The sequence below is a fragment of the Luteolibacter sp. Y139 genome (assembly GCF_038066715.1).
Lineage (GTDB): Bacteria > Verrucomicrobiota > Verrucomicrobiia > Verrucomicrobiales > Akkermansiaceae > Haloferula > Haloferula soli.
The window spans coordinates 1-54949 of record NZ_JBBUKT010000018.1 but is presented as its reverse complement, the minus strand read 5'-3'; the positions used below and the strand labels follow the sequence as shown (position 1 = coordinate 54949).

59 protein-coding genes and 1 tRNA gene (1 of these 60 cut by a window edge) are annotated in these 54949 nt (G+C 59.6%); 31 read left to right on the top strand and 29 right to left on the bottom strand.

What is annotated here, in order from left to right:
- A protein-coding gene (locus WKV53_RS27730) for a PAS domain S-box protein (RefSeq protein WP_341408105.1) crosses the window boundary here: on the top strand, positions 1–939 show its 3' end. The gene continues 1821 nt to the left of window position 1, outside the view; only the last 939 of its 2760 coding nucleotides appear in the window; its start codon lies beyond the left edge, outside the window; the stop codon is at positions 937–939.
- A gap of 122 nt (positions 940–1061) precedes the next feature.
- On the opposite strand, the gene WKV53_RS27725 is transcribed toward WKV53_RS27730, so the two are convergent.
- The 6 genes from WKV53_RS27725 to WKV53_RS27700 all read right to left on the bottom strand — a co-directional run bounded on the left by WKV53_RS27725 (position 1062) and on the right by WKV53_RS27700 (position 6874).
- Positions 1062–1238 carry a DUF3606 domain-containing protein gene (locus tag WKV53_RS27725; RefSeq protein ID WP_341408104.1) on the bottom strand — a complete coding sequence of 59 codons (177 nt, stop codon included), beginning with the start codon at positions 1236–1238 and terminating at the stop codon, positions 1062–1064.
- Between the two features lie 475 nt (positions 1239–1713).
- Positions 1714–2967, bottom strand: coding sequence for a zinc-dependent alcohol dehydrogenase (locus tag WKV53_RS27720; RefSeq protein ID WP_341408103.1), 1254 nt, complete (start codon positions 2965–2967; stop codon positions 1714–1716).
- Positions 2968–2995: 28 nt separating this feature from the next.
- Positions 2996–3784: an alpha/beta hydrolase gene (locus WKV53_RS27715; protein ID WP_341408102.1), complete on the bottom strand. Its 789-nt coding sequence runs from the start codon at positions 3782–3784 to the stop codon at positions 2996–2998.
- Between the two features lie 138 nt (positions 3785–3922).
- The gene (locus WKV53_RS27710) at positions 3923–4453 is read right to left on the bottom strand and encodes a hypothetical protein (RefSeq protein WP_341408101.1); all 531 of its coding nucleotides are present in this window, start codon (positions 4451–4453) and stop codon (positions 3923–3925) included.
- Entirely contained in the window at positions 4450–4749 is a 300-nt protein-coding gene (locus tag WKV53_RS27705) for a hypothetical protein (protein ID WP_341408100.1), read from the bottom strand. The genes WKV53_RS27710 and WKV53_RS27705 overlap by 4 nt, the downstream gene beginning before the upstream one ends.
- A 22-nt stretch (positions 4750–4771) precedes the next feature.
- A complete protein-coding gene (locus WKV53_RS27700) occupies positions 4772–6874 on the bottom strand; it encodes a catalase (RefSeq protein WP_341408099.1) in 2103 nt (700 codons plus the stop codon).
- A 317-nt stretch (positions 6875–7191) separates the two neighbouring features.
- Between WKV53_RS27700 and WKV53_RS27695 the strand changes: the two genes are divergently transcribed.
- Entirely contained in the window at positions 7192–9060 is a 1869-nt protein-coding gene (locus WKV53_RS27695) for a glycosyl hydrolase family 28-related protein (RefSeq protein ID WP_341408098.1), read from the top strand.
- 815 nt (positions 9061–9875) lie between these two features.
- On the opposite strand, the gene WKV53_RS28765 is transcribed toward WKV53_RS27695, so the two are convergent.
- Positions 9876–10127: a helix-turn-helix domain-containing protein gene (locus tag WKV53_RS28765; protein WP_375341843.1), complete on the bottom strand. Its 252-nt coding sequence runs from the start codon at positions 10125–10127 to the stop codon at positions 9876–9878.
- A gap of 555 nt (positions 10128–10682) precedes the next feature.
- Here WKV53_RS28765 and WKV53_RS27690 point away from each other — a divergent pair.
- The 4 genes from WKV53_RS27690 (at position 10683) to WKV53_RS27675 (ending at position 13171) form a co-directional block, all read left to right on the top strand.
- Positions 10683–11036, top strand: coding sequence for a hypothetical protein (locus WKV53_RS27690; protein WP_341408097.1), 354 nt, complete (start codon positions 10683–10685; stop codon positions 11034–11036).
- Positions 11033–11680, top strand: a complete 648-nt coding sequence (locus WKV53_RS27685; RefSeq protein ID WP_341408096.1) for a hypothetical protein — start codon at positions 11033–11035, stop codon at positions 11678–11680. The genes WKV53_RS27690 and WKV53_RS27685 overlap by 4 nt, the downstream gene beginning before the upstream one ends.
- On the top strand, positions 11677–12072 hold the full coding sequence (locus WKV53_RS27680) for a hypothetical protein (RefSeq protein WP_341408095.1): 396 nt from the start codon (positions 11677–11679) through the stop codon (positions 12070–12072). The genes WKV53_RS27685 and WKV53_RS27680 overlap by 4 nt, the downstream gene beginning before the upstream one ends.
- A 241-nt stretch (positions 12073–12313) precedes the next feature.
- Positions 12314–13171 (top strand): HNH endonuclease, encoded by an 858-nt coding sequence (locus tag WKV53_RS27675; RefSeq protein ID WP_341408094.1) that lies wholly within the window; start codon positions 12314–12316, stop codon positions 13169–13171.
- Here the strand turns inward: WKV53_RS27675 and WKV53_RS27670 are convergent.
- The 4 genes from WKV53_RS27670 to WKV53_RS27655 form a co-directional block, all read right to left on the bottom strand.
- A complete protein-coding gene (locus WKV53_RS27670; protein ID WP_341408093.1) occupies positions 13161–13517 on the bottom strand; it encodes a DUF2958 domain-containing protein in 357 nt (118 codons plus the stop codon). The two genes, WKV53_RS27675 and WKV53_RS27670, sit on opposite strands and share 11 nt — an antisense overlap.
- Positions 13518–13946: 429 nt before the next feature.
- Positions 13947–14270, bottom strand: a complete 324-nt coding sequence (locus WKV53_RS27665; RefSeq protein WP_341408092.1) for a hypothetical protein — start codon at positions 14268–14270, stop codon at positions 13947–13949.
- Positions 14271–14378: 108 nt separating this feature from the next.
- Positions 14379–14885: a hypothetical protein gene (locus WKV53_RS27660; RefSeq protein WP_341408091.1), complete on the bottom strand. Its 507-nt coding sequence runs from the start codon at positions 14883–14885 to the stop codon at positions 14379–14381.
- A 45-nt stretch (positions 14886–14930) separates the two neighbouring features.
- A complete protein-coding gene (locus WKV53_RS27655) occupies positions 14931–15413 on the bottom strand; it encodes a hypothetical protein (protein ID WP_341408090.1) in 483 nt (160 codons plus the stop codon).
- A gap of 391 nt (positions 15414–15804) precedes the next feature.
- Between WKV53_RS27655 and WKV53_RS27650 the strand changes: the two genes are divergently transcribed.
- Positions 15805–16467 carry a recombinase family protein gene (locus WKV53_RS27650; RefSeq protein WP_341408089.1) on the top strand — a complete coding sequence of 221 codons (663 nt, stop codon included), beginning with the start codon at positions 15805–15807 and terminating at the stop codon, positions 16465–16467.
- A 258-nt stretch (positions 16468–16725) separates the two neighbouring features.
- On the opposite strand, the gene WKV53_RS27645 is transcribed toward WKV53_RS27650, so the two are convergent.
- Both WKV53_RS27645 and WKV53_RS27640 read right to left on the bottom strand, forming a co-directional pair.
- Positions 16726–18471 (bottom strand): recombinase family protein, encoded by a 1746-nt coding sequence (locus WKV53_RS27645; RefSeq protein ID WP_341408088.1) that lies wholly within the window; start codon positions 18469–18471, stop codon positions 16726–16728.
- A 138-nt stretch (positions 18472–18609) separates the two neighbouring features.
- Complete coding sequence (locus WKV53_RS27640; protein WP_341408087.1) at positions 18610–20223, bottom strand: hypothetical protein; 1614 nt, start codon at positions 20221–20223, stop codon at positions 18610–18612.
- Positions 20224–20520: 297 nt separating this feature from the next.
- On the opposite strand from WKV53_RS27640, the gene WKV53_RS27635 reads away from it, so the two are divergent.
- The 3 genes from WKV53_RS27635 to WKV53_RS27625 all read left to right on the top strand — a co-directional run bounded on the left by WKV53_RS27635 (position 20521) and on the right by WKV53_RS27625 (position 25149).
- Complete coding sequence (locus WKV53_RS27635) at positions 20521–23169, top strand: hypothetical protein (RefSeq protein WP_341408086.1); 2649 nt, start codon at positions 20521–20523, stop codon at positions 23167–23169.
- A 101-nt stretch (positions 23170–23270) separates the two neighbouring features.
- On the top strand, positions 23271–23918 hold the full coding sequence (locus WKV53_RS27630) for a DUF2637 domain-containing protein (protein WP_341408085.1): 648 nt from the start codon (positions 23271–23273) through the stop codon (positions 23916–23918).
- Between the two features lie 754 nt (positions 23919–24672).
- Positions 24673–25149 carry a putative molybdenum carrier protein gene (locus WKV53_RS27625; protein WP_341408084.1) on the top strand — a complete coding sequence of 159 codons (477 nt, stop codon included), beginning with the start codon at positions 24673–24675 and terminating at the stop codon, positions 25147–25149.
- A 1-nt stretch (position 25150) separates the two neighbouring features.
- Here the strand turns inward: WKV53_RS27625 and WKV53_RS27620 are convergent, their stop codons facing one another.
- Positions 25151–25645, bottom strand: coding sequence for a hypothetical protein (locus WKV53_RS27620; protein ID WP_341408083.1), 495 nt, complete (start codon positions 25643–25645; stop codon positions 25151–25153).
- A 76-nt stretch (positions 25646–25721) separates the two neighbouring features.
- On the opposite strand from WKV53_RS27620, the gene WKV53_RS27615 reads away from it, so the two are divergent.
- Positions 25722–26426 (top strand): hypothetical protein, encoded by a 705-nt coding sequence (locus WKV53_RS27615; protein ID WP_341408082.1) that lies wholly within the window; start codon positions 25722–25724, stop codon positions 26424–26426.
- Between the two features lie 55 nt (positions 26427–26481).
- Here WKV53_RS27615 and WKV53_RS27610 read toward each other — a convergent pair whose 3' ends face one another.
- Positions 26482–27009 (bottom strand): hypothetical protein, encoded by a 528-nt coding sequence (locus tag WKV53_RS27610; protein ID WP_341408081.1) that lies wholly within the window; start codon positions 27007–27009, stop codon positions 26482–26484.
- Positions 27010–27519: 510 nt separating this feature from the next.
- Between WKV53_RS27610 and WKV53_RS27605 the strand changes: the two genes are divergently transcribed.
- The 3 genes from WKV53_RS27605 (at position 27520) to WKV53_RS27595 (ending at position 31044) form a co-directional block, all read left to right on the top strand.
- Positions 27520–28782 carry a hypothetical protein gene (locus WKV53_RS27605; RefSeq protein WP_341408080.1) on the top strand — a complete coding sequence of 421 codons (1263 nt, stop codon included), beginning with the start codon at positions 27520–27522 and terminating at the stop codon, positions 28780–28782.
- A complete protein-coding gene (locus WKV53_RS27600; protein WP_375341842.1) occupies positions 28779–30182 on the top strand; it encodes an SNIPE associated domain-containing protein in 1404 nt (467 codons plus the stop codon). Before WKV53_RS27605 ends, WKV53_RS27600 begins: the two co-directional genes overlap by 4 nt.
- 109 nt (positions 30183–30291) lie before the next feature.
- On the top strand, positions 30292–31044 hold the full coding sequence (locus WKV53_RS27595; RefSeq protein ID WP_341408078.1) for a hypothetical protein: 753 nt from the start codon (positions 30292–30294) through the stop codon (positions 31042–31044).
- A 95-nt stretch (positions 31045–31139) separates the two neighbouring features.
- On the opposite strand, the gene WKV53_RS27590 is transcribed toward WKV53_RS27595, so the two are convergent.
- From WKV53_RS27590 to WKV53_RS27575, 4 genes are all read right to left on the bottom strand, one after another.
- The gene (locus WKV53_RS27590) at positions 31140–31475 is read right to left on the bottom strand and encodes a hypothetical protein (protein WP_341408077.1); all 336 of its coding nucleotides are present in this window, start codon (positions 31473–31475) and stop codon (positions 31140–31142) included.
- A gap of 253 nt (positions 31476–31728) precedes the next feature.
- Positions 31729–32772, bottom strand: coding sequence for a hypothetical protein (locus WKV53_RS27585; protein WP_341408076.1), 1044 nt, complete (start codon positions 32770–32772; stop codon positions 31729–31731).
- A 56-nt stretch (positions 32773–32828) separates the two neighbouring features.
- Positions 32829–33671 (bottom strand): endonuclease/exonuclease/phosphatase family protein, encoded by an 843-nt coding sequence (locus WKV53_RS27580; protein WP_341408075.1) that lies wholly within the window; start codon positions 33669–33671, stop codon positions 32829–32831.
- Entirely contained in the window at positions 33668–34213 is a 546-nt protein-coding gene (locus WKV53_RS27575; RefSeq protein ID WP_341408074.1) for a bZIP transcription factor, read from the bottom strand. The genes WKV53_RS27580 and WKV53_RS27575 overlap by 4 nt, the downstream gene beginning before the upstream one ends.
- Positions 34214–34411: 198 nt before the next feature.
- On the opposite strand from WKV53_RS27575, the gene WKV53_RS27570 reads away from it, so the two are divergent.
- Entirely contained in the window at positions 34412–34795 is a 384-nt protein-coding gene (locus WKV53_RS27570) for a DUF4160 domain-containing protein (protein ID WP_341408073.1), read from the top strand.
- A 178-nt stretch (positions 34796–34973) separates the two neighbouring features.
- Here the strand turns inward: WKV53_RS27570 and WKV53_RS27565 are convergent, their stop codons facing one another.
- Together WKV53_RS27565 and WKV53_RS27560 are read right to left on the bottom strand one after the other, a co-directional pair.
- The gene (locus WKV53_RS27565) at positions 34974–35924 is read right to left on the bottom strand and encodes a toll/interleukin-1 receptor domain-containing protein (protein WP_341408072.1); all 951 of its coding nucleotides are present in this window, start codon (positions 35922–35924) and stop codon (positions 34974–34976) included.
- Positions 35924–36223, bottom strand: a complete 300-nt coding sequence (locus WKV53_RS27560) for a hypothetical protein (protein WP_341408071.1) — start codon at positions 36221–36223, stop codon at positions 35924–35926. Before WKV53_RS27560 ends, WKV53_RS27565 begins: the two co-directional genes overlap by 1 nt.
- A gap of 159 nt (positions 36224–36382) precedes the next feature.
- Between WKV53_RS27560 and WKV53_RS27555 the strand changes: the two genes are divergently transcribed.
- Together WKV53_RS27555 and WKV53_RS27550 are read left to right on the top strand one after the other, a co-directional pair.
- Complete coding sequence (locus WKV53_RS27555; RefSeq protein ID WP_341408070.1) at positions 36383–36850, top strand: hypothetical protein; 468 nt, start codon at positions 36383–36385, stop codon at positions 36848–36850.
- Positions 36851–37072: 222 nt separating this feature from the next.
- Positions 37073–37804, top strand: coding sequence for a hypothetical protein (locus WKV53_RS27550; RefSeq protein ID WP_341408069.1), 732 nt, complete (start codon positions 37073–37075; stop codon positions 37802–37804).
- Between the two features lie 14 nt (positions 37805–37818).
- Here the strand turns inward: WKV53_RS27550 and WKV53_RS27545 are convergent, their stop codons facing one another.
- Positions 37819–38817: a hypothetical protein gene (locus tag WKV53_RS27545; RefSeq protein WP_341408068.1), complete on the bottom strand. Its 999-nt coding sequence runs from the start codon at positions 38815–38817 to the stop codon at positions 37819–37821.
- A 513-nt stretch (positions 38818–39330) separates the two neighbouring features.
- On the opposite strand from WKV53_RS27545, the gene WKV53_RS27540 reads away from it, so the two are divergent.
- From WKV53_RS27540 to WKV53_RS27495, 10 genes are all read left to right on the top strand, one after another.
- Positions 39331–39840, top strand: coding sequence for a hypothetical protein (locus WKV53_RS27540; RefSeq protein WP_341408067.1), 510 nt, complete (start codon positions 39331–39333; stop codon positions 39838–39840).
- Positions 39837–40661 (top strand): RecB family exonuclease, encoded by an 825-nt coding sequence (locus WKV53_RS27535; protein WP_341408066.1) that lies wholly within the window; start codon positions 39837–39839, stop codon positions 40659–40661. The genes WKV53_RS27540 and WKV53_RS27535 overlap by 4 nt, the downstream gene beginning before the upstream one ends.
- Positions 40658–40804, top strand: a complete 147-nt coding sequence (locus tag WKV53_RS27530) for a hypothetical protein (protein ID WP_341408065.1) — start codon at positions 40658–40660, stop codon at positions 40802–40804. The genes WKV53_RS27535 and WKV53_RS27530 overlap by 4 nt, the downstream gene beginning before the upstream one ends.
- A gap of 84 nt (positions 40805–40888) precedes the next feature.
- The gene (locus tag WKV53_RS27525; protein ID WP_341408064.1) at positions 40889–41074 is read left to right on the top strand and encodes a hypothetical protein; all 186 of its coding nucleotides are present in this window, start codon (positions 40889–40891) and stop codon (positions 41072–41074) included.
- Between the two features lie 33 nt (positions 41075–41107).
- Positions 41108–42127: a DUF3150 domain-containing protein gene (locus WKV53_RS27520; protein ID WP_341408063.1), complete on the top strand. Its 1020-nt coding sequence runs from the start codon at positions 41108–41110 to the stop codon at positions 42125–42127.
- A 237-nt stretch (positions 42128–42364) separates the two neighbouring features.
- Positions 42365–42754: a DUF1257 domain-containing protein gene (locus WKV53_RS27515; protein WP_341408062.1), complete on the top strand. Its 390-nt coding sequence runs from the start codon at positions 42365–42367 to the stop codon at positions 42752–42754.
- Positions 42751–42954, top strand: coding sequence for a DUF2997 domain-containing protein (locus WKV53_RS27510; RefSeq protein ID WP_341408061.1), 204 nt, complete (start codon positions 42751–42753; stop codon positions 42952–42954). The genes WKV53_RS27515 and WKV53_RS27510 overlap by 4 nt, the downstream gene beginning before the upstream one ends.
- The gene (locus WKV53_RS27505) at positions 42951–43205 is read left to right on the top strand and encodes a hypothetical protein (RefSeq protein WP_341408060.1); all 255 of its coding nucleotides are present in this window, start codon (positions 42951–42953) and stop codon (positions 43203–43205) included. The genes WKV53_RS27510 and WKV53_RS27505 overlap by 4 nt, the downstream gene beginning before the upstream one ends.
- Complete coding sequence (locus tag WKV53_RS27500) at positions 43202–44716, top strand: Ycf46 family AAA ATPase (protein WP_341408059.1); 1515 nt, start codon at positions 43202–43204, stop codon at positions 44714–44716. Before WKV53_RS27505 ends, WKV53_RS27500 begins: the two co-directional genes overlap by 4 nt.
- Positions 44717–44822: 106 nt before the next feature.
- Entirely contained in the window at positions 44823–45881 is a 1059-nt protein-coding gene (locus WKV53_RS27495) for a WGR domain-containing protein (protein WP_341408058.1), read from the top strand.
- A 111-nt stretch (positions 45882–45992) separates the two neighbouring features.
- Here WKV53_RS27495 and WKV53_RS27490 read toward each other — a convergent pair whose 3' ends face one another.
- Complete coding sequence (locus WKV53_RS27490) at positions 45993–46370, bottom strand: DUF4339 domain-containing protein (RefSeq protein ID WP_341408057.1); 378 nt, start codon at positions 46368–46370, stop codon at positions 45993–45995.
- Between the two features lie 78 nt (positions 46371–46448).
- Here WKV53_RS27490 and WKV53_RS27485 point away from each other — a divergent pair, with 78 nt between their 5' ends.
- Complete coding sequence (locus tag WKV53_RS27485; protein WP_341408056.1) at positions 46449–46721, top strand: helix-turn-helix domain-containing protein; 273 nt, start codon at positions 46449–46451, stop codon at positions 46719–46721.
- 191 nt (positions 46722–46912) lie between these two features.
- Here the strand turns inward: WKV53_RS27485 and WKV53_RS27480 are convergent.
- From WKV53_RS27480 to WKV53_RS27470, 3 genes are all read right to left on the bottom strand, one after another.
- Positions 46913–46988 (bottom strand) — tRNA-Phe (locus WKV53_RS27480).
- 88 nt (positions 46989–47076) lie between these two features.
- A complete protein-coding gene (locus tag WKV53_RS27475) occupies positions 47077–48609 on the bottom strand; it encodes a S1C family serine protease (protein ID WP_341408055.1) in 1533 nt (510 codons plus the stop codon).
- 8 nt (positions 48610–48617) lie between these two features.
- Positions 48618–50105, bottom strand: a complete 1488-nt coding sequence (locus tag WKV53_RS27470; protein WP_341408054.1) for a S1C family serine protease — start codon at positions 50103–50105, stop codon at positions 48618–48620.
- 112 nt (positions 50106–50217) lie between these two features.
- Here WKV53_RS27470 and WKV53_RS27465 point away from each other — a divergent pair, with 112 nt between their 5' ends.
- Both WKV53_RS27465 and WKV53_RS27460 read left to right on the top strand, forming a co-directional pair.
- A complete protein-coding gene (locus tag WKV53_RS27465; RefSeq protein WP_341408053.1) occupies positions 50218–50706 on the top strand; it encodes an Xre family toxin-antitoxin system antitoxin in 489 nt (162 codons plus the stop codon).
- Between the two features lies 1 nt (position 50707).
- Positions 50708–51157 carry an RES family NAD+ phosphorylase gene (locus tag WKV53_RS27460; RefSeq protein ID WP_341408052.1) on the top strand — a complete coding sequence of 150 codons (450 nt, stop codon included), beginning with the start codon at positions 50708–50710 and terminating at the stop codon, positions 51155–51157.
- A gap of 8 nt (positions 51158–51165) precedes the next feature.
- On the opposite strand, the gene WKV53_RS27455 is transcribed toward WKV53_RS27460, so the two are convergent.
- From WKV53_RS27455 to WKV53_RS27445, 3 genes are read right to left on the bottom strand one after another with little or no spacing between them, the layout of a single operon-like run.
- On the bottom strand, positions 51166–52083 hold the full coding sequence (locus WKV53_RS27455) for a hypothetical protein (protein WP_341408051.1): 918 nt from the start codon (positions 52081–52083) through the stop codon (positions 51166–51168).
- Entirely contained in the window at positions 52080–54398 is a 2319-nt protein-coding gene (locus tag WKV53_RS27450; RefSeq protein WP_341408050.1) for a hypothetical protein, read from the bottom strand. The genes WKV53_RS27455 and WKV53_RS27450 overlap by 4 nt, the downstream gene beginning before the upstream one ends.
- Positions 54395–54607, bottom strand: a complete 213-nt coding sequence (locus WKV53_RS27445; protein ID WP_341408049.1) for a hypothetical protein — start codon at positions 54605–54607, stop codon at positions 54395–54397. Before WKV53_RS27445 ends, WKV53_RS27450 begins: the two co-directional genes overlap by 4 nt.
- Between WKV53_RS27445 and WKV53_RS27440 the strand changes: the two genes are divergently transcribed.
- Positions 54584–54949: hypothetical protein (locus WKV53_RS27440; protein ID WP_341408048.1), on the top strand; the 366-nt coding region annotated here is incomplete at its 3' end. The genes WKV53_RS27445 and WKV53_RS27440 overlap by 24 nt on opposite strands.

Here is a 54949-nt window from a genome sequence, read left to right as displayed (position 1 = left end):
GATGATTTGCTCGATGTCTCGCGTATCACCCGCAACAAACTTTCGTTGGATCTGGGCCCGGTTGAATTGTCGAACACGATTGAGCTGGCCTCGGAAGCAGTACGCCCCGCGCTCCAGGCTTTGGAGCAACGGATAACCCTCGATCTCCCGGATCAACCGGTGTGGGTTTGGGGTGACGCCACCCGACTGAGCCAAGTGTTCGGAAATGTCATCGCGAATGCTTCGAAGTTCTCACCCCGTGGATCGGATATTGAGGTCGTGGCACAGCTGAAAGGCAGCGACGTTGCGGTTACGATCAAAGACCACGGCGTCGGCATCGATCCCGATGACCTGCCGAAGGTGTTCAACATTTTTGCTCAAGCCGAGCGTTCAAAGTCTGCCTCCAAGGAGGGCCTCGGGCTGGGACTTCACCTCGCCCGCTCACTCATGCAACTTCAGAACGGTGTATTGGAAGCTGCAAGCGCGGGCCTCGGCCAAGGAAGTGAGTTCACTGTAAGAATGCCGCTGCTGGGCGATCAGGAGGATCGCCAAGACCCCTCACCCAGGATGCGGGAACAAGCACCACTCAAGGGACGCAAGGTCCTCGTGGTTGATGATAATGCTGATGCATTGGAGTCGCTCGCCATGCTCCTTGAGATGATCGGGGCAGAAGTTATCCGGGCCACCGGGGGCGAAATGGCGATTGAGCTAGCGGAAAGGGGCCGGCCGGAGGTGATACTGATGGATGTCGGCATGCCCGGGGTGGATGGGCTGCAAGCGGCCAAGGCGATACGAAGTTCGTCCCCTCAGAATTCCCCGGTCATTATTGCCCTGACGGGCTGGGGGAGGCTGGCGGATCGTAAAGCCACCCGCGACGCGGGATTCGACGGACATGTCGTCAAGCCGGTGAAACTAGACGATTTGGAGGCGCTCATTCTACCTCTCCTCGGCCCTATATGACCCACATGGAGCCGCCGCCTCATCAAGCATGCACGCCAACGCTCAACAATCGCTAGGCATGAAACAACTGGTCGGGCAACCCAGCGAATGAAGTTGATCTTACTGGCGGCTGTACCGTGAGGCTACTTGCCAAGTTCGCGTCTGACGTCGTCAGCCATTGGACCCACCTTATCAACGGCGTCTTTGAGCTGATCGGTTGTCACACCGAACTTCTTCGACCAATCTTGCACCTCGTATTCTTCGCTGGTGTTGATCCGCTGCCGATCTGGCCCACCCGTTTTCGATTTATCGTCTGACATGGCAGACCAGTTTACGTCACCCCCCTTCGACGCAAATGGGATTAGATCGCGTTTCACGAAGGGAAGGCCTGATCCGCTTCTGAAATAAGCCGACTTGCTCCGGCGACCATCCGGTTCCTGCCATACATCTCCAGAGCTGAAAGGAGGGGTTGGTCGACGACCATTGGCGAGCAAGGTGCCTCTCGAAAGGATCCTCATTGGTCGGCCGGAAATTCCTCAGTATGGCGTCCTTGCCGACTTCCAGAGCAGCAAGCCACACTTCCCGTCCCACGTGAAGCTGAACACAGATCCCGTCGGAGGCGCGCGATTCTTCAAGACTCACATGCCATGTTAGAGTGAGGGGGATCTTTACATCGCCTATCCGCGCGGCGGCCCGTTCGAGGCGGGACCTTCGACGAATCTGTCCTCGTCCCCCGATGCCCTGCACTCGTAGGGTCGTCAACGCGCCAAGCGCGATGACGGCCCTGCCGCTCGCTTACGCTAGCGGCGCGATCGCAGGCGGAATCATTTCCGAACTGATGGTAATATCACCGGATGAGCGCTGCTCGGACGCCATGCCGGGCTTGATAACGACCTTGATGCAGCCGTCCTCTTTTTTGCGGAACTTCTCGTAAGCGTCCGGCGCTCCTTCGAGCGGGATGCGATGGGTCACGACAAACGACGGATCGATCTCACCGTTTTCCACCTTCTCCAATAGCGGTGCCAGGTAGCGTTGCACGTGGGTCTGGCCGGTTCGCACCGTCAGACCCTTGTTGACGAGCGCTCCAAAGGGAATCTTGTCGAGCAGCCCGATGTAGACTCCCGGGATGGAAAGGGTGCCGGCCTTCCGGCAGGCCATGATTGCCTGACGAAGAACATGGGGCCTGTCCATGGAAAGATGCATCGCTTGTTTGGCCCGATCCACCACGGCATCCAGTGAGCCGGTACCGTGGGCCTCCGCTCCCACGGCGTCGATACAACGGTCCGGACCACGACCGCCGGTCATCTCGATGAGCCGGTCGTGGATCTTTTCATCCTCGAAATTCAGAACCTCCGCCCGGCCATGCACCCGGGCCATTTCAAGACGCTCCGGCACGCGGTCGATCGCAATTACCCGCCCTGCGCCGAACATCCATGCGGATTGGATCGCAAACTGGCCTACCGGACCACAACCCCAGACGGCGACAGTATCGCCGGGCTCAATGCCGGCATTCTCCGCCGCCATGTAGCCTGTTGGATAAATGTCCGAGAGGAAGACCACCTTTTCATCCGGAAGGTCCGACTCAATTTTGATGGGACCAACGTCCGCATGAGGGACGCGCAGATACTCGGCCTGCCCGCCCGGGTACCGCCCGAGCATCCCCGAGTAACCGAACAGGCCGGCAGGAGCCTGCCCCATAGCCACCTTCGCCAAATCCGCGCCGGGATTCGTGGTGTCACACGCCGAGTAGAGTTGCTTTTGACAGAAGAAACAGCAGCCGCATGCGATCACGAACGGGACTACCACGCGGTCGCCCTTCCGGAACTTTTTCACCTCGCTGCCGACCTCCACCACGATGCCCATCGGCTCGTGGCCGATGATGTCGCCCGCCTCCATGGTGGGCATCAGCCCGTCGTAAAGGTGAAGATCGGAGCCACAAATGCCGCTCGCGGTTACTTGGATGATGATGTCCTTCGGGTCGAGGATTTCGGGATCGGGAACGGTGTCCACGCGCACGTCACCGGTGCCATGCCAACAGATTGCCTTCATGATTCGTCAGGTGGTTCAGATTAGATTTTTAAGAGCGAACTGCGGTGAGATGCCCTTGCAGCCAGTTGGAGATGGAGGTAGCGATTTCTTCCCAGCCGGGCTCGCCGCAGATGAAGTGCCCACGGCCGGTGAACTCCCGGTATTCGTGATGGGATCGCTCATCCTCGTAGGCATGTGCATTCCGCCGGACCAATGATGCGGGGATGATCTCGTCCTTCTCTGCTCCGATGAGCAGCAGCGGGGCATGGGGGCGGGTCATGTCGATCTCGCCATCCTCGCCGAGAATGTCCCTGAGGACCTGCCGGCTCTCGTGAACTGCAGTGTCACTCCAAGCTGCATCGCTCTCACCGCGGCTGAGGGTGTTGGCGAAGTTTTGGTGAAAGAGTTCCGGGGTCATCTCATAGGGATCGCTGCCGGCAAAAGGATTGGTGATCGAGGCGCTGTTGCGCAGGAAGCCCCAGTCAAGCGCGAGCATCTTATTCGGCGCCACGGACGCGATTCCCACGGCAGCGCGGAGGAGTCCCTCCGCCAGAAGCTTCTGCGCGATCAATCCACCCAGTGAATGTCCCACCACTACCGGTTTCTCCGGCGACTGGAGTATGATGCCGCGGATATGGTGGTAGACCTGGGAGAGGGTGAGCGAGCCAAGTCCCGCGGGAATGTTTGCCCGCAACTCGGAGGGATCTCCCTCGTGAAGCGGCCATGACGGTGCCTCTACATCAAAGCCAAGCTGCTCGAAATGGGCTGCCCAAGGGTATTGGTCCCAGCTTTTTGAATTCTGGAACATACCGTGAATAAAGATGATTCTTGGTTTCATGGATATTTCTTCGCGTCAGGGGAATGAGGGATTGGCGGGGCGTTCAATTCGCAGGAGCCATGCCGATGAAAGTGGCCGCTTCAGCCCAGGAGGACGTCGCGTATTCTTAAACGTTGATACTTCAAACGCCCCTCGTGCTTATGATGGGGATTGCTCAAAGCAATCGATCGACTGGCGAAGAACTTGCGAGGCGCGCTCAATGGCCGGTTCATGACCGGTCGCTAGCAAAACAGCCCTTCGTGCGGATCGGAGTCGGGCTTTCTGATAATCCAGTGGCCCATTGAGGTGGTCGAGGGCATGAGCAATCTTGATCACGCGCGCTTTCCACGGGGCTTGGGCGAGACGCTCCCAATACGTAGCCTTCTCGTCGGGGATGGTTATGCTCAACCGTTCTGCCAACGTTGCAACCATCGAGCCCATCGCCATTGCAACTGCCTCACGGGTGAGCGTTGTCTTCTCGTAAACCTCGTGACGGTAGGTTGCGGCAATGATCTCCACAGCGGGGCCGCTAAACGCGAAAACCACCAGCATGGCGACACGCGAACAATGGGCAAAATAGGGCATTGTTGGGCCCGGCGAATGCTGTCCTTCATGCGCCTGCGGAGCCATGGGCGCCGCATTTTGCCAAAGCGAAAATCCATTGGCGCCTGTAGCTGGAGAAGAACTCATTCCAATTCGGGCGAGAGTTGCCCCTTGAGCGAACAAAAATCGTGGCGCCAGTCGCGATGGTAGCGGGAGCGGTAATCGCCCGGATGCAAGGCGCCATACTCTTCAACGAACTTGCGGGCGAGATGTTCGGGCACGCGAATGACTTCGCCCGCTTCGTCGAGATAGAGGTCTTCGCCTTCCAGGGGTCGAGAGACCTTAGACGCGCGCAAATGCTCGGCAATTGTGAGGTCGTCATTCGCAGGTGGAGCGGCGGGGCGCTCAAGATTCTGCTGTTCGGAGAGTGCGGACGTGTTCATGGGAATCGTTTCGAGTTAGGGGTCAACCAACGCTCCGGAGCGTGGGCTCGCGGTCCCAGCGGCGACCCGCGCGGGCGGCTGCAATGTAGGTTTTGACCGATTTTGGTGCATCGAGAAGGATTGTGCCGCCGTCAGGATCGACACCAGCCGCCTTAATGAGCGGTGAGGCAGCGGGTGAGTAGGCAATGACTTTCAGGTGGCCGAATGCATCGCGTACCCAGTTCACGGCGGCGGCCTCGCGGACGAGGTCCGGGACCGCATCGGCGGCGGCGAGGATCACGACGGTGTCGAAGAAGTAAGAGGGTCCGCCGGTAAGCGAATGATCAGCTGGAACAAGCGCACCATCCGATGTGGTCGCCCCCCCAATTCGCGGCGCGATGACATCCACAGTTGCCTTCGCCTTTTTTAGGGCTGCCAGTATGGCGGCGAATTGATCGGGGTCGGCACCGTCGGTGATGAGGATGCCGGCCTTGCGTCCTTTCAGCGTGTGAGGATCCTTTGAAATGAGACTCAATGAGGGGGAGGGATCGAGATCGCGGGGGGGGACTGCGGGCTTGATCCTCACGGCATCTTCGAGGGGAATACCCAATGCGTCAGCCACGGTCTCCTGAAGGCCAGCGTCGATGTGGCCAAGGTGGCCGAGCATGCGGTTGCGGATCTCGATAATCTCGACCTTCGAGAGTTCGAATGCGAGCGCACTGGCGATATGATTCTGTTCCGGTGGCCTCATCGAGCGGTAGAAGAGACGTGCCTGCGAATAGTGGTCGGCGAAGGTTTCGGAGCGCTTGCGGATCTTCTCGCCGGTCTCGACTTCCGGATTGGTGCGGAAGCCGTGCACGGGACACTCGCGCGGTGCGCCCGGTGGCGAGATCTGGCTGGGCTCATAGGCCACGCGACCCTTGTGGACGTGCATCTGCCGCAGACCATCGCGCTGGTTGTTGGCAAACGGACAACGCGGCGCATTGATCGGGATCTGGTGGAAGTTCGGCCCGCCGAGACGCATCAACTGGGTGTCGAGATAGGAGAAGAGCCGGCCTTGGAGGAGAGGATCATCCGAGAAGCCGATGCCTGGCACAATGTGACTGGGACAGAAGGCGACCTGCTCGGTTTCGGCGAAGTGATTGTCCGGATTCCGATTGAGCACCATCTTGCCGAGCGGGCGAATCGGGATGATCTCCTCGGGGATCAACTTGGTGGGATCCAGCAGGTCGAAGTCGAGCTGCTCCACCTGGCTCTCCTCGATGACTTGCACCCCGAGTTCCCACTCCGGGAAGTCGCCCCGCTCGATTGCTTGCCAGAGGTCGCGGCGATGGAAGTCAGGATCGGCACCGCTGATCTTCATTGCCTCATCCCAGACGACGGCCGCGCTCCCGATGGTAGGCCGCCAGTGGAACTTCACGAAGCGGCTGACGCCCTCGGCATTGATGAATCGAAAGGTGTGGACGCCGAAGCCCTCAATCATGCGAAGCGAGCGCGGGATCGCGCGATCGGACATCGCCCACATGATCATGTGCATGCTCTCCGGAGTGAGCGAGATGAAGTCCCAGAACGTGGCATGAGCGGAAGCCGCCTGTGGGAAGCCCCGGTCAGGTTCCATCTTCACGGCGTGGACGACGTCCGGAAACTTCATCGCATCCTGGATGAAAAAGACCGGGATGTTGTTGCCGACCAGGTCGAAGTTTCCCTGTGAGGTGTAGAACTTCACCGCGAAGCCGCGGACATCACGGGGCAGGTCCACGGAGCCAGCACCCCCGGCCACCGTCGAGAAGCGCGCGAAAACCTCGGTTTTTTTCTTTGGGTCCTGAAGAAATGCTGCCTCGGTGATGTCGGCCGCAGATTCGTAAGGCTGGAAATATCCGTGCGCACCGGAGCCGCGGGCGTGGACAATCCGCTCAGGGATACGCTCGTGGTCAAAATGGGTGATCTTTTCGCGAAGAATGAAATCCTCCATCAAAACTGGACCACGGACGCCTGCCTTCAGGGAGTTCTGATTGTCCGAGATGGGTAGGCCATGATTTGTGGTCAGGTTGGGATCTCCTTCCGACGCGACCTGATGGGTCTCGGCGGGAAGCTTGGGCGTTGGGGCGGTGGCAGACAGTGAGCGCGGTGCTTTTTTGGAGGCCATGATCGAGGACCGCCGGAGGTTGATCCGGAGGAGTCAGCGGCATTCGCAGCGAACATGCCGTAGACGTCACCTCGTCCCGGCGTGGTAAAAGCTATTCACTGGATGGCGTAGCCTCTTCAAAATGCGCGGGGCAGGTGCAAGGTGCAGAGGTCCCAGCACCAATAGAAGAATTGGCTGAGGTGCATGGGCGTATATCACAGGAAGCAGGCTACGAGGGATAGACCGCGACATTTAGGGCCGCTGAAAGCGGAGTTGACGGTGGCATCGAATCAGAAAAAGAAATGTAAGCGGGGTTTTCAGCGTATCCGCTTTCGGCCATGAACTCATTTTCTCCGGTCATTGCGCTGGTTGCTTCAGTAGGATTCTCCGCCGCCGAGCCGCCGACAGGCATGCGCTTCCCGGACGATCCCGCCGTGCTCGACGCCAAGCGCCACTTCGGCGCGACGGGCGACGGGAAGGCGGACGACACCGACGCGCTTCAGCGCGCCATCGACGCAAGTTGCGGGATGGACCCCGCCCATAGGGGCAAGAGCAACGCGTTGTTCGTCCCCGACGGTGTCTACCGGGTAACGCGGTCGCTCGTGGTGAAGAGCGCGCTCGGGCCTTGGCTCTACGGGCAGTCGCGCGATGGCGTCGTGTTGAAGCTCGACGATGGCGTGAAGGACGTGACTGCCGTTCTCCGTACTCATCCGAGCGAGAAGGGCCCCACCTCGGCCGATTGGTTCATGCGCAACCTGCGCCATTTCACAATCGACGCCGGCAACAACCCGGACACCGACGGGATCCGATACTACGCGACCAACAGCGGCTGCCTGAAGGACGTCCGCATCAGGGGCCGGGGGAAGATCGGCATCAATGCCGGCTTTCTCGATCAAAGCGGCCCGAACCTCGTGCAGGACGTGGAGATCGATGGCTTCGAGACCGGCGTGCTGAGCCAGTGGATCTGGGGCCAGACCTTGTCGCGCGTCACCATCCGCAATGCTCGCAAGACCGGCGTGGTCGTGTCCGCGAACGTTGCCGCGATCGAGGACCTCAAGGTGGAGAACACGCCTCTGGGCATCGATATCCAGATGCCCAACAATTGGGCGCACTGGAGCGGGGTTGTCGCACTTCAAGGGGCAAGTTTCCAGGCAACCAGTGCCGGGGGCCCTGCCATCCTCAATCGTGGCGTCCTCTATGCGCGTGACGTGACCAGCCACGGCTATCGTCAGGTGCTGGCCAGTGATTCGGCGGGGGGGTCGGTCGAGGGCGGAGAGATCGGAGAGTATACTTCAGCTCCAGGACGCAGGCTGTTCGAAGGGACGCCGCTCCGGTCACTGGGGCTTCCCGTGAAACGCGAGCCGGTGGTGCCGTGGGAAAACGAGCCTGGGAAATGGCTTTGTGCCGACGACTGCGGCGCGGTGGCTGGCGACGGGATCGACGACAGCGACGCGGTCCAAAGCGCGATGGACCGCGCGGCGGCGGAAGGGAAGACCACGGTCTATTTCCGCGGCTGCGGTGGCGGTGACCCGAATTGGTTCACTCTTTCCAGGCCTATCCGGGTGCCCGCGCCGGTTCGCCTGGTGACGGGACTGGGATGGGCCCGGATCCTGAGCGAGAAAAACGGAGCCTTCGTTGTGGACGATGGCTCGGCTCCTAGGGTGAAGTTCCAGAACATCGATTCCTTCGGAGGCCCGGCGATCACCATCATTAATGCCTCCGCCTCCAATGCCCTCGTCGTGGAAAGCTGCGGGGTCAACGTTGTCGGCGACGGAGCGGGAGATATGTTCGTAACCGATTGCCCGGCGCCTCTCCATCTCAAGAAGTCAGGCCAGAAATGCTGGGCACGTCAGCTCGATCCCGAGGGTGCCAGCGATAAAGGCCTCGTTCGAAACGAGGGCGGCGACCTCTGGTGTCTCGGCGTCAAGCACGAGGGTCGCGGGATCCGCTTCTGGACGGAATCCGGGGGGAGGACCGAGATCGTTGGACTGTTCAATTACGGCGGCACCACCGAGGAGATGGACCCCCGCCCCAGCTTCGTGATCGAGGACGCCTCATTCAGTGTGGCTGGCCTACGGGAGATCGCCTTCGACCAGCACACTGCGCTTAACAAGGTGCGGGAGCGACGCGGCGATCAGACGCGGACCTTGGACAAGCACACCGAAGGAGGCTGGATCGCGTGGCCGCTTTTCAGCGGCTTCAAGTAAACGCATCGTTTCGGTAGTTGTGGAGGCGGTGGGCAAAGGCAATGAACACGGGGCGTCACCCCACTTCAGAAACTCCCCAACAGTGGGGTGCCTCCGGCTTTTTTCAGTTTCGCTCGAAAGTCTCCGGCCACTTCCGGGTGGCGATGACACCCGCTAGCCTTCCGGCGGTGACCGAGGCCAAGGCGTAAAGTCTAGTTCTCGTTCGGCTGGGCTGGACTTGAACCTCATGTCCGGTGTTCGTTAGACTTCCAGAGCCTGTGCCACAATCTCGTTGAGGGTCCGGTCTAAGAAGTCCAAGTCGGACTGCTGGATGCACCTCATCAGCCGGGGCAGTGCTTGATCACCGGGAATTCGGTCGTCGTGCCGGTAGATTCTGCAATCCGCCAGCCGACTTCGGATTTCCTGAGCGTCGAACTGGCCGAGAAGTCGGCGCAGGATCTCAGGTTCCGAGTCGAACTGACCGGGTGGGCCGAGACACGGAGGAATCCCCACCCGATGGAAAGGAGGGTCTGACATGCTTCCCGAGTAAAGCAGGAGGAAGCATGAGGCACAAGCCGGCCTCGGCTGCGGTCTGGTGGGACGGGCTCGCTTCCGCAGTAGCGTCGACCCTTTGATGTTCCCGAGGAGCACTTCTACGGGAACGGGCGGGAGCCCGTTGTTCCGCGCCTTCATGGCATGCTCTGGTGCCCGGCTGCCACACGAAAAGCCCCTTGCGCTTCGTAGGCACCTGAGCCGTCTAGAGTCCTCAGAAAGGCGAGCGCCAAAATTGCCCGGCTTGCTAGGCCAGCTTGTCGAAATTGAGGAGCCCGAATAGCTTAACGTCCATCATCCATCAGCTTCTCGGCTCGCTTCACCAGGCGACTGAGGGGGACCCCGAGCGCGTCGGCTAGTGACTTGCAGTTGTGGATTGTAGGCATTCTCTCCTCTCGCTCGAAATAGATGACCACCGTTCGAGCAACCCCAGCATCCTCAGCGAGCCGATTTTTCGAAATACCTTTCTTCTCCCGCTCCTCCTTAAAGAGAGAGCCCAAGATCTTCCCAAACGTTACTCCGTCAGCAGTGCTCACCGGCTATCCAGCTAGCACTCCTGGGTTAGGTGCCTTGATGTACTAAAAAGTACAAGCAAATTGACCGGAATTCCGCCCCGTGTTGTAATCGCGGCGGTGTTTGGCCCTGCTCCCATAAGATTTTCCTGTTCGTCCTGCGGCGAAAAGCTTCAGGCATCTGCCGACGCGGCGGGCGTGGGAGGCAACTGTCCAGCCTGTGGATCTCCGGTCGTGACTCCGTCGGCTACCAGTGCTCGGACGCAAAAGGCTCTGGCTGACGGACTGGCCCTGATCGGAATTATCGCCCTGGTTGCGATCACGGTCGAAGGCATCGAAGGCGCGCAGAAGGAACGTGAGACCCGGGCGCTCCAATCGCCAGGCGCTGGCTCCGCTGACGCTCCCGCAGCCGCCGCGGCGGGCGAGCCTAACCCACCGAAACAGCCGGACTCCCTTCGGTCTTCCCCAGGCATTCAGCTTCCGAGTCCTAAAGCTGAGCCAGATCGATTGAACGAGCGACCGAACGCGCGTTTAGAGCCAGGTCGGCAGCCCCGCATTTCCACGGCTGACGCTGAGGGGGTGGATAAGTCAGTTCCGGAAAAGTCAGTCCTCGCCTCAGGCTCAAACGACCCATTTTCGTCGGCCTCGGGCCGCCCCTCCCAGATTAGACCCCCAACAGACGTTGAGGCAGCCACGACCGAGTTGGAGAAGGTCACTTCGCTGATCGAGAGCGAGCGACAGAGGTGGAAGGACGCTCTGGACGTCATCAACGAGCTGACAGCAAACAAGACGCGCGCAGTCCGCGAAGGGTCTCCAGCTTACAATAGGTGCATGGAGGCATCAAAGATCATCCAGGAGGTTGAGTCCGGCGCATCGGACTTGAAGGCCAAGAAGGCTCAGCTCGAAGCACGGATCAAGGAGCTGGAAGAATGACCGAACTCTTCATCAGGGATTTTATGACCAAGCGATTATTACCCCTTGCAGCATTCTTGCTCAGCTCTGGGCATCTAGTATCGGCCGCGGACCTCCCGGCTTCGGCGAAAGCTGCGTTGGAGGTCTACGACCGCGAGGTCGCCGCTGCGAAGGTGAAGGCTGCTCGACAGCTTCAGGGGGTATTGGAAGCTGAGACCAAGAAGGGTGACCTGGATTCCGCGCTGGCTGTGAAGGCGGCCATTGAGGAACTGACCGGCGAGACGCAGGAGGCACCGGCCGGAAAACTCACCGGTAAGCAGGTGATTAAATCCACAGCGGCTGACGGACTGATCATTGGTAGCTTCAAGAAGGGCGACAAGATCTCGCTCCAATATGTCGAGGGTCGGTGGGCGATGAGTGGAGACACTTCCGGGGATCCCTTGAAGTGGACGAATCCAGACGAGATGAAGGAGGGGCCGCTAAGCCTCGGAATTTACGCCATCGACGAGGCAGGCAAGCGCACGCTCCTGACGGCTGTTCCGGCCAGCACGGCGAAGAAGGTGTTCCGCTACCGGTTCGAGAAGGACTGCGCGAAGGTTAGCCTTCGCATGATGGACAGCCAGGCATCCGACAACGCGGGGTACGTCGTCTACGATCTCCAATGAAGGACATTATCCAGATACTGATCATCGAACTCGTGATTCTCGCGGCCTTGGCCCGGATGGATCGTCCCATTCACTACATCGCTGTCCTCGTTGCAGCCTTCCTGTCGTTCTGCGCTTACCTGATGATAGGGAAGGGGGTGGAGCTGTTTGGGAAGGACGCCCTGATGCTTTTAGTCCCGGCAGTAATCATATCGGCTGCGGGGCAGGTCCTCTGGTGTTTGGTCCGGAACCCTGCGGCGACCCTCGATGCCGTTGACACGTATATGATGGAGGAGTCGGTCGCGAAGCAGCTGGCGCGCGGAGAACGCGGACACCCGGCAAAGCCATCCGTTGGTAACTGGCGGGTTGCCCAGGAGATCGTGCGGAATCTCAAGGGGCGGGACAAGGAGTAGTGCCCGCCGGGCTCTCGTTGGCCCTTCCTCGCTCCTGGCTGCCGGGGGGGCGCGCTGCTGGGCCGGCATGGCAACGAAGCGCAAGGGAAGGGGTTTCCGTCTCGCCGAACTTGAGTTCATTTAGATCTCACTGGACCAAGGTCCAGCGCGCGCCAACGTCGGGAACTTGGTAGAGCCTTGCTCTCGGGTTGGAATCTGGCACATCTAAGACATCCCTAAAAGAACCGTGGGTTCAGATCCGATGAAGACCGCCCTATTCATCAATGGAATTTACGAATCTGTCCTGGAGGAAATCAGGGCAGCGCAGAGCGACGGGGCCATAACCAACTTTCTTCAGCCCTACTCCACGCGAGTAATACGGATGCTCTCAGAGCGGGCTCCGGGGGTGGATTCTCCGGTTCCGGTCTTCATTGCGACAACCGACAACCTTGGCATGATCGGCTATTCCGCGGAGGTTGTAGGATGGGAGGATAAACGCCAGGTCTCAGCGGCCCGGAAGCGCGAGATGAATCGGCACCTCTCACGCTACCAGCCCGGAGAATCGGATTTGTTCAAGGAGCGAGGAGTAGTGGGCGTGGGGTCGGTGAATCTGTTGACGGTTCGGAATCTCACGGCCCTTGAGACATTGTTCGGTCGATCCGTCCTGATCAAATGCAGTGACGGTCAGCCGCTGAAGGAGCGAAGCAGGTCCGGAGGGTGGAGCGAAGTATTTGACGTCGGGGATCTACTCGAACTTAAGCCGGTCACCGATGAACAGCTCGAACGGGAAACCGACGATCGGGTAGCGGCGTCCATGCGAATGGACGATAAGACCTTGGCGAAAAGGCTACGCGAGGCACCAAAGCTGCCCGAGCGTGTGCAGCTCGTTTCCGTGGGATTCAGGAGAAACCCCGACGTTATCGTTGCCGTCCTCAGAAGAGCCAAGGGAAGCTGCGAGAAGTGCGGGAAGAAGGCACCGTTCGCTAGGAAGAGCGATGGAAGCCCCTATCTGGAGGTTCACCACTGGAAGCCTCTGGCGAACGGTGGAGAGGATACGGTCGAGAACTCGGGGCGCTGTGCCCGAATTGTCACCGTGAGTGTCATCACGGCTAGACGATGATTCGCTCGGCCTTCAGTGCTTCGAGCGCGTAGTCCGTGAGGCTCATTGTTGCTTCGAAGTGAAGATCCCGCTCAACCGGAAGTCCAAGCCCGCCACGCAGATGCCGGAGTTCTTGGAGTGACACGTATCCCATTTCGGGGTAGCCCAGACCGAGATCGCATATTCCGAACGCCAAATCGTTCTCGTGGTCCAGCTCGGTGAGTAACCAAGTGCAGGCCCCGTCTGGTGTGAATATCTTCACAACCGGCCAGTGGTCGATTTCGGTCTCTCCTCGCTCCTTACGCTCGCAGTTGATCGTGAAGTTCACAATCAGCTTCTGTCGGATTCGGTCGGTAATAATTTCCACACTTCGATTGAAAATTATCACACAAGCTACTGCGCCGAGACGATTAGCGAGAGTTGGCCCTGCGGTGATAAATCGCCGCCTTTCCTCTAGGACGACCTGGCCCCGGACGCTTGCGGGGAAGCCGGGCAGGCCTACGAAAAGCCAGGGCTCTTTCGTAGGAGCGGTAGCCCGCCAAGCCGCGTCGTAGAAGGGCTCCGTACTTCTTCCTCCTTGATACACCAGGGGGCCGCGGCTACGGCGACGGGAAGTGGCCGCGAAGGCTTCTTCTCCACCCTCTGCCACCCAGCGAGGCCTTGTCTGGTCTTCTGGCCACGGAGGGGCACTTCCCTGCCTCTCTCCCGTCGAGCGGGACGGCGAGCCGCAGGACGGCCGCAAGTCCAAGGAAAGGGTCTCCGAAGCGCCGGAAGAAGGCAGCGCGCCCGCAGGCTGCTAGGCTGCCTGCTCTCCATTAGAAGCGGAGGCCACGAACTGCCGAATCGCCTCGGTCGGGACGAACGACGTAGTAGCAGCTCCGGCCGCCTTGGTCGGGCGGAGCCAAAGAACGCGCTCGCCTTTGTCGCCACGGACGCACGGGAACCCGCAGTCGAGGACCGCTGCCAGCAACTCGTCAGGTCCGAGGTCGCGTGCCATGGTCGCTGCGACGTGCCGCGCGAACTCGTCGGCGACTACGAATGCCGGACGCTTCTCGGCCAGCCACCTCTGAGCGTGCTCTAGAATCTCGGGCTTCAACGTGGAGTCTGCTCGCTTGTTCATCAGTCGGACTGTTGCCGGATACCAACATGGAAAAAAAGGAGCGTGCCCCGTTACCGAAGCACGCTCCTCGATACCTCATGTCACGTCATAGTCAGTTCTGGTCTTGGATCAGGCGGCGGCGTTACCCGGGAGCGCGATGTCGTCCTCCTCGATCGGTTCGCCGGAGAAGTGCTTGTGGAGCTTCTCAAGCGCGATGGCCCACTCGCGGCGAGCTGTTCTCGCTTCCTCTCCGTCCGTGCCGTAGGGGAGATAGTAGCGAGAAACCGAGCCCAGCGTTCGGTGGATGATCGCGGCCTTGATGTCCACGCCACTCTCGCGAAGCTCATCCTGGGCGGCGAGTTCAATGAACTCTTTCAGCACTTCGTCGTCGGGACGCACCTTGAGCGTCTTGATGTTTTTGGCGATATCGCTGACAAAGATGACAGCACTGGCTTCGGCGACTTTCGTCAGGATCTGACGAACTTCACCAACGACTTCAGTGACCAAGGCCTTGCTCTCGACCGGCAGGCCCTTCACCAGTTCCTGGAGGGCGGAGATCGATGGCATCTGACGGATCACTCGATCTTCGTTCTTCTTCGGGGCGTCATCACCCGGATTGCTAGCAGTGGTATTCATAGTTCTTCTATTTTCGGTTTCTTGTTTTTGGTTCTCGTTACGAGATTATGCGGCTTCGTCGTCTTCGTTTGCGGAGGCGATCGGCTCGGCTTTCAGGGACTTGTTCTTCTCGGTCATGTATCGGGCTAGGGCCGGCTTATCGGCTTCCAGCGCTTGCCACTCGCCAGCAGGCATCACTAGAGGCAGCAGCAGGTAGAGCTTTCGCCCATAGCCCTCGATCTGTGGGAGGTTGAGGCCGACAACACCCATGGCGTCACCGAGTCCGTTCGCCTTGCGGATTGGGAAGGCTTTGAGGTTGAGGGCAGTCAGGGCACCGAGAACTTCGGATGCAGACACCGCGACGTTGCGGACGTACTTCATGATCGGTTCCGCGTTCTCGCGGATCGTGTCTTCCCAGACCTGGCGGCGGGACGGGCCCGACGACGAGTTGTTGCGGGAGGAAACCGTCGTCGCCGGGCGGAAGTCCGGGAGATCGCCAGCGTGGAGGCGGAGGGTTCTGGCTGCTGCTTCATCGAGGCTGTTATTCATACTCATTTCCGATTTCTGTTTTGGTTGGTTGGTAGCCTCAGGCGTCTTGTGCCCTCGGCTGACTCGCACATTCAGCCCGACATCTTCGATTTCGGAAATTGGGCCATGCTCGGGGCGGACTGGGCATTCCGCAGCTTTACAGTCAGTCCACGAGACGGCGGGAATTTCGGGCGAAGGTGAAGTGCTCATCGACATGTTCGAGTCGGTGAGATCCTAACCGCCATCAGCCTAGGTAGCTCCGTGCGTAATCCCCAGCGAAGCACGAGCACTCCCCAGTATCAGATCCGCGTGAGGGGTGGTATGATCCTCAAAGAGGGCTTCTGTTTCCGGGCGAATGGTCATTCGCCCGAATACTTGTGCGCCGACGAGCGCCGTGTTTTGATTTCCGCTGATGAACTCCGAACAACCGTCAAAGTGGGTTTGCTACTACAGGTGCTCTACCGACGAACAGGGGCGCTCGGGCCTAGGGGTCGCAGGGCAGCGAGCAACGGTAGCTGGGTTCTTGGCTAACAAACCGGGGGAGGTGATCCTGGAGTTGACCGAGATCGAAAGCGGGAGGAAGGCAAATCGGCCCAAGCTCATGGAAGCTCTGGAGGTGTGCCGGAAGCGCAAGGCTCACCTCGTGATCGCGAAGCTCGACCGTCTGGCGCGTAGCGTCAGGATCATCAGCACGCTGATGGATAGTGGCGTCTCCTTCTCAGCATGTGATATGCCTTTGGCAAATCGCTTCGTCTTGCATATCTATAGTGCTGTCGCCGAGGAGGAGGCCCGGCTAATTTCAGAAAGGACAAAAAGCGCACTTTTGGCTGCGAAAAATCTCGGAATTGATATTGGGGCCACTGGCCGGGTGCTTGCTGCTAAGCACAAACAGCAGGCCACGGAACGGGCCGAGGACTACCGGAAACTCGTGGCGGACCTCCGCTCCTCTGGCTTCGCTACCGTCCGCGGCCTTCGAGACGCCCTGAACGAGCGAGAGGTCGCCTCGCCTGGCGGAGGACGCTGGCACATCCGAAACACATTCTTGCTGCTGCGGAGGCTCGGGCTCGCGGCGTAAGATCCGCCGAGGTGGGCGATCTATCGCATTCGCACAGGAGTTCGCGTAAATGCGCGATCCTGAGCTTGAGCAGATCAAGCCTCCGATTACTACAACCCTAGTAATGGTGGGTCCGTTCGCCGTCGCGTCGAGGCTCGCGATTATTAACACGCGCCACGGCAGTCAAGTCGAAGAAGCCAGGTCGTCTATAGCCTGACACTCGAAAAAGAGCCGGGGATCCGCACACGCGAACTTTCCTGGATTTGGTCGGTTCGACCGCTATTTGCCAGCCTCCCGGCGTTTCCGTTCGTGCCGGGCTTTGCAGGCTGCTCTGGCGCATTTCCTACACCGAGGACGGTCACCATAGAACTGCGCCGGAAACTCCTTGATCTCCTTGCAGGTCGGGCAGCGACGCATACCTTCCGGAACCTCAGGGTCGGGATCGGTGATTCGGAAGGGCGTCTCCAGGATCACCGGCATATCGGAGGCAAACTTCCAGACCCCACCACCGACCAATCCGGGCGCGAGTCGGAATGCGGTGAGTTCCTGATCTCTGAAGTACAGCTCGCTAAAGAGCTTCGCGACGAATTCCTTCTTCTCCCGTGGAGTCACGAGCTTCAGCCACGCTGCCTTCCCGTTGGCGATCTTGCCGGCGATCCCCTGAAGCTCCACCTGTCCCGGATCAGGGGCTGTCGTCCGCTCAATTGTGGCAAGCAAGGCCTGACGTTGGGTCTGAAGTCTCAGCCTTGCCTGCTTCGCTTCATGGACGTCCATAGCCCCGGATTCAATCGCCGCCATGATGCGCGCGTCCCGTCGCGAAAGGTCGTCGAGCTTGGCTTTAGTCGCTTCCTCTATGGAGAAACCTACGATGTTCGACTGTTTCTCCCGTGCGAAGTTCAGGATGGAGGAGGTGAACTCCGGATCGTCCAGGCAGCATTCCAGGAACTTCGAGGCCAAGGCATCGAGATGTTCCTTGGCCACCCACGAATTGCTGCACCTCGGCACCGGGTTCTTCAAAACGCCGAGCTGACTACTGCAAACGTAGTGCCCCGAACTCTTCGACCCATCGGCCAAATACCGACTTCGGGTCTTCCCGGCCAGCCTGAGCGAACACAGACCGCAGAACCCAACGCCCGTCAACATCGACCCGCGATGCCGTTCGTGAACGACGACCGTGTGCGACTCACGAATCGACTCCAAGACCCGTTGAACGCGATCGAACCTCTCGTCGGAGACGGCTTGATCCTCGGACCTGAACACTCGAACAAAGAGACAACGATGTTCAGGCCGCTCGATTTTTTTCCTGTCTTTTTGACGGCCCGTGGGCCCGATGGCCTTCTCACTCGACCGCATCTTGGTGATCGAACGGATTCCTTTGTAGATCGTGTTGGCCAGAAGGTAGCGGACGTTCCGGGGATGCAGGCCGGTTCTCCGCCCAATTTCGGTTAGGTTCCTGACGCCCTCCTCATCCACGATTCGGAACGCCTCAATGACTGGCGCAACGTCAGACGTGTAAATCCACCTGTTCTCGTTCCCTCTCAGGAACTCCACGCCGAGGGGCAGGGTGATTTTAGGACTGGGACAAAGGCCGGCTGCTCTCTTGGCCTCGCGAGAGGCTTCGAGGCGCTTCCGCATGGTCATTCTCTCGCTCCCGGACATCAGCGCCAGGATCCCGCTCAGGACGAAGCCTTCTGGGCTATTGAGATCCTGCGCGGACCCACCGACATCGATGATGACGCCGTTCTGCTTGCATGTCTCCAGGAGCGAGAAGCTGGAGAGGTCGTCTGGGCGAAGCAGTCGCGACATCTCGGACGTAACGACAACGTCCAATTCCTTACGCTCGATCCGAACCAGGAGATCTTGAACCTCCGGAGCGAACAACGTGGCGGTGCCGCTCACGTCCACCAACTCGATCTGGTGGGCCAACGCATAACCCTTCGACTGGATCACACGGGCCACTTCCTCGCGCTGACGGAGCAGGCCGGCGCGCCCGTCTTCGGCCTGTTCCGACGTAGAGACCCGCACGAAGGTGCATGCGCGCAATCGTGCGGGTTGAAGTGTTGGTTGGTTCGGCGCTGGCTGCGTCAAACTTCCAGGAAAACATGGGGCACAAGTTCCTCCGAACGGCATGGGAAGAACTTTGCCCGCCATGTCGGTTTCGGACTATTGGGCCATGCTCGTTACCAGTTGGGGATTCCGCAGCTTTCCGTCGTTCATGAACTGCGAGTGCTCAAGTTCAAGCTGGCGGTCGGTCCAGCTGCGGCGAATCGCGTCCAGCATCAATAGGTTGTTACAGGGCGAATATTTGGGCAGCAACTTGCCCGCACGTAAGAGCGTGCCGTCGCGGACCTGTCGCATGGTGTCTCCGAGGCTCGTCAGAACTGGACCGAAGCGGCGATACCGCGGCTGCGAAAAGCGACTCTGAACCCCATAAGAGGCGGATCCGATCGAGGCAAAGGAGGAGTCGGCAAGCAGGAAGACCAAATCCATGATCAGCTCGCGGAACTTCGTGAAGTCGCGCCGGACGCCCACGCGGCTGGTCCGTTGGATCTCGTCGTCCAGGATTTTTACCCAGTCAATGAGGGCGGGATCATAGCCTTCGTTAGTGGATGCACGCTTTCCGCGGCTAACCCACTTTGGTTTCTTGTCGGTGGTAGTTTGCTTCGTATCGACAATTGCAGGCTCCGGTTCCCGTGGCTCGCGCAGTTCGTCTCGAAATTCCTTTTCGACCCTCGCGATGATCTTGCGGTAGTCTTCCTTCTGGAAGGTGAAGGTATGTTCCTGGTCCTTCGAGTAGGTGCCAGAATTGAGTGCGTTGGCTTTATCGCGACCTTTCCGGAGGATGCCCTCCTTTTGAAGTTCCATGAACCTTTCCTTGGCTTTGGCGGTGGATCGTTCAATCGCGGCTCGCGCCCATGAGCCCGAACCGCTGGCTTTTGCTTCCCGGCCTTCCTTGGCTTCGCGGAGCGCCTCAGCGCCGTCGGCATCGACGATTCGCTTCACACCTTCCTTTACGACATCGGCTTCGTAATCTAGATCGCAGATCTTTTCGATTTGGGGCGGAAGTAAACTTGCAACTGTTTCGCCCCAACCGCCGGTTTTCTCGGTTAGGTCCGCCAGGTCTCCAGAGCCCGCGACACTAGCGAGAAAGGCTGCTCCAAAGCTTTCGTGAATGTCCTGTAAATCGGCCTCCTTCCACTCGGAAGCCATCTTTTCAAAATCACGGGTGGGAAGGATCTTGCGGTCCAGATCAACCAGAGCGTCTAACAGGCGATTGACCTCGGGGGTCATTTTTTCCGGATCTTTGTCGCGAAGCACGCGAGCCGCATCGATGGCTCTGATCACTAGTGGCCGGAGGACAATCGCCGATGCTTTGACCGGTCCCTTGCCTACTCCACCGAGGCCGTAGCGGTTGAGGATAGAGGCGATGGAGCCGTCCTTGCTCCCGGCTGCCTTTTTCACGATCTGGACCATCGGACTGCGGGCATGGAATTCGCGGGCAAGCTCGGCGGCTTCGTCCCAACATTCGCCAAGCAGTTCGTCGAAGTCCAGGAACCCGGACATGCCAACTTGGTAGGGAACCAGAGATTGATCCAGTCTCGCGCGGACGTCAGGGTCCTGGAAATCCTCCATAGTAAGGCCGTTGCCAGTGAGTTCTCCAAGGAGTCCCACGAGCGCAGAGGTAAAGGCCGTGGACTTCAGACGCCAGCGAGCTTCCATTCGCGTGATCTCAGTGGCATCGAAGCTGAGCAACGGGTCCGCGCTTCCGTCGGTCACGTGATTCGAAAGCACCTTGCCTGCGACCAACTCGTAAGGTGAGTAGGTTAGGAGTGCGATTGGGAGCAGCGGAGCAGGGGTCTCGCTCTTCGAATTCGGAGCGGAATTTTGAGGCCTGGTGTTAGACGTGTTTCGCATTCTGCCGCCCATCATAACAAGCTGTCAAGCTTGAAGCAAATTGGCGGCCCGCGTGAGTACGTTGTAGTGGCCTCTAACAGGGCAACGTGTGGAATGCCCGCTTACCCCTGAGGATGGCCCAGCAGACCACTTATCGGTGCTCCGGCACGATGGCGGCCTATGGAACTTCAATTGACCCCGCTCTATGCCCAATCGAATACCGTGATCATCGGCTTGGACTCGGAATACGTCGCCGCCGCGCTTGAAGTTGGACTGTCCAAGCGAGAACGCGGGAAGCTCGGTTGGCAGGCCGAAAAGAAGGCTGCACTCAAGAACCTCCGCTTGTCCAAGGAGCCAGTCAAGAGCCGGAAGACGCCAGAGAAGAAGACGGTGGTTCCTCGCAAGAACGACGTGGTCTCCTACCAAGCGCACGTGATAGCGCCGGGTGGTAGCTACGATTGGTTCCGACTGATGCAGCCCGGCGAGCGCATGACCCTCGAAGACCTCATCAAGGACGTCCTCTCCAACGGAATGCAGAATCGGACTTTCCGCATCTGGCCGGAGAAGGTCCATCTCGCAATTCACTGGAGCCTTGCGGACCTCACTGCCCTGCGGAACTTCGACGCCCTGAAGACGGTTTTCGACGGCATCCGGAAGACCTACGCGACCGTTCAGGAACCCTTTTGCTTCTACTTCTGGGACCGGAACAACAACAAGCGGGAGATCGAACTCAGCCTATTTGACACGACGTTGCTCGCTCCGGATGAGCGCAAGCTTGAAGCGCTGGGGGCCATGCTTGGCGACAGGAAGGTCGAGATACCGGATGGAGCCATCGAGAACATGCGAAAGTTCTCCGAGGAAGATCCGGAACTGTTTCGCGAGTATGGTCTGGCCGACGCACGGATCGCGGCCAAGTGGCTGATCTTCGCGACCTCGATCGCCAACGACCTTCTGGGAACCGAAAGTCCACCGATCACACTGGGTAGTATCGCGACCAACCTCGTCCTGACTCTGTGGGAGAAGAACAGAATTGATCGCCTCGATGTATTGGGCCTTGAGACGTTCAAGGATGAGATGGGCAAGAAGCAGGAACGCCTGCGCCAGGAACGTCAATCGTTCGAGGACGACGCGTGCAGCGCATTTCACGGTGGCCGCAACGAGACCTACTTCTTCGGTGCGACCTCGGAAGACGACTGGTATGACTGGGACCTGGTCGGTGCATACGTCACGGCCCTCAGCACACTTGGGGTGCCAGATTGGGAGAACATTCGAAAACCCCGGTCGCTCCACGAGTTCGGTCCTGACACCTATGGCGCTGCTCTCGTGCGCTTCTCGTTCCCGGAGGACACGCGCTTTCCGTGCCTGCCTTGCCGCGCCGAGAACTCGCTGATCTTCCCGCTCCAGGGGGAGTCGTTCGCAACCGCTCCCGAAATCGAACTGGCACTCCGGCTCGGGGCGCGGATGCGGATCATCAACGACATCGCCTACATCATTCCGATGAAGGATGGCCGGCCGTTCGCACTTCTCTCGGAGTTGGTGACCGAACGCCGGACGGCTCTTGAAAAGGAGCTTGGTCCGGATTCGGCACCCGAGAAGATGATCAAGACCATCGGGAACTCCGCCTACGGGAAGCTATCGCAGGGGCTGCGTGGTCGCCGGGTGTTCAACACCCGGTCGGCGACGATGAACGAGATCCCACCGTCGAGAATCACCAATCCGTTCATGGCGAACCACGTCACCGGCCTGATTCGCGCGGCGTTGACCGAGATTCTGAGCGCGATTCCGGGCGAGTATCATGTGGTGTCGGCCACCACCGATGGGTTCATCACCAACGCGCCGCCCGAGGTAGTACTGGCTGCAACTGAAGGACCGCTCTGTACGTTCCTCCTGGAGTTCCGCCGTCGCTTTGAACCGGGCTGTAAGGCGATCCTGAAGCTCAAGCACCAGGTGCGACAGGTTCTGGCTTGGCGGACCCGCGGCCAAGCTACCCTTCAGGAGGGGGAGTCCGAAGAGATCGCGGGTGTCCTTCTCGCAAAGGCCGGAATCTCGGTGCCTCGCGATGCCAGCGACCCGAACCAGTTCATCGTGGAGAAGTTCATCGACCGGGATCCGGATGAACCAGGAGACAAGGTCGTCCGCGGGCGACCGCTGCGCGAGATCTACGAAGCGCAGGGCATGAAAGACTTCAACATGAAGCTCCAGTTCATCACTACCCGCATGGACTTCGACTGGAAGCGCTGGCCGTCGGGTGTTTCCGGCTCCCGGCCGATCATTGGAAGGGACCACCTGTTTTTCTCAACCGTCCCGTTGCCATCCTCGGAAGCCTACCAGCTCCTGCGCAAGGAATGGTCCAACTTCTGCAAGTCCCGCGGCACTTTCCTGAAGACCGAACAGGACCTCGCGGATTTCCAGAGCTACCTGGCGGTCAGCCGGGCAGTCGGCCTTTCCAAGCCGACGTCCGGGAAGTCTGGCGCGGAAGTTCTGAAGCGGATGTTCCTCCGCGGCTACGTGCGCAGCCGGCTGGGCATGGATCGTGTTCTTTCCAACGGCAAGCTTGCAGCAGTCCTAACCGAACTCGGCTTCAAGACCAGCGTTGCGGACGTCGAGAACGCCGTGCGCAAGCAGATCATCGAAGGGTGCCTTCGGCCAACGTCCGAGGTTAAGGCCGCCATCGCAAAGCTAAAGTCGAGGTTCCCGACCTTCGATCCCGATGAACTGATGGTGGCGGGCAAAGACCCGTTCGAGTTCGACAATGACCTTCACGCGCAACTTGCTGGTGCCGATCCGCGACAGCTTACGCTTTGGAAGGCGCTCGAACAGTCTGCTTGAACGTCCTATTACTGGGCCGGCAGGGGAGTTCCCTGTCGGCTTAGCTACTCTGCCCGGTGGTGCCCCAAGGGGCTTGTACCCCATGATTTACTCGTGGGTAGATGAGAGACTCACTGGAAACCACGCCCGCAGCTGTCCCGTCCAAACTTCGAACGGTCGATATTGTCGGTCGCCTCACCGCGATTCTGGTTGCGTTGCTTGGCATTGCGTCATTCGCGTTGTCGTTTGGGGCGCTTCGAGATCTCGCCGTCCGCACCGGTGCGTTGCCACCGCAGTCTGCGTGGCTCTTCCCGATCCTGGTTGACGGAGCTGCGATCATATTTTCGTTGAGTGCGTTCCGGGCGTCGGCGGTCGGTGCCGAGCGAGATCGCCGTTGGCATTTCTCGTTGGTGGTTGCGATCAGCCTCTGCTCGGTCTGTTTCAACGTCGCCCACGCCGAGAAGGGGCTGGTTCCGTCCGCCATAGCGGCGGCTCCTCCGATCCTGTTGTTTTTGGCGTTCGAGTCGCTCCTTCGCCAGCTCGGCCCGGAGCCACCGGCAGCTCCAGCCAAGCGCCAGCCACAGTCGAAGGTGCTTCCTTTGGCTCCGAAGGCCCTTCCCGTGGCCTCGAATACCGAGGCCGGGACAAAGCGGGCGAAGGCCCTGGAGCTGGCAAAGGAAGGCCTCTCGCAGGCTGCTGTAGCTCGACAGCTTGGCGTGTCGGCGGCCACGGTTTCCCGGTGGCTCGGGAAGGCCTCGAAAGCGGCCTGAACGTGCCTGTTTAGAAGCTCGCAACTCAACGCCGCGACCCATTGACACTTGTGCGTAAAATGAGGGCCAATGAACCAAGCGCCAGCCCCGACAAATAGCACGACCATCGTCAGTCCCTCTTTGAACAACGAAAACGCTAGTGCCGCGACCGCATTGTACGTGCTGCTTGCCGAAGGCTTCTTTTCGACCCCAAGGACCCCGGCAGAGGCGCGACATTGCTGGGAGATGCGTGGTGGACGTAAGTTCAGACCTTCACTGATGTCGGTGGCATTTCACCGTGCTGTTGGTTACGGACGGCTAAAGCGGGCGGGTACGACCTATTTGGGCTACACCTACACTCAAACCTCTGAAGCCGCGACAGAGTTTAGATCGAAGTTGGGACGAAAGTTGGTTAGCCCCATGCAGGTTCGTGCGGTTCAAGAGCGTGAACGACTGGCTGCGGTTGTGGACTTCAAATCCCAGGGGCATCAACGAGCTTTCATCGCAAGAGAACTGGGCATCACCATGAGGACGGTTTCTCGATATTTTGCGAAGGCGCGGAAGGCCGCCACCACCCCTGCGGGGGGGCTTGCTCCGTAGCCCTGCGCCCCTGATATACCCCAGAAGAACTTGTACGGAGCGCCCGCGCCACGGGGCTTCCCGGGCCTTCCAGCCTACGAAAGAGGCCCTCCTCTTCGTAGCCTCGCCCGCCCCGTGCCAGCGGCAGCTCGAACTTGTAGCCGATTTGACAGCCATGTTGTAATGATCGTCCAAAATGACACTTCGCAAAATTATCAGCGGCGGACAAACGGGCGCAGACAGGGCAGCTCTCGACTGGGCTATGGCTAACAGAGTGCTTCACGGTGGCTACTGTCCTAAGGGACGGTTGGCCGAGGACGGCCCGATCCCGACCTCCTACGCGCTACTCGAAACAAAGACAGACCAATACCCAGAACGGACTAAGCTGAACGTCGAAACTTCGAACGCGACGCTCGTGATCGTCGGAGAATCGAAACTTACCCGTGGATCCAAGCTGACGGTCACACACGCCGAGAAGAAGCAAAAGCCTGTGCTCACGGTCTTTGCAGCTGGATTGGACCAGCCGACCGAAGCGCAGATTGCGGAAGTCCGGACGTGGCTGGAGAAGCACGACCCGATGGTGCTGAACGTCGCGGGATCGCGTGCAAGCACGTCGCCGAACGCCTACGCGTTCACCAAGGCCCTGATGGACGCGACTCTGGGCAACAAGTAGCTCACCGTCTCCTGACGGTCGTCCCAAACAACCCGACCGGAACGAATGCACGAACCAGCTTCAGGTTGCCGGTTCCACCAAGCGCGCGACCGTAGGCCGCGACCGCCGACTGGATGTCGAGCGCCCCGAGTTTGGTTGCCGCACCGTTTCCATTGATGACCGACGCTTGCCCGTCCGCGGCGACGAGCGCGGCGGGCTGTCGGTGCCGCCTGAGAATCGAACAAACGAAGGCCTGGAATTCGGAGTGTCCCGTGCCATCGACGAAGGCGAAGCGCTTCCAGTCTCCCGGGGTCTCCTTCCATTCCGCGAAGACCAACCAGTAGTCGAGCCCAGCCGTCCGAAGTTCCTGACGAAGGGTTGCATTCGCACGTCGGTCCTCGTCGGCCGTCATCCGTGGTAGCGACGCCGTCACGAGCGCCCACTGCTTGGCGGGGGTTCCGGCGATCGCGAACACCAGCTCCAAGCCGCTGGCCTCGGATCTCGATGATCGGTTCATGACGTGCGCTTCCATGTGGATAGGTAACCGTCGGTAGGTGGTGGACGGCGGCCGGAGGTTTCGCTACAATGCTTCTGTGATTCGCCGATTCGATTGGGGCTCCAACTCAGACATCTCAGCCTTGATTGAGGAGGCCCGAAAGGCGCTGGACCAGAAGGGATGGGAGGAGGCTGTGAATGTCTTTCAGTTTCTTTCGATCTGGATACATCACTTTCAATCAAAGCTCGGGCAACTCAATGGCGTCAGCCACCTAAGCAACCCCGACGATCCCCCGGATGCAATCGGCCACTTCAGCAATCACGATATTCCCATCGAGGTCTGCTCCATCACCCCCGCCCACGTGAAGCAGTCAGACGATCTTCACCGAAAAGTTGGAGGGAACCAAGGTCGTTACGACGTTCCGATCTCTCAAAAGCCGCGGAGCGCGGCGGAGGCAAGAGACTGGATGTATGGGCCAGGAGGGGTGGATATTTGGGAATCTTTTACCGACGCGATGGAGACGGTGCACCATTCAATCGTCGATGCCGCGAAGAAAAAGTTTGGTAAGCCCTCAATCGCCAAACTTGAGCCAGGCGTGCTACTCCTACCTGGTGATCGCCTTTTTGGATACTTCGGCGAGGAGGAAGCGGTAAGGGCCGCATTCAACGCAGTTCGCAAAGAGGTGCCTGCCGCCAATGCTTGGATACTCGCTGTTCATCATCAATGGAACGGGCGCGAGTGCTTCTCTGCAATCGACGACCCCTCATCCGGGTTCGCCTTGAAGCGAGAGGCCAAGAGCTAGATTGGGTGCAGCAGATTCGTTCGGCGCGACCGCGCGGTCCCAATGGGAGAAGCTTTCACCCAGAAGACCGATCACCACATGACGAGGACTCACTTCCGCTCGGCAGCCCGTAGTAGCGGAAGATCTCGACCGTCCTCCGGTAGATGTCCTCCTCGCTTGCGCCCGCCCGCTCGAACATCCGGTTCATCGGTTCGAATCCACGGCTTATGAACTTCAAGAGCAAGGTCGGCTCCAGTGCAAGCGTCGTCCGTGAGTGCCCGTGACGGGCGACTGCATCGAAGTCGTCCATCACGCACGCGGTCATCATCAGCAGGCTCTCAGTTCGGAGATCCGCGAAGTAGAACCAGGCGGGCCATCGACGAAGCAGCGTCCGGTAGAAGCGCCGGACCTCCGGGATTGCATAGACTTCTTCTGGGCGGTCGTTGAAGCCATCGACAAAGAAGCTGAAGCGCCCGAAGAGCCGGGCGAGTGCCGGACCGGAGGGGAGAACGGGCTCGCCGAACTTCTGGAGAAAAGCTCCGGGCCTGCAACGGAGTACCTCCTGTTTGCCGAACATCACAATAATCGGATCTCCTGGCGTCATCCGAGGCGACGGTATAGGTGAATAGCGGCTTCAACTTCGGCCTCCAGGTCTCGCCCGGCAGCCCGGAGCTGCGAGCGGGAAGGAACCAAGCTGCGGAAGCCCCGAGCGACGAGCGGAAGCTTCTCGGAATACCAGACGGTCGCGACGAGGCAGATTTTCCACCTGCAAAGCTCACAGTAGAAGCCCTCGACGAGCAGTCGGTCGAGTTCCGAGGCAACGTTCCGCAGCTCCCAGTGATCCAGTCGAGCGACTCGATGGGTGATCCGCGCGAACTCGTCCAGGCCCGTCTCGCTCCGGCTGAACGAGCATGGACGGTCGGCTTGTCGCCGGATTACGGAGAGGAGGAACGGGAGTTCCAACGAGCGGGGTGTCACCCCGAGAGTCAAACACGGGCGTCAAGATTTGGCAGTGAGGGGGATTAGGTGAGACGGCGGACTACCGACAAAAGTTCGTCTTTCCATAAGTCGCGGTGGTTAGATAAACTAGCGGCTACAACCAAGATTCAAGAATATGGGTCGAAGAGGCTTTCTGACAGGGATTCATAGGGCGGCGAAGCAGATCGCCCGGGAAAATGAGCGCCAGCGCAAGGCATCCCAGCGGGCCTATGCGGCGGCAGTGCGCGAAGCCGAAGCGGCAGAGAAGCGGCAACAGCAGGCCTACGCTCGGGCTCAGAAGGCCTCCGCTGCGGAAAGGAAGCGGCTGGAGAAGGAAGCTCGGGACTTCCACGAGGCGTCAATGGCAGCGGAAGTTGAATGCCGCAACCTGAAGTTGGCGGGCATGGAGGAGGAGCTGGAGGGTATCTTGGAAGCCACACTTGGGGTGGACGACTTCGTGGACTTGAACACCCTTCGCGTGGAGGCGGATCACCCTCCGTCCGACCGGCAGGACCTGTTGACCCCGTCTCGTCCTCCGCTTCCAATCGTTGACTCTGCCAAACCCGAATATGCGGAGCCGCCAGCCCCGCGCGGACTGCTCTCGTTCCTGTCAAAGGGCCAGCACGAGAAGGCCAAAGCAGCGGCAGCCAAAAGGCACGAAGAGGAGCTTGCTCGGTGGCACTCAGACAACACCAAGAACGAACAACGGAGACTCGCCGAGGCAGCCGCCTACGAGGAGAGGGAGCGCGCGAGGAGGACGATGCTCGCGCAGGAGGAATCCCGATATGCTGCCGATTGTGCCCGCAGGGAGGAGGAAGCTAGCGTGCGAAACCGCGAAGTGGACGAGCTGATTGCCAACCTCGGCTACGGAATACCGGATGCCGTTGAGGAATACATCGGGATCGTGCTATCGAATGCGGTATATCCCGAGCACTTCCCGATTAGCCACGATTACTCATTTGACCCCGCTACTGCGGAGCTGCGCTTGGCAGTAGCGGTGATTGCGCCCGACCAATTTCCGACGGTCAAGGGATACAAGTACGTCAAGGCCTCCGATGAGATCGCCGAAATCCCTTTCAGCGCAAAGGCGTGCAAGGACCGCTACGCGAGCGCGGTTCATCAGGTGGCACTGCGAGTGCCTCACGAGGTATTCGAGGCGGATCGCCGGGGGCTGATCTCCACCATCTCCGTTGAGGTGGGGACTCATGGGATCGATCCGGCGACTGGCCGCTCTTCCTTCGTTCCCCTCGTGGCATTGGCGGTTTCGCGCGAGGCCTTCATGAAGATCGACCTTGGGAAAATTCAGCCGTCGGCCACGCTTGCCCACTTCGGGGCTTCTGTTTCAAAGAATCCCTATGGGTTGAACCCGGCCAACACCTCAGGCGTTCGGAAGTCATGAGCAGCGAACTCATCTTCAACCCACCCCCCGGCTGGCCGAAGCCTCCTACGGGCTGGGTTCCTCCGCGCGGGTGGACTCCAGATCCCTCTTGGCCAGCTCCGCCTGAGAACTGGCAGCTTTGGATACCCACGGAGGTCTCGGCTACTCCTCCGCCCCTACCGTCATCTGGCTCTTCCCCGTCGTCGGCTCCAGCCATGTCCACTACCGGAGCCTGTATCGCTGAAAGCCCGCCGATAGATCGGGTCGCGTTTCTGGAGGCGGAGAACGCGGAGCTGAGGCAGCGGATTGAGATGATTTCAGCCGGAGCCGGGGGAGCCGTCGCAACCGATGACGACGCCATCCTTCAAGAGGTCGGTATCTACCGCTATCACCATCCTCTCGAAGCTGCCGCTGACCACCAGGGACGCCTCAATGCACTGGATGCTGAGATCGCTCTCGCCGTGAAGTTCGGGCACGCCATCGAGAAGTCGAACCTGTTCACCTACGACAACTCCCTCGCCAAGGGGAAGAAGATGTCGGACGACCTCGGCAAGCTGATGCTCCGTGCCTACAACGCGGAGGCGGAAAGCTCTGTACGGTCCCTTCGCGCTGGCAACGTTGTGACCGCCAAGGACCGACTCGAACGTTCCCGAGAAGCCATCGCCAAGCTCGGCAAGATGATGGAAATGAGGATCAGCGAAGTGTTTCATGGCCTTCGCATCCGGGAAATCGAGCTGACGGCGGACTTCCTGATGAAGAAGCAGGAGGAGCGAGAGGCCGCCAAGGAGGAGCGGGCTCGCCTCAAGGAGGAAATGAAAGTCGCCGCCGAACTGGCAGCCGAGCGCGAGCGCCTGGACAAGGAACGGAATCACATTTTGAACGCCCTCCAGACCCTCCAGACTCAGGGGAGCACCGATCGGGCGCTCGAAGAGAAGCTCGCGATGATCGACGATGCCATCGCCAGCAACGACTACCGTGCTGCGAACATTCGGGCGGGCTACGTCTACATCATTTCCAACCGAGGTGCCTTTGGAGCCGATGTGGTTAAGATTGGTCTGACGCGCAGGCTTGAACCTCTGACGCGAGTTGATGAACTCGGGGATGCATCCGTGCCTTTCCGTTTCGATGTTCACTGCCTATTCTTCTCTGAAGACGCAGTGACCCTGGAGGCCGAGCTTCACGCGCACTTCGCGTCTCGGAGGCTCAATCAGGCTAACCTCAGGAAAGAGTTCTTCTTCGCGACACCTGCGGAAGTCAGGGAAGTCCTGAGATCCAAGCTTGGAAACCTCCTTGAGTTCAACGAACACGCGGAGGCGACGGACTACCACCAAAGCCTTCACTACTGGCCGGAAGCTCGCCGGTTCCAGGTAAATGGCGGGTCTGCCACCATTCCCGGGACTTTCAATGGGACCGCCGATTGATCATTCCCAACACGAGCCAATTCAATTGATGGAGATCTCACCCGAAGTCGTCGCAGCGGCACAGAAAATCCAAGCCTCGGTAGCTTCCTCGTCGGGTGGCTCCCGGAGGATGAAGCTCCGAACGTTGCTGGACCGATTCGGCTACGTGAAGCGCTCGGACTCTAACACCGCAGCAATCACGACCGCCTTTTCAGACCGCGGGATATCGATCAACCCGCCAATTGTGCGGTTTGGCGAAGACTGGGAGATCACGATGGAGGACTGGATCTATCTCTCGGATGCCAGCAAGGAAGTGAAGCCACCAAAGCCCAAACCGGGCAACTCAGGCGCACCTTGGAAACACGATCCATGGTTCGACAAGATCGCCGGATACGAGCTTCGCACCGAGAAGGAGGTCGAAATCAAGTTCGTGGTCCCGCTGCTCGCTCGGTTGGGTTACGGGGACGACGACCGATTTGATGGAATGCCGGTTCCCGCTGCTCATGGCTCAAAGGGGACGACCCTCGTCATCGACTTCGCGCTGTTCGACTCGTCGGTCGAAGGACTGCGACATCAACCTCTCCTCACAGTCGAAGCGAAGAAGGAAAACCGTCTCAAGAAGCGGGAGGAAATCCTGAACGCCCACAATCAGGCCAAGAGTTATTGCCTCTGGACCCAGTGTGATTTCTTCCTGATCACCGACAGCAAGACGGTTCAGGCTTTCCACATCGCGCGGGGCAACCTGGCAGATCTCAAGCCACTCTTTGTGTGCGAACGCCACGAACTGAAGGACAAGTTCGGGGGCCTGTACGCCATCATTTCACGTGAGGTTCTTTCAGCCTACTACTTGGCGAAGCTGGCTACGACCGACGAGGCTATATAGACTCAGTATTTCGGAGTCAGTTCAGGCCTCCTAGACATGGGTATGGAAGCTAGGAGCATCCGTCCCCCGTATCCTAGCGACTGTAACGCCCTAACTCAGAGGCTTGCCTTCAGCTTCTGGAATCTGGCTTCAAGTGCGTCCAGTTCCTTACGCTTGGCCGCGATCACCCCATCGAGCTTCGACAGCTCCGCCAAAACTCCGCTTCGCCCTCCAGCAGCGGACTTAGCCGCCTTGCGACCGTTGCCGACCGAAGCACCGCCGGTTCTTTTCACCCATGCGGAGATCGTAAGCGCGCTAGTGCCGAACTTCTTCACCGCAGCGGTTAGTCCACCGCGACCGTTCGCTTCGTTGTAGGAATTCACGAAGTCTACTACGGATTGCTTCTCTTCGACGGTGTAACGCTTTCCTTTGGTTGCTTTCTTTGCGGCCATGAGGCGAGTCTGTCGCCTCTTTCTCCGATTATACAAGTAAGCGTTTCCTGAAGGTGGCCTCAACGAGCCGACTTTTTGGCAGCCACAAGCCACGAAACCCAGAGAAACCCGATTAGGTAAATTGGGTATGCCCAGAGATGGGTAAACTCGAAGTGACGAGCGAACAAAGCAAAGAGCAGTATCAGAAGAGAGCCTTGGCTTTGCTTCGAGAGACTTGTGGATGACGACCTCATACGGGTCGAACGCTACCAGTTCAGCCTTCTGAAGAATTCACCGAACTCGGCGCTCCAACTTCGGCAATTTTCGGGATAATTGGGGCTAGACCGCGCAAAGCGCTGCAAATGTCGTCTAGAATCGCATTCTGAACCGCGCCGGGGCCACGTCGGCCTTCGGCATCGGCAGTGGCACGTTGGGCACCCCAGTCGGGGTGCTCGTGAAAATTGGGCATGTCCTCCCTGATCATGTCCCGAACCGCCGGAATCCACGAGCCGATGTTTTCCGACGAAAATGGAGGCGTCGGAAGTTTTCGGAAGTAGAACCATTCAGGCATTATAGGAAAACGATATCCGCGTCGGGAGGCCTCATCCTTTTCGAACAACCCCTTGCCCGATAGAACTGCAATTCTCCATCTTGTTTCCTCGATGTTCCTCACCGCTTGTTTAGCCCACATCCTGCTCGGATAGTCCGCATCTTTCCCGCGCATTTTACGAAACTTGCAGCGCCAGGTTGCCAAGTCCTCTCCTACCTCAAGCTGTGCAAGTCGTTCCCGAAGTTTGCTTTCATCGAACTCTGGGCCGTCATGGAGAATAGGCCAATACACTGCTTTCCGCGCGAGTTCTCGAACCAGTTCGGGTAGAAACTTTTCAAATCCGTGCAGCTGGAGTGCTGTATCGGCGGCGATCTTTGCTATTTCCGTTACAGCTTTGGCATCGCCGTCTAACGCTCTTTGTGAGAGGCATAGAAGGAGGTCTCCAAGGTGGACTGAAACCTGTTCAGTCGTGAGGGTCGCGAGATCGGCATCTAACTGAAATCGGTTCAGGTCGATTGGCTTTATCGTCGGTTTTATTTCGCGGATTATCCGCTGTGCCTCCTCGCTCACAACGTGCTGTTCCAGCTCGTTGAGCGGGGTGAGTTGAGACTCCTGTTTGGCGTTTAGTTTCTGCAACCTTTCGTCACGAATTTTTCCACCGATATCCGATAGGGCTTCGTGGAAGCTGAGCTTTTCGTCAGAGTCCGTCTGATCTGGCGAGCGAAACGGGGGCCACGGCAAGAGGATTGGTAATGCTTCGGATTGCATATTTAGCGGTTCATCTGTGCCGAAACTGAGAGCCCAAGGCCCGATGGATTTCGGATCTACAATGAGATTTCGAGCACCACCGGCAGGTGGTCTGATCCTTCTGCGGATTTTACCGATGATAGCGGAGTTCCGAGTCCCTTCGTCCAGAAGTAGTCGAAGCATGCCGCTGGATAGCGCCCCTTCGCCGGGCAGGTAATCCGGTTCTGGTGCTCGATGCCCTCAAAGCTCCAGTGGAAGCCAGCCTTCCGGAGGAAGCTGAACGTCCGCTCACCTGGCGACTGGGCTGCCGGGGTGTCCGGGTCGTCGGTGTTGAAGTCGCCACCAATCACCAACGCGTCGGGCTTCACGAGCCGCTCGTCATTGGATTCGGTGTGGGCGATCAACTGCTCAATCGCGTCCTCGCGTTTCGACGTGTTTTCGGGCGGGTTGCCGAGGTTCGACTTCAGGTGCAGGCAGTAGACCCCGAGTCGCTTCTTGCCGACCAGGAACGAGGCGTAGGCGTAGCCGCGGGGAGCGCCGGCCCAGCCTCGTTGCCACGGCTCCGACCAAGCGGCGTCCGCCGGGACCTTCGCGGCAATCGCGAGCTGTTGGCCGGACAGGAAGTTGCCCTGCATGAACCGGGAGACCACCGCGACCTTCCATTCCTTCCCGAGCGGCTGAAGCGTTTCCTCTAACGCCGCCTGCGAGCTGACTTCTTGAAGCAGCAGGATATCGGGATTGAGCGTCCGGATCTCCTCCCGGACGGCCTCGATGTGTTTCGTCTGCTCCTCTTTCGGTGCGCCCATCCGGCCGCCCGGGAACCACTGGAGGTTCCAGGTCACGACCCGGAGCGTCTGGGCAGGCTCCGCCATTAGCGGGCAGCCCCACCACAACACCACGAACAGTAGGAGCGTCCTCATCCGCCGCAGACCTTGCACGCCACACCTTCGGTTGCCGAGCCGGATCGACCCTTGCTGGTCGCGTAATACCGGCACCGAGCGTTGTGGCGCTTTCCTGTGGAGCTGATCCAGTAGCCTCCAGCTTTCGCTGGCTGGCCAGGAGTGACCTTGTTCGTTCCCCCGCCGGTCAGTGGTTGGACCGGAGTTGGGGTAGAGGGGGGTAGGGGCTGGCGGCGAAGTTGGGCGTTCTCGGCTCGAAGCCGTTCCACCAGCGCCTCCAGCTCGGCGATTCGCTTCTCCAACTGGGCGACGTTCGCGTCGGCCGAAATCCCAAGCTTCTTGCGGGAGTCTTCGGTCAGCTTTGCAACTGGGACACGGATCACTCCGTAGTCGGTGATCAGGCTGACTTCGCCATTCTTCACGCCGCTGACTGTTCCGGTGATCGAGTCGCCGCCGACCAGGGACAGCTTCACCGGCTCGTGCTTGGCCTCGGCCGGTTGTTGGGCAACGAGGGGGCAGAGCGCCGACATCGCAATGGCTAGGATCAGGGGGAGGAGTTTCATCGAAGCAGATTAGGCAGCCGCGACGACCAACACAAGTACATGGCTAGGCGCTCGTAGATTGCGACTGTGACTGAGTAGGGCATTCGAGACAGCGTGATCTTGTGACGATGGATCAGGTTTGCGACTCCAAAAAAGGGGTTCGAGCATGCAGTTTTTCCGATTCCCTTAGAAGACGTGGTTCCTACTCTGTCTTGGACCATGAAGGAGATGGATTTCGATAGAGAGGCCAACGAGTTGCAGCACGTCTTCTCACAGATTGATCGTCAGATGGCATCAGCCCGTCGGCCGCAAGGAGTGATTGAGTTCTTCATTATTAAGGTGGAGGACCTGAGGATTAAAATGTACCAAGAAAAAGGTCATCAGCGACCGCATGTTCATATTGATTATGGAAAGGAAAAGCACGCAGCGAGCTACGCCATCGACAGCGGCGAACGCCTTGAGGGCAGCTTGCCCCGCCGTTACGACAAAGCGGTTGCTACGTGGATACACAAACACCGATCAAATCTCAATGTACTGTGGGCTCACGCACAAAAGGGGACGGCAATAGAGGAAGTGCTCGTAGCAATCCAGAAAGGAAACTGATATTCACGGTTTGAGGAATTTACAGTCGTGTAGGACGACCGGCCTTTTGAAGCGCAGCGGATACTACTCGTCGGGATAAGTGACATTAACGCACGCCCCGCCCGCAGCATCGGTTCCGAGACTCCTCGCAATTCCCCTTCGCATCGGCGGATGGATTTCGGGCGTCCCGCTGCTGCCATTACCGCTGCAATGGCTCCATAAATGTATCCCAAAAGTAGCGAGCAGCCCCTTCCATGCCCAGGCCCTCGGCTTTTTGTCGTCCCAAATAAAACCCACCCATGACGGACTTGAAGGAAAGACTTCCATCTCTCTCTTCTAACGCGAGCGCGTCGTTTACCGAATTGCCGCGGCTTCTTAGGTCGCGAGAATAGGCAATGTCTCCAAGCATGGCATTGCCTTTGGTGATAAGGCACTCGGAGACATTCTTGCCGCTGCTGTAGACCACCGCGGTGAATGTCACGAGGTCGATCCGCTGGAACCTGGTTTCGAGGTTGGCACCTGGATTTCTGTCCGGCAGTTCCTCCAAGGACCCTTCAAAGAAACGCGCTATGTAATCAAAGGTATCGATGACGAATTGATCTTTTTGATGTTCAGTGGCGGCAACCTTCACGCGGAGATTCGACGATCTCGGGAGATCAACGATCGGCGAGTCCGGCGGAGGAGGCGGCAAATTGACGGTCGGTTGTGACGTTCCTGTCTTATCCGCAAGCTTCTGAATCCCCCGTACCACATCGGCCAAGCCCTCGTTGATATTAGCGAACATCATGATGGGTTTCGCGTCGGTGGGTAGGGCGGTGAGATGCTTGAATGGAGCGATCTGCCAGACGCAGTGGTCGAGGATCACCGGAATGACCCGAGCTTCGCCGGCTTTCTCCCGCTCAAGTGCCCTCCGCATTTCAATGCCGAAGCAGTAATGGGATGCAATAAAGTGGTGGCTGATCAGAAGCAGGACAACGTCGGCCGTATTCAGATTCGCGTCGATCTCTAGGGCGAAATCGTCTCCGGCACGGAGCATCCGATCGTGCCAAGGTGCGATCAAGCCACTATGCTCCAAGATCTTCAGGTGCTTATCCAGTTCCTGCTTCAACTTCTCGTCCGCGTGCGAATAGGAGATGAAAATCTTGGTCATTAGGATTTGAGGTGATGGAGGAACGCTAAAATGCTGTCTGCGCGTGGCTCGTCCTGTGAGAGGCCAAGTCTCGTCCAGATCTGGCATATCTCACGCTCCTTTAAGCTATGCCTTCGTTCTACCAGATCTTTGCGCTGCTCTTCCACTACGCGAGGTGAAGCGAAGAAGAGGTTCACTTGGTCAGCTTCCACTTCGATCACAATCGGCCGTCGACCATTCCCAATGGAGCGGGAGATCCACGGGTCGATTTCCCGACTGTAAAATCGGCTTTCCCCTTCTATCGTCACGACGATCTTCATCAGCTCACATTGGGCGTTTACTTGCTCCTCCGGCTCGCAACAAGGAAAATGTTCATAAGAACACTTTTTGAGTTTAAGTTGTGCTGTGAGGAACTAAGCTTGATGGCAATGACAATTCGACGTCCAGCATGCTGGCTCTTGGCATGGGACAAATCGCGCGTGGATACGGACAAGCGATTTGCCTATTTGAACGACCTTCCCTTCTTCGTTGGAACCTTGCCGACGTCGATGAACGCCAATCGGGTGGGCGACGTTTTGTGGCCCCTGCTGCTTTCCCACCTTCCTGCGTCGATTGCGTTCAAGATCGACTTGCCGCGGGCAGGGCGCCGAAGGGAGAAACAGAGCGACGGATCCTTTATTAGTGGTTTTCAACCGCGTATCCAACTTTCACAGGATCATCCGCACGATGTTGAATGCTCTGTTGGAATGATGCGAATTGTTGCGCGACGGGTGACAGATCTTGTCGTAGTGGGGAATGAAGACGGCTCGGAAACAGTCTCATGGACGGAAGCCCGCCGATTCTGGCGCAAGCAGAATCACGAAACCGGCGAGGCTTACGAGGAGGAGATCATGCCGGAGCGTAGACGAGAAGAAACGCTGAGCATGGCGCAGTACTCGTTTCATTGACCGAGGGAAAGGAGAAAGCGGCACTTGAGCGCGGGCTTGCAGAGAAGGCTCGGCTACGACGAGCCGCCCCAGTTCCTCCGCGGGCTCGCCTTGCATCTCCCGAGAAAGACACGCTGGGCAGGTCCTTCCTGATTGAATTCTGCCAGTCCGTTTCTCAAACTCAGCTCTTATATGGGCACCGAGTCTGCCTTCAAACAGGATACTATGCTGTAATTGACTGCTATGGAACAACCTCCCATCCCTGAAGCCAATGCAATCCGATCTCTCATTGAGGGTGGTGCTCGGATCTTGTCGGCAGCAATACCCGGCGTCGGTAGCGTAATCGTACAAGGCTACACCGAGTATGTCAGCGCACGGCGAGAACAGCGAGCCCAAGAATTCTTTGAGTTTGTTGTCGGTGAACTCAAGAAGCTGGAACAGCGGCAAGAAGAACTAGCAAAGAATCTTTCGGAGATGCCCGACGCGGCTGAGATTCTGGAGCGTGCCGTCGAGGCGGCGACCAAAGAGACTGCAGCCGAGAAGAGGCCGATGTATTCGAAGGCATACCTGAATTTCATTACAGCGCCTGGTGACACGCAGCCTGAAGATCGGGTCAGCATCATCTCAGAGATTGAACAGCTGACGTTCAACGATCTTGAAGTTCTAGCGAGGTTTGGAGCGAGGAACCCGCTTCGTGGCGACGAGCTTACTGGCACGACCCATCCAGACTACGGTGCAATGGTGGCGCCCCCCGGCTTCGGAGGAGCGGCACGCGCCCGCCCGGACTGGCGGCAGCAGCATGGTCCTCTCATCAGTTCGCTTCAGCGCTTGCAAGCCCGTGGGCTGCTTTCTGAGGTCCACATCAATCGAGGATCTTCCACGCCCGGAGGTGAGGATCCTCAGTTCACTACATTTCGGATGCGTGGGTGGCAGGCTACGGCCCTGGCATTGAGGCTAGTGGGCGCTATCCGGTGAAAGTGAAACGTTCGTTACTGGATTTGCGGAGGATTGCCGTCGCACGATGACGGTCGCTTGACCGTCCTCGTCAGGGCGGCGAGCGCCTCGTCGACTCGTAGCGCCCGCCGCTCATCGCGCTTTCGCCACTGATGACGGATCGCACTGATAAAGTGATTCTCTTCGCGAGATGATTCCTCCAATAGGAGGCGAATGAGGCCCGCGTCGCTTCCAAAAACCTCGGGACGTTTGCCTTCTGGATCGTGAAGGGACCAGAAGACGATCGCGTCAATTTCCGGGTGTGCTTCGAGGAATCGCGCGGTCGCGCGCCGAAGGGTTTCCTCAGGCGGATAGAAGGTCGTGACGCCTACAACATTCCTTTCAACTTCCGTCCTTGGACCGAACTTGCCTAGCACATCATCGAAATAGGAGTCGAAATCGCGGGAATAGAATTTGCCATCGGTGACCCCCATCCAGTCGCGCCGACGGGACTTGATCTCCAGATTGATTATCATTTCACAGCAGCGGAACCGCCAGTCGACGTTCTTCTCCGATTCGGGGTTTTGGCGATAGCTGTTTCGAATGTGCTTGGGAGTGCGCCAGCGGCCAAGCCACAACACCTCCTCCACCACCGCAAGGTGATCATCTGGATGCCTCAAACGCGACGCGAAGAGTGACGGCCATCGCTTCGCGCCCAAAAGTTCCCTGCCGAGCAGGCAAGCTCGGGAAAGTCGGACGAATTCTCCGCAACTGATAGCCGGTCCAGCGGCATCCCGCCCCTTGGTCCCATCCGGGTCTGCCAAAGGGCCGTAGCTTACTCCTGGAAGGCGGTAGCTCGGGACCCTTACAGGCTCGTAACCGGGGACATCGACTGGCCAATCGCATTCCCATTCCAGGGCAAAGCGAACTTGCTCCATGTCATCGAAGACCATCTGCCCTCGAATAGTTGCCTCTTGGAGTGTCAGAATCGGTTCCGCGAAGCCGGGGTAGCACTTTGTCAAAACCTCGACGATTTGCTTCTCCCCAAGTTTCATTCGTGGCCTCTGCTTGGGGCTAACGAAGCTTCAGGTCAAGAACGGCAGCCGATTGTGGCGGTAGGCGGCAAGGAGCTATGGAGGAATTGGGAGCACGCGCCTGGGAGGTCAGGTAGAGAGAGGCACAAATGGGGATTGTCCGGCCTGGTCTGAGAAAGTGGGACGGCTCCGCTGGCGCATCGGGACGGTGAATTCCTGCTTCTAAGGAGCCACCTGGGAGCGAAACACCAACGCTAAGGTCGCCTTCTTCAGTCAAGAAAGCTGGAATTCAGTGCGTTACTCCTTTCATGCTGAGGATCTCCCCAAGCGAAATCCGCATCCGTGTGTCTACTACGGCGATGGGCAGCATGAACTCTTCTGGCGACGGCGTCATTGGCGGCAATTCTCCCCCAGAAGGTGTTAAATACCTATGAGAGCAGAGGACTACCTCCGTCTTCCCTCGCTTCCTTCAAACCGCCCCGGTCATTCCTGCGATGGCCGGGGCGACTTGTTTTCACCCCAACGCAACCAGCCATGGCCATCAAACTGATCGCAAACTACAGCAAGCGCCTCGGGCTCCCCGGTTACTCGTCCCACCAGTTTTCCGTCTCGGTCGAAACGGAGCTGGTAACCACCGACGATGTCGCCGGGGAATCCCAGCGCCTCTACCAAATGCTCCAGACCTCGGTCGACGAGCAGATCCAGCACACCGGTTTCGTTCCGCCCACGGAGTATGGGATGGATCCGCCGGCCGGTGCTCCCGCAAGCAACGGAAACCAGCCGTCCGCCAACGTTCGGTGGAAGTGCTCCGAAAAGCAGCGAGAACTCATCGAGAAGCTCGTCGCCGAGCACAATCTCGACAAGAATCAGGTCGAGAGTCTCGCCGTCGAGCGCTTCGGCAAGGGGGTTCGCCACCTCAATAAGGTGGAAGCCTCCGGACTCATAGACGAGTTGATCGATACTCACGGCGGCCAACGCCGTCCACCCACAAACGGCCGTCGATCGGCCTACGCCGGAGCCAATGGAAACGGAGGTGTAGGGTGATCGGACTTGTCGATCCGCACCATGCACCTCCATCCCGGCTACCCGCCTATATCAGCGCATCCGCAGCGAAATCCTACCTCGCCTGCTCGCTTCGATTCTTCTTCGGGCGAGTGCTCGAGATCCGGAAACCGACCACACCCTCCCTTCACCTCGGGAAAGCAGTCCACGCAGCCCTCCAAGCATTCCATCTGGCCCGCTGGCGTGGCACCGACGACTCACCCGCGGTCATAGCCGCGGCATTCGAGGACTCCTTCGTTCGAATCGAACTCGAGGAGGGACCAGTCAGATGGAAGGAAGGGGAGCGGGAGAAGAGTCGACTCGCCGGTCTCCGTGTCGTCGCTGCCTATCTTGATTCCCCGGATGCCCTGAAGAGCAAACCCCGGGGCGTCGAGGTCTCGATTACCGAAACGATACCGGGCCTGCAAGTGCCACTGACTGGCGTCCTGGATCTCGTGACGGACGTCTTTGCACCGGTGGACTTCAAGTCCGCCGCAGCAAAGCCTGACAAGCGACATGCGGCATTCGATCACGAACTTCAACTCGTCGCCTACCAGCTCCTGCTGGAAGCCGCGACTGGAGAGGATCCACCGTCGCTCGACCTGATCTTCTTGGTGAAGACCAAAATCCCGCAGGTCATCCGCATTTCTTCCCCACCTGCCGACCATAGGCGGAAGGATCGTGTGATCCGGATGATCGACACCGCCGTCACTGGCATCGTGGAAGGTCGGTTCCATCCGCAGCCGGGAATGACCTGCCTAGGCTGCCAATACCGCAATGAATGCAAGGCATGGCCGGCGCTCCCGAAGAGGAGGGCACCATGAGCGACTGCTGGAAGCTGATCGCCATCGGCATGGCCGTGGTCATCGCCCTCGTGCTGTTCGCACCGTTCCTTCCGGGCCTGTTGGCGATCATCTGCGCCCTGTTGTTCATCATCACCCTCGTCCGCCTCATCTTTCCCGGCTGACGCACTACCTCAATTCACACGGAAGAGCTCCCGCCCGGCCATGGTGGCCCGGTGGGTGTTTCCGTTTCCAACCGTACCGTAATCATGAAATTCCTCAAATACTGGCCGTTCGTCATCCTGGCGGGCCTCTTCGTCTATTCGTGCTCCCTGCTCGGACCGCTCGTCAGCGGCCTGCTGCTGTTCGTCACGGCCTGTGTCGTGCTCGCCAATCTGTTCACTCCGTTCCGTTTCATGGGAAGGATGCTCGGCTTCGTGGGCCGCTTCTTCTGAGGCACCCGGCATCAACCATCACAAACATCCGTCATGTCCCAGACGCAATACAACCTTCCACTCCTCGAAGCCGTGTGCCGTCGAGGAGTGCTGTGCGCTTCCACCATCCGCTATTGGCGGGGATGCAAGCGCCTCAACGCCGAAGATCTCGGCCTGAATCCGGCCCAAGTCAGCGATCGACTGATCCAACTCGGGCACAAGCAGCTCGTGCCGCGTGACGCCCTTGCAGCGTTCTCGCTGATCGAGTCCCGTGCCCATGCGATGATCGAGGGTTCGAGCTTCCCGTTCCTGGGAGGCATCGCCCGCTTCGTTCCCAACCCACGGCTCGCCACCCTGACCAACGGGCTCGACAAACTCCGGGATGAATTCCGGGAAGCCACGCTGGATTTCGTGGCGGGCTACGGTCCGCTGCGGGAGAAGGCAATGGGCGAGTGGAGCGAGGCCGCTCAGCAACTCAACGGCAGCGCCGACATGCTGCTGGCCACCATCGAGCAATCGTTCCCGCCCGCCGGGGACATCGCACGGCGTTTCGGATTCGAAACCCGGATGTTCCAGATTGCAGCTCCCGACAACCTGCGCATCGAAGTGGCGGAATCCATCGACCAGATGGAGATCGCTGACCAACGCCGCCGGGTGGCGGAGGATGCCCAACGCCGGCTCCAGGCCGACCTTGACGGTTTCATCCGGGAGAGCGTTACGACTCTCCGGGAAGAGACTGCCAAGCTTGCCTCCGACGTGCTTGCGACGATCGACGGCAGCGAGGGTGGGGTGCACCAGCGCACACTCAACCGGTTGACGACGTTCATCGATAGCTTCCGCACCCTGAACTTTGCGGGCGATGGCCAACTCGAAGCGACACTGGAACGGTTCCGCCAGGAACTGCTCAACCGGAGCGCCGAGGACTACCGCAACGACAGCACGGCAATGCGGAGTCTAACGGATGGGCTGAATCGTCTCCGCGACAATGCGGTGGCGATGGTCCGCACCGAAGGACGCGACGTTCTTCAGCGTTTCGGTCAGCTCGGTGCACGTCGGCTCGCCGCGGTGAGCTGATCGCTGCCATCGTTCACTGACTGTCATCACGGGTCGTCCGGTTGTTCCGGGCGGCCCGTTTCATTTTTCACACTAGCCTGCCTTGCATCACTCGACCAGACCGCGCTTGCCCCGACTCGCTTCCTCTCCAACCGCCGCTCCTACCTCATCTACTTCCCGTAATTCCAACAAACTAACTCCGCATGTAGGGCGGCTCCACCCCAGGGGCCGCTCTTCTTGCACTTATCCATCTTCACCATGTCCCACTTCACCAGCATCAAGACCGAGATCCGAGACCTCGATGCGCTGCGCTTCGCCTGTATCGAACTCGAACTCCGCCTCACTCCAAACTTCCCGTGCCGCGGCTATGCAGGTCAGATCCGCAACTGCGAGCACACCATCGAGCTGAAAGGCTCGTATGACATCGCTGTCGATAGCTCCACCGAGAACGACGGCACCTATGCCCTGACCACCGATTGGTGGGATGGTCACGTTGAACGTGAGGTTGGTCCCGGCTACGGTCGGCTCCTCCAAGCCTACGGAATCCACAAGACCTTCCTCGAAGCCCGGAAGAAGGGACTTCGTGCCACCCGTCGCCAGCAAGAGGACGGCTCTGTCCTCGTCACCTTGGAAGGAGGTGTGCTGTGAGCCAGAAGCGAATTCTGGTCCGGGTTTCTCCAAATGGAGACATCCAGGTCGAAGCGGATGGCTTCAAGGGCAAGGGCTGCGAGGCAGCCACCCAAGCCATTGAGGAAGCTCTCGGCAAACGGACCGCCCGGGCCTTCAAGCCGGAGCACCGGCAGGCCGGGGGAGTTATCCAGCAACAGCAACGCCTCGGTGATTCATGAAAGCGACCCTCAGCTTCGACGATCGTGGCCGTGTCCTGTGTCTGTACACAGATGCGGTCGATCTCCGGACGCTTGGGCGGCTTACTGTCTCCCGGGCTACCGACATCCAGTTCCACAATGCCACCCAGCAGTGGTTGGTGCGTAGCGCCTCCACTGGTCGACGGCTCTTCTCCGATTCTTCGCGCGAGGCATGCCTTGCATGGGAGCGCGAGCATCTTGGTCCGGGCGGCGAACTCATTGAATCCCCATGAATCTATCCACCTATCTGCGCGCCGGTTATCCCGGCCTTGTCATCATCAGTCCTGAGGAAGCCCGGGCCGAATCTGAAATCGCTTCGGTTTGCAACGAACTCGGCCGTCACCTCCACGCTTGGTCGTCCATCGAAGGACTGGCCAGCATCCGGGAGGAACGTGTGGTTGCCTGCTCCGATCCCTTCGAAGCGCTCGATCATGTCGAACGCCTCTTCGTGTCGGAGGAACCACGGCATGTCGTGCTGATGCGTGACCTCCAGCTCCACCTCGACCAGAACGATCCGCTGCTGGTCCGCCGGCTCAAGGACCTGATCCGCGCCGGTAAATCCAGGGGACATGCCATCATCCTGCTCGGCTGTCGCATGAAGCTTCCGCCTGAGCTGGAACACGAAACCACAGTCATCGACTTTGGGCTGCCCGGTCCCGACCGGCTCCGGGAAGTTCTCCATGGTGTCGTCGAATCGGCTACCTTGGGCGTTCTCGATGCCGGCGTCACCGAATTAGTACTACGCAATGCTAGCGGCATGACCACGGTGGAGGCTGAGAATGCCTTTGCCCTATCGGTCACCGAGTGCCAGGCCATCGATCCCTCGATCATTGCCCGCGAGAAAGCCCGCACGCTCAAGCGCAACGGCCTCGTGGAGGTGATCGAGAGCTGTCCCCGGCTCAACGACATCGGCGGGCTGGGTCAGCTCAAGGACTGGCTGGCCCGCCGGGCAGGTGCCTTCGGTGAAGCTGCCCGAGCATACAGACTGCCATCACCGAAGGGTCTCCTGATTGTCGGTCTTCCCGGCACAGGTAAGAGCCTCACGGCTAAGGCGACGGCTTCGGCCTTCGGTGTCCCATTGCTGCGGCTCGACATGGGACGGGTCTTCGGGGGCATCGTGGGCCAGAGCGAAGCCAACCTCCGCACGGTCATCAAGACGGCCGAAGCCATCGCCCCATGTGTCCTGTGGATCGACGAGATCGAGAAGGGGATGTCGGGAGTGAAGAGCAGCGGTTCGTCCGATGGCGGAACCTCGTCCCGGGTGTTCGGATCGTTCCTCTCCTGGATGCAGGAGAAGGACAAGCCGGTGTTCGTGGTCGCTACCGCAAACGATGTCAGCCAGCTCCCGCCCGAGTTTCTGCGCAAGGGGAGGTTCGACGAGATGTTCTTCGTCGACCTGCCTGATGCCAGCGAGCGTGCCGCAATCTGGAGTATCGTCATTGCGAAGTTCGGTCGCTCTCCGGCAGGCTTCGATGTGGCTGCACTGGCTTCCGCCTGCGGTGAGTTCACCGGGGCTGAGATCGAGAGTGCCTTCGAGGACGCGATGCACGAGGCGTTCGCTGAATCCTGTGAGCCGGGCATGTCGCATGTCCGGCAGGCCATCTCACGGACCGTGCCACTGGCCCGGTTGATGGATGGCACCATCGAGTCCCTGCGCAAATGGGCGAAGGGGAGGGCCCGCGAGGCTGCCAAGCCTCAAGCCAAAGCCCCTCGTGGCTCACGAGTCATCCATGGCGCCAACTGAGGCGCCTTACCGCAAACCATCTGGCCCGCATCGGAACCCCTCCGGTGCGGGTCTTTTCACGTAATCCGCCGCCGTTGGCGGCAACCACCACCAACCTAACGTAATCATGCCAACCACCCTGTATTTCCGTGAAGGAAGCTCTGACAAGGTATACCAGACGGACATCGTCCCGGCCGGAGACGGCTTTCACGTCACCTTTGCCTATGGACGGCGAGGAACCACCCTCCAAACCGGCACCAAGACCACCAATCCTGTTCCTCGTGAGGAAGCCGAACGAATTGCCGCGAAGTTGATCTCCTCCAAGGTCGCCAAGGGCTATACCCCAGCCGAGGATGGAACGCCCTACCGCGGCGACGGCAACGAAGGCCGCGACAGCGGTATCCGCTGCCAGTTGCTCAACCCGGTCGATGAAGACCAGCTTCCAAGACTACTCGCTGATTCGCGCCATGTCCTGCAGGAAAAGCACGACGGCAGGCGGATGTTGATCCGCAAGACCGGGAACGAGGTCATCGGGATCAACCGCCGGGGCCTGATCATTGCGGTTCCCGCTCCCATCGTCGAAGCTGCCATGCGCATCCCCACCGATTTCTTGATCGACGGTGAGGCGATTGGCGACGTCCTGCATGCCTTCGACCTGCTGGAGGTGAGCGGTCACGATGCCCGCAGGCGCGGCTACCTCGACCGTCTCACCGGGCTGTTGTGCATCCTCGATGTGACCAGCGCAATCCGTCCGGTGCGGACCTTCGTCGAGCCCGACGACAAGCAGGACCACTTCGACAGTTTGCGGGCAGGAGGAGCGGAAGGCGTGGTCTTCAAGGACCGCGATTCCTACTACATCCCGGGTCGTCCGAACTCGGGCGGTTTCCAGCTGAAGTTCAAGTTCGTCACCACGGGGTCGTTCATCGTCTCCGCGGTGAACAAACGGCGCAGCGTTGCGCTGGTACTATTCGACGGTAGTCGGCAAGTGCCTGCGGGGAATGTGACGATCCCTCCGGATCACGACATTCCGCAGCCTGGTGACATCGTCGAGGTCAGGTTCCTCTATGCTTTCCAAGAGAGTGGCTGCATTTATCAGCCGGTTTACCTCGGGAAGCGGGATGACATCGCGGAGGCCGAGTGCCATGTGGGCCAGCTCAAGTATAAGGATCAAGGCGTCGCCGCTTGATCACATGTGCATGAGAAGCTGAGCCGATCGTCACGATCGGCTTCCGGAATCCATTCGCTCAAAGCGGATGAGTTCCTTTACCTGTTGCTCGATTCGTGAACCACGCACTGCTCATCCCTTTCGCGCGAGATGCTTCAGGAGGAAACCGACGGCAAGCACGCCAATGAATACAGGGTGAAAATTGGTGAAGAGGAGGAATCCTCCACCGATAATTGCCACGATGCCGATTACTCCCAGCACCCAATCAGAGTTCCCACCTTTCACGGGATCGTTTGGCAGAGCCGAGCGCGGATCTGGATTCAAAGAGCTCACGCCGAGAATTCGGGAGTCAAATGGACTCCAGGCCGCGTCATTAGTTCTCTTGACCAGATGGGCTGAGCCTAGCGCTCCGACTTTCGCCAGTTCACGCAACGTTCCAATCGAAACGGGTCCGTAGGAGCTGTTGCCGTCCGAGTAGTGCCAGTTGGCTTCGTCAGGGGAGGAGTTCATCTCGCGTTTTCGATGTAACGGTGCCGGAACATTTATTCCCGGTCCGTCGGGTAGGGTCAAGTTCCGAAGACGGAACAAATGGCCTCCTTGAACATAATTGGCGAACGCGTCAAAGCGCGGCGGGAGGCCCGCAACTGGACCCAAGATCACCTCGCGGCGGCTTGTCAGCGGCTCGGATGGGATATTTCTCGCGTGACACTCGCCAAAGTGGAGACGGGGATGCGTCGGGTAGGTGACGGGGAAGTCGTTGTTCTGGCAGCAGCATTGCGGTGCAAGGCAAGTGACCTGCTCGACAAGGTGCCGCTCAAACTCGCGATGAAAACGGTCCGGCAGGGGCAGGCGACGCTTTAAGGGGGGCTTGTCGCAACCACTGAGTGTTCCCTAAATCGCCTGTTTAGCAGCACTTTGGCTGCGATCAGGTGGTCGGCACAGAGTCGCCGCTTTAGGTCGCTGAATCAATCCTCGTCTGGAAACTGCGCGTTAACTGCTCCAACCTTGAAAATTGTTAGGTGCGACCTCGTCGTAAATGACTGATGCAGAGGTGGTGGCTCAGGACGGAATCGAACCGCCGACACGCGGATTTTCAATCCGCTGCTCTACCGACTGAGCTACTGAGCCGTGTTACCCCTGCGAGGTGGGGCGGGATTAAGGGTGGCCGACCGGGTTTTGACAACCGGAAAATTGAAAGAAAATCGCGGCTCCGTCATCAGTCATCCGCCCGCGAGAGCTTGGGCAGCCCGCGCTGGAGGAGTTGCTTGTCCACCGTGTCCGAAATGCTCTCGTCGAGGTAGACGTGGAACTTTTCCTCGTCGAACTCGATCGAGTGGAGGCCATCGGCGGCAGGCGTCTTGAAGGCCTCGATAAGGGTCTTCATGTCCTTGATATCCTTACCGTTGACCTTGGTCACGATCATGCTTTGCAGCGACTCGTAGCCGACGGTGGCAGGGGTGGGGATGACATTGGAGAGGAAGACGACCCGGCGGCAGCGGGATTCGTATTTCTCGGGGTTCTCGTAGACGTCCAGCAGGTTGAGCGGGGCCCGGGACTGCCATTCATTGCCAAAGGATTCCAAGACGGGCTTGGTGAGTTCCTGGAAAATCAGGCCGCCCTTGACGAGGAAGTTCGGGGCCTTCCCGAAGGCGTAGGCGGGCACGAGCTGGCTGACTTCATCGCGGCGATCGAGTACGGCGGAAATGTTCTGCGGCTGGCCATCGCGCTGGACGACGAGATCGACCTTGTCGCCGCTGGCCTTGGCGCCGCGGACGAGGTGGCTCCAGTAGAGGCGGCCATAGTGCTTGTCCACGAAGTAGCCGAGGCGGTCGATATCGTTGCCGTCGATGGAGAGAATGACATCGCCCTTCTTGAGGCCGGCCTTTTCGGCGGCGCTGCCGACGCGGACATTCGAGACGTAGAGCCCTCCACCATCATCGGGAAGCTTCAGGAAGAGCCGGAAATTCGGATCGTCCGTGCGGCTGATCGAAATGCCGAGCGATGGGAAGCCGGCATAGTCGGCATCCGAGCCTTCCTTCACGAAGCGAGCGACGATCTCCGTGGCAACGACGTCGCTGATCTGGTCCTTCGAATCATAGCTGGTGAGCAGGCCTGCGAGCTTGCCGTCCCGCAACACCGGCAGCGAGAAGCTGCTGGCGGCGCTCTGCATCGAGGCCTTCACCTCGTAGGTGAGGAAGAATTGGCCGGGCAGGAAATTTGAAACGACGTCGATACTCTGGATCCCGCCGCTGGTGATGAGCGGCGAGCCGTTTTCCTCGACTTGCAGGATATCGAGCGTGTCGCCGATTTTCGGTGGTGCGGAGATTTCGAGGGGCTTGGTGCCTTCGAAGAACTTGGCATTGCTCTCGTCGGTAAGACCTAACAGGGCGAGGTTTGCCTCGTAGTCGACTGCGATGGTTTTGGCGGGTGCCAGTTTCTTTCCATCGGGAGACTCGAGCTCGATATAGGTGGCATCAGCCGCCATCTCCGCGGTGGTGAGGATGATCCCGTTGCCAACGATGGCGCCGAGCGAGCGGCGCTTGCCGGGAGTATTCTTTTGCCAAGGCTCGGCCTGATCCCACGACTGTTGGGTGGTATTGATGCGGACTACCGAGGGCAGGATCTCGTCAGGGTTCGCCACTGGAACCGGGCCGGGAGCAACCGGAGCGGCGGCTACGGGCTCGACGGCCGCCTGCGGACGGTCGCAGGCGGAAAGAAACAAGAGAGGGAGCAGCAGGTGAGGGCGCATGGCGGATTTCACTCTTCGAGATTGGAAAGATGGTCGATGGCGTAGGTTTCGCTCACGCGCTTGTTCGCGGCGGCGATGGCATTGCCGGGAAGCACGATGGGACGCGGCGAGCCGAACAGCTCAATGACGAAGAACTCGGGCGGCGTGGCGGGATTGAGGAGTTCGTGTGCGTGCTTGAGGCTCTTGACCACGGTGCCGTTGATCTTGTCCACGGCCTTGCCGGCGAAGCCGCCAAGCTGACTATTCACGGGATCGCTTTCGACGCGGGTCAGAAGCACGATGTCCTGGCGCTCGGTGAAGATGCCCTTTGGCACGTAGTCGGTGTAGAGGCGGCGGACGTTGACGTCGTCGAGCTTGCTGGTGGCGAAGAGATTGGTGTCCAGCGGTTGGAAAACGAGGCCGGCGAAGACAGTGTAGCGCGGCTTCTTCTCATACTGGATGGCATACATGCGTGCCGGTGGCAGTGGCTTGAGCTCGACGTCCTTGTCATTCCAAGAGCCTTGGCTGAGCCAGCGGAGGGCGACCTTGTCACCGGCGAACTTGCGTTCGACGACTTCGTTGAGATCCACTTTTTCGCCATCGAGGAGAATCTGGCCGGCGCTGTCGACTTCGTGGCCGTCGATCGAGACGAGCACGTCGCCTGGCTTCAGCACGCCTTCGCAGGAGCCGGTGGGGGTGACATCGGTGACGAGCACGCCATTGCCATCATCCTTCAGCTTGAGCGCCTGGCGCATGGCGGGATTGTAGAGCGGGAAGGTGGAGGCGCCGAGGTCCACGTAGTAGTCGTAGTGGCCGTCCGAGATGTCCTTGAGGAAGCGGCGGATGACCGGAGTAGGGATGATGTAGCCGGTATTGTCCGCTTGGCGCAGGCCTTGGAAGGCGACGCCGACGACCTTGCCATCCTGCACGACCGGGCCGCCGGAGTTGCCTGGGTTGATGGCGGCATCGATCTGCACGATGAGGTGCTGGTCGGCGCGCGAGTGGGAGTAGGCAGAGAAGTCGATGCGCGAGACGACGCCGCGCGTGACGGACAGCCGCTCGCCGCCGATGGGGTAGCCGATCACGCGGACCTGGCTTTCAAGCTGGGGCACCTCGCCGAACGAGAAGACGGGCAGTTTTTCGAAGTCCGAGAAATCCTCCACTTCCAGCAGAGCGAGATCGCAATCATGGGCGATGTACTTCACCTGCGCCGGGTATTTCCGCGAGCCGCCGTGGATGGTGATCAGCAGGCGGCGGGCATTGGATACGACGTGGGCGTTGGTGAGAAACTGGTTCTTGCCGATGATGAAGCCAGTGCCGATCCCCCCCCCGAAGCGGCCGCTATTCCACGGCGTCTGATAGTCCGGCACCTGTGCAGCGGCCTCGATCCGTACGGCCGAGCGGTAGATGTCCGAGGGGGCACCGGCCGGGGCTTTCGGGGTGGAAGCTGCGACCGTCTGGGCAAGGGCTGGACCTGCCGCCAACAAGGCAAGCGGTAGAACGAAACGCGCGAGCATGATCCCGCGAGGCTACGGGGCATAGGCCGCGGCGCAAGGGGAATGGAGGCAAGCGCGGAGGCAAGAGAGGAAAATACTTGGCATGGGCAGATGGAGTGATAGATTGCTTCATATGAAGCGAAAGGCCAGCGGCCGCGATGAACTCAGAAAGTCCAGTGACGGTGCCTTGCCACCGGTGCCACTCGCTCCGGATATAGAAGATCGTTTCAAGGGCTCGGCGCTCCACGAACCGGAGGCGGCATACATGATCGAGAAGGTCCGGGACGGGCTCCCCATGTCGGAGTTTCATGCCCTGAGAGACATGCTCGGCCTCTCGGAAGAGCGGCTGGCCGGGTTGCTCGGTCTATCGCGGGCCACGCTGCATCGTCGCAAGGTGGGCGGGACGCTGGATCGCGCTGCTTCGGACCGGCTGGTTCGTTATGCGCGGCTACTGGGCCGGGCGGAAGTGGCCTTGGGCGGCGTGGAATCGGCGCGGTCGTGGCTGGCGGCGCCGGCCTTGGCCTTCCATGGCGAGTGCCCATTGGATTTCGCGGATACGGAAGTCGGAGCGCGGGAGGTGGAGGCGCTGCTCGGTCGCATTGAACACGGCGTGTTTTCCTGAAATGGCGCTCTGGTTCCGGATCGTGCAGGAGCGCTGGGCAGCGACTGCGATGGATGGTGAGGGTGCCCGGATCCATGGTGGGCGGTGGAATCCGCCCGGCGTCGCGGCAGTTTACCTGGCGGAGTCACGGGCCCTGGCAGCGCTGGAAATTCTCGTGCACGCGCCGCGGGAGGCGCTGGCCTTGGAGTGGCGGGTGATTCCTGTGGATGTGCCGGACGAGTGGATCGAAACGGCGCGCGCGCTGCCAGATGGCTGGCGTGACCAGCCATCGTCGATGGCCGCGAGGCGCTACGGGGCCGCGTGGTTGTCGAAGGAAAGAGCGGTCGGGCTTGTGCTGCCGAGCGTGGTGGTGCCCCAGGAGAGGAATCTCCTCTTTAACCCTCGCCATCCTCAAGTGCCGAAGTTGAAGACGGGAAAGGTGGAGCGCTTCGAGTTCGACCGAAGGCTGTGAGATGTCCTCTATTTGCCATAGAGCTTGGCCATGCGGCGCATTAGTGTTTCCAACTCCGCATAGTAGTCGTCTTCCTTGAGGGCCTTTTTGCGTTGACGCAGGGCTTCGATTTCGGCTTCCAGCTTGGTTCGTTCGTCGCGCGCTTCGGGTGAAAGCGGATCGGCACTGTCGCCGAGGAAATGAATCTCGCGGGCAAGGGCACCATCGGGAGCCGGGCCCTCGGCACGCAGCCCTTTGAACTTGTCCGTGCCGGTGGCGCGGCCATCGCCATTGTCTTCGATGACGGCGTGTTCTGAGACGACCCGCTGGGCATCATCGTAGAAGGCCTTGGTCGCAGCGGAGGCGTGGAGCACGGCTTCTAACAGGGATAGCGAGCCATCGAGATCGAGATCGGCATCTGCTGAAACCAGTGAGTCCGCGAGTTTCTCGCCGAGGCGCGAGTAGTTTCGCTCTCCGCCGCGGTTGGCACTGACGATGACCCGGTTCTTGCCGGCCAGCGGCTCGATGAAAGGACCGCTCGCAGAGAAGAGATTGAGAACGATCAAGCGGCGCTGGAAGGGCTTGAGAAGTTCCGCGATGGAGGTCGCCTCGATGTCGGGGCCGCGCAGATTGAACTTCGCGGAACGGCCGTCAAAGGTGCCGTGGCCGATCCATACGAGCCACAGGTCTCCGCCTGCTTTCGGCAGGGCCGTGATGGCTTTCTCAAGATCCGGGCGATCTCCGTCGGCAGGCTCGTTGCCGAGGCCGACAGTGTTTGTATCCATCTTCGCCTTCGCGGCGAGATCTTGCCACGCCTTCGCCTGCCGCTTGAACTCGTCTTGGTAAAGCGGATTGCCGGGTTCGCCGACTACGATCAAGAGGGCGCGCTTTTCCTCCGCCTGCAGTATCGGGATCGCGCCAATCAGAAGTAGCAGCAACGTCTTCATGCGAGTTTCTTCCAACGGCGCAATGCCCACTCGCCGATGAAACAGCCGAGTGCGGCAGCGAGCCACCATGGTGAGTGCCAAAGCGGTTCGGAGCGGGTTTCAGTGATCGGGACCGGAAGATCATCGAGTGATCTAACAAATTCATCCAAGCCACCCGGCGAAAGGACACGGCCGCCGGTGGCGGAGGCGAGACGGTTCATCGCGTCCATGTCAGGCTTGAGGGCGAGGTATTCGTCCTGCAGGGCATTCACCACCCAACCGGTGCTGGCGGATTGGGCGGGTCGGGTTCCGGCGGCACGGCTGGTGGCTTCAGCAAGATAGGGGCCGGGAGCGGTGTCGGTGTGGAGCGATTCGAGCAGGCCGGGAGTTTCGGCATTCGGCCGCGGGGAAAGGCTGGTCCAAGTATCGTCGGGGCGACGGACGCGCAGCGCGATGCCACCGGATTCCGAAGGCTGGAAATCCTCGCCTAACAAGCGAGTGGTGACGAGGTGGCCGTTGGATGAGTTCTCCGCTTTCACGGCGAGCGGGCGCGGCACGTCGGATAGCAGCCAGCGAGTCAGCTGCCGCCACGTCTTGTCCATGTCGGCATGGGAGCTCGCGTCATGGAGACCCCAGCGCCAGAGATCGGTGGCGGCGATGACGGCGGTATGTCCGCGACCGTAGCGGCGAACGGCGAGAGCGGGACTGCTCGCATCGCCCGATTCGAACTTGCCGACTTCCATCGCCCCGGGGCGGATCGAGGGGAGGCGATGGATGTTTTGAAACTCCGGCATCTCACGCAGGCGGCGATCTTCCTCGGCTTCGGTTTTTCGAAGGCGCGCCCACGGCTCTAACAGACCCTCGCGGGTCAGTGAGAATCGGCCCGACGACGGACCATCGGCGGGCGTTGCGGGGTCGAGATAAACCGGCAGCATCTCGCCGATCGCGGTGTCCTTGTAGCCGCCGGCATCCAGCGACTCCATGCCGCCGAGCATGAGAACGCTACCGCCACGCTCCGACACGTAGCGCTGGAGCAGGCGCTGCTGGTCTCGAGTGAAGAACTCCGCTTCGACGTCGTCGAGGATGACTGCATCGAAGGGAAACAGTCCACCCGGTGTCTTCGGGAAGCCTTTGTCGAGTTCATCGCTTTCCTTCGTGTTGAGACGGAGGAAGACGGCTTCGTCGAAACGTTCCGCGTTTTCCTGGTCCGCGAAGCCTCGATAGAGGGGATTGCTGGTTTCGCCCTCGCGGCTCTTCATCTGGAACTTCGGCTCGCGCCGTGCGACGCGGATGACACTGGTCAGGCTGACGTCCGGATCTTCTTCCAGTGCGCGCTGGAGGAACTTGTGTTCGAAGTTCGGTCGCCCGCCGATGTAGAGCACGCGGTAGGGACCGCTGTCTCGATTCGCGGCGACCATGCGGCGGTTGTTCTCCAGCGTGGCTTCCTGAAGTGTGTCTGCGGGCTTCACTTCCACTTCGAGAAAGGTGGTGCCGGTTGCTTCCGGGCGGACTTGGAAGCGTGGATTCCAGGTGCCTTGGTCCTCGGTGAAATCGTGGCGCTGCTCCTCCAGCACCTTGCCGCCATGCTCACTCACGGTGGCGATGACGGTCTTTCCAAGCAGCCCGAGAGCTGAGATTGAGGCATCGACAATAATCGGTGCGTCCTCGAAGAGGGTGGCCCGGGCGGTTGCGCTGGCGACAGAGAGATCCAGCAGCGGTTTTTCCGGCGCGATGACCAAGGGGAATACCGGTGGCAAGCTTTCCTTCATTCCCTCCAATGCGGCCGTGTCGGTGGGGCTGCCGTCGGTGACCACGAGGATGCCGGCGAGCGGACGTCCTTGATAACGGTCCTTCACTTCACCCAGGGAACGGGCAAGAGCCGAGGCGTCCCCCGCGAAGTCCAGCGGTGTGCGATGATGCAGGCGCTGGTCGAACGAGAAGCGGTCGAGGATGAAGGCCTTGCCGAGTTTCTCCTGCCAGTTCTCCGGCTTGGGCTCGAGAAGTGCATTCATCCGGTCACCGCGCGATTTGTCATCGGCCTGATCCTGCAGGGTCATGCTGCGGCTATTGTCTAACAGGAGCGCCCAGTGGTTGGTGCCGGGGCGATTGTGAGTGCGGACGATTTCCGGTCGCAGCAGGAAGAAGAGGAGCAGGGCGAAGCCGAGCCACTTCAGTCCGCCCGCCAAGAAGCGAATGCGCAAAGGGATCCACGGCTTGTTGCGATAGCTGAGAAGCAAGAAAGCGGCGATGACCACAAGCGCGATGATGCCCGGCGCGATCCAGCCGCTTTCGGTCCAGACGATCCTCATGTTTGCGATGACGAGGGCGCCGGTCATTTCCCCAATTCCTCAAAGTAGCGACGGACCAGATCGTCGTAGCGTTCTGGCACCGGATCTCTGCCGACCGGGGCAAGCGGGTCCTTGCGATCGAGTTCGCGCAACCGCTCGTCAATCTTGTGGGCCGCTTCGGCGAGCGGGCGCACGATCTCCTTGTCGAGCTTGTCCTGGCCAGGCTCTACGGAATGGCGGGTGAAGTCGCGCCTCATCTCGCGGCTGGCTTGGCGAGCGCGGGCAACGGCTGCCTGCGCCTCGGGATCTTCGACAAGCGTTTCGAGATCGGCCAGGCGCTCGTTCCATTCTTGGAAATCGTTGCCGGTGATCGGGGAATTGCGGGAACCACCTCGGCCATTGCCACCGCCGGATGCGCCTGCGGGGTTGAGCCGGTTCCCTTGTGCCTGTTGGGGATCTCCGCGCTGGCCTTCACCGGGCTGTTGTCCGGGCTGGTTACCTTGACCGGGTTGATTGCCTGCTTGTTCACCACGCTGACCTTGTCCGGGCTGTTGTCCCGGTTGGTTTCCCTGGCCGGGTTGATTGCCTGCTTGTTCACC

Excerpts from the sequence above, each read along its gene's own strand:
- WKV53_RS27725 (WP_341408104.1), bottom strand. The coding sequence starts at position 1,238 with ATGTCAGACGATAAATCGAAAACGGGTGGGCCAGATCGGCAGCGGATC.
- WKV53_RS27720 (WP_341408103.1), bottom strand. The coding sequence starts at position 2,967 with ATGAAGGCAATCTGTTGGCATGGCACCGGTGACGTGCGCGTGGACACC.
- WKV53_RS27715 (WP_341408102.1), bottom strand. The coding sequence starts at position 3,784 with ATGAAACCAAGAATCATCTTTATTCACGGTATGTTCCAGAATTCAAAA.
- WKV53_RS27710 (WP_341408101.1), bottom strand. The coding sequence starts at position 4,453 with ATGAGTTCTTCTCCAGCTACAGGCGCCAATGGATTTTCGCTTTGGCAA.
- WKV53_RS27705 (WP_341408100.1), bottom strand. The coding sequence starts at position 4,749 with ATGAACACGTCCGCACTCTCCGAACAGCAGAATCTTGAGCGCCCCGCC.
- WKV53_RS27700 (WP_341408099.1), bottom strand. The coding sequence starts at position 6,874 with ATGGCCTCCAAAAAAGCACCGCGCTCACTGTCTGCCACCGCCCCAACG.
- WKV53_RS27695 (WP_341408098.1), top strand. The coding sequence starts at position 7,192 with ATGAACTCATTTTCTCCGGTCATTGCGCTGGTTGCTTCAGTAGGATTC.
- WKV53_RS27685 (WP_341408096.1), top strand. The coding sequence starts at position 11,033 with ATGACCGAACTCTTCATCAGGGATTTTATGACCAAGCGATTATTACCC.
- WKV53_RS27680 (WP_341408095.1), top strand. The coding sequence starts at position 11,677 with ATGAAGGACATTATCCAGATACTGATCATCGAACTCGTGATTCTCGCG.
- WKV53_RS27675 (WP_341408094.1), top strand. The coding sequence starts at position 12,314 with ATGAAGACCGCCCTATTCATCAATGGAATTTACGAATCTGTCCTGGAG.
- WKV53_RS27665 (WP_341408092.1), bottom strand. The coding sequence starts at position 14,270 with ATGAACAAGCGAGCAGACTCCACGTTGAAGCCCGAGATTCTAGAGCAC.
- WKV53_RS27660 (WP_341408091.1), bottom strand. The coding sequence starts at position 14,885 with ATGAATACCACTGCTAGCAATCCGGGTGATGACGCCCCGAAGAAGAAC.
- WKV53_RS27655 (WP_341408090.1), bottom strand. The coding sequence starts at position 15,413 with ATGAATAACAGCCTCGATGAAGCAGCAGCCAGAACCCTCCGCCTCCAC.
- WKV53_RS27650 (WP_341408089.1), top strand. The coding sequence starts at position 15,805 with ATGAACTCCGAACAACCGTCAAAGTGGGTTTGCTACTACAGGTGCTCT.
- WKV53_RS27635 (WP_341408086.1), top strand. The coding sequence starts at position 20,521 with ATGGAACTTCAATTGACCCCGCTCTATGCCCAATCGAATACCGTGATC.
- WKV53_RS27630 (WP_341408085.1), top strand. The coding sequence starts at position 23,271 with ATGAGAGACTCACTGGAAACCACGCCCGCAGCTGTCCCGTCCAAACTT.
- WKV53_RS27625 (WP_341408084.1), top strand. The coding sequence starts at position 24,673 with ATGACACTTCGCAAAATTATCAGCGGCGGACAAACGGGCGCAGACAGG.
- WKV53_RS27620 (WP_341408083.1), bottom strand. The coding sequence starts at position 25,645 with ATGAACCGATCATCGAGATCCGAGGCCAGCGGCTTGGAGCTGGTGTTC.
- WKV53_RS27610 (WP_341408081.1), bottom strand. The coding sequence starts at position 27,009 with ATGACGCCAGGAGATCCGATTATTGTGATGTTCGGCAAACAGGAGGTA.
- WKV53_RS27605 (WP_341408080.1), top strand. The coding sequence starts at position 27,520 with ATGGGTCGAAGAGGCTTTCTGACAGGGATTCATAGGGCGGCGAAGCAG.
- WKV53_RS27600 (WP_375341842.1), top strand. The coding sequence starts at position 28,779 with ATGAGCAGCGAACTCATCTTCAACCCACCCCCCGGCTGGCCGAAGCCT.
- WKV53_RS27595 (WP_341408078.1), top strand. The coding sequence starts at position 30,292 with ATGAAGCTCCGAACGTTGCTGGACCGATTCGGCTACGTGAAGCGCTCG.
- WKV53_RS27590 (WP_341408077.1), bottom strand. The coding sequence starts at position 31,475 with ATGGCCGCAAAGAAAGCAACCAAAGGAAAGCGTTACACCGTCGAAGAG.
- WKV53_RS27585 (WP_341408076.1), bottom strand. The coding sequence starts at position 32,772 with ATGCAATCCGAAGCATTACCAATCCTCTTGCCGTGGCCCCCGTTTCGC.
- WKV53_RS27580 (WP_341408075.1), bottom strand. The coding sequence starts at position 33,671 with ATGAGGACGCTCCTACTGTTCGTGGTGTTGTGGTGGGGCTGCCCGCTA.
- WKV53_RS27575 (WP_341408074.1), bottom strand. The coding sequence starts at position 34,213 with ATGAAACTCCTCCCCCTGATCCTAGCCATTGCGATGTCGGCGCTCTGC.
- WKV53_RS27570 (WP_341408073.1), top strand. The coding sequence starts at position 34,412 with ATGAAGGAGATGGATTTCGATAGAGAGGCCAACGAGTTGCAGCACGTC.
- WKV53_RS27565 (WP_341408072.1), bottom strand. The coding sequence starts at position 35,924 with ATGACCAAGATTTTCATCTCCTATTCGCACGCGGACGAGAAGTTGAAG.
- WKV53_RS27560 (WP_341408071.1), bottom strand. The coding sequence starts at position 36,223 with ATGAAGATCGTCGTGACGATAGAAGGGGAAAGCCGATTTTACAGTCGG.
- WKV53_RS27550 (WP_341408069.1), top strand. The coding sequence starts at position 37,073 with ATGGAACAACCTCCCATCCCTGAAGCCAATGCAATCCGATCTCTCATT.
- WKV53_RS27545 (WP_341408068.1), bottom strand. The coding sequence starts at position 38,817 with ATGAAACTTGGGGAGAAGCAAATCGTCGAGGTTTTGACAAAGTGCTAC.
- WKV53_RS27540 (WP_341408067.1), top strand. The coding sequence starts at position 39,331 with ATGGCCATCAAACTGATCGCAAACTACAGCAAGCGCCTCGGGCTCCCC.
- WKV53_RS27530 (WP_341408065.1), top strand. The coding sequence starts at position 40,658 with ATGAGCGACTGCTGGAAGCTGATCGCCATCGGCATGGCCGTGGTCATC.
- WKV53_RS27525 (WP_341408064.1), top strand. The coding sequence starts at position 40,889 with ATGAAATTCCTCAAATACTGGCCGTTCGTCATCCTGGCGGGCCTCTTC.
- WKV53_RS27520 (WP_341408063.1), top strand. The coding sequence starts at position 41,108 with ATGTCCCAGACGCAATACAACCTTCCACTCCTCGAAGCCGTGTGCCGT.
- WKV53_RS27515 (WP_341408062.1), top strand. The coding sequence starts at position 42,365 with ATGTCCCACTTCACCAGCATCAAGACCGAGATCCGAGACCTCGATGCG.
- WKV53_RS27505 (WP_341408060.1), top strand. The coding sequence starts at position 42,951 with ATGAAAGCGACCCTCAGCTTCGACGATCGTGGCCGTGTCCTGTGTCTG.
- WKV53_RS27500 (WP_341408059.1), top strand. The coding sequence starts at position 43,202 with ATGAATCTATCCACCTATCTGCGCGCCGGTTATCCCGGCCTTGTCATC.
- WKV53_RS27495 (WP_341408058.1), top strand. The coding sequence starts at position 44,823 with ATGCCAACCACCCTGTATTTCCGTGAAGGAAGCTCTGACAAGGTATAC.
- WKV53_RS27490 (WP_341408057.1), bottom strand. The coding sequence starts at position 46,370 with ATGAACTCCTCCCCTGACGAAGCCAACTGGCACTACTCGGACGGCAAC.
- WKV53_RS27485 (WP_341408056.1), top strand. The coding sequence starts at position 46,449 with ATGGCCTCCTTGAACATAATTGGCGAACGCGTCAAAGCGCGGCGGGAG.
- WKV53_RS27475 (WP_341408055.1), bottom strand. The coding sequence starts at position 48,609 with ATGCGCCCTCACCTGCTGCTCCCTCTCTTGTTTCTTTCCGCCTGCGAC.
- WKV53_RS27470 (WP_341408054.1), bottom strand. The coding sequence starts at position 50,105 with ATGCTCGCGCGTTTCGTTCTACCGCTTGCCTTGTTGGCGGCAGGTCCA.
- WKV53_RS27465 (WP_341408053.1), top strand. The coding sequence starts at position 50,218 with ATGAAGCGAAAGGCCAGCGGCCGCGATGAACTCAGAAAGTCCAGTGAC.
- WKV53_RS27460 (WP_341408052.1), top strand. The coding sequence starts at position 50,708 with ATGGCGCTCTGGTTCCGGATCGTGCAGGAGCGCTGGGCAGCGACTGCG.
- WKV53_RS27455 (WP_341408051.1), bottom strand. The coding sequence starts at position 52,083 with ATGAAGACGTTGCTGCTACTTCTGATTGGCGCGATCCCGATACTGCAG.
- WKV53_RS27450 (WP_341408050.1), bottom strand. The coding sequence starts at position 54,398 with ATGACCGGCGCCCTCGTCATCGCAAACATGAGGATCGTCTGGACCGAA.
- WKV53_RS27445 (WP_341408049.1), bottom strand. The coding sequence starts at position 54,607 with ATGAGGCGCGACTTCACCCGCCATTCCGTAGAGCCTGGCCAGGACAAG.